The organism is Streptomyces sp. NPDC001068, assembly GCF_042897315.1.
GTDB lineage: Bacteria > Actinomycetota > Actinomycetes > Streptomycetales > Streptomycetaceae > Streptomyces.
The window spans coordinates 483,732-541,402 of record NZ_JBIAYD010000001.1 but is presented as its reverse complement, the minus strand read 5'-3'; the positions used below and the strand labels follow the sequence as shown (position 1 = coordinate 541,402).

General features: G+C 72.0%; 46 protein-coding genes, 2 tRNA genes and 1 pseudogene (2 of these 49 cut by a window edge). 29 read left to right on the top strand and 20 right to left on the bottom strand.

All coding sequences use genetic code 11. The annotated features are described in order from the left end of the window. Together selA and ACFY3I_RS02365 are read left to right on the top strand one after the other, a co-directional pair. Window positions 1–424: the end of an L-seryl-tRNA(Sec) selenium transferase gene (gene selA, locus ACFY3I_RS02370; protein WP_390858964.1), read on the top strand. The gene continues 938 nt to the left of window position 1, outside the view; only the last 424 of its 1,362 coding nucleotides appear in the window; its start codon lies beyond the left edge, outside the window; its stop codon occupies window positions 422–424. A 3-nt stretch (window positions 425–427) separates the two neighbouring features. Then, window positions 428–2,209 carry a SelB C-terminal domain-containing protein gene (locus tag ACFY3I_RS02365; RefSeq protein WP_390858963.1) on the top strand — a complete coding sequence of 594 codons (1,782 nt, stop codon included), beginning with the start codon at window positions 428–430 and terminating at the stop codon, window positions 2,207–2,209. A 23-nt stretch (window positions 2,210–2,232) separates the two neighbouring features. Here ACFY3I_RS02365 and ACFY3I_RS02360 read toward each other — a convergent pair. Then, window positions 2,233–2,325 (bottom strand) — tRNA-Sec (locus ACFY3I_RS02360). An 85-nt stretch (window positions 2,326–2,410) separates the two neighbouring features. Between ACFY3I_RS02360 and selD the strand changes: the two are divergent. Then, window positions 2,411–3,445, top strand: a pseudogene (selD, locus tag ACFY3I_RS02355) (selenide, water dikinase SelD); the annotation flags it as partial. A 58-nt stretch (window positions 3,446–3,503) separates the two neighbouring features. Here selD and ACFY3I_RS02350 read toward each other — a convergent pair. Continuing rightward, the gene (locus tag ACFY3I_RS02350; RefSeq protein WP_390858962.1) at window positions 3,504–4,280 is read right to left on the bottom strand and encodes a phytanoyl-CoA dioxygenase family protein; all 777 of its coding nucleotides are present in this window, start codon (window positions 4,278–4,280) and stop codon (window positions 3,504–3,506) included. A gap of 123 nt (window positions 4,281–4,403) precedes the next feature. Between ACFY3I_RS02350 and ACFY3I_RS02345 the strand changes: the two genes are divergently transcribed. After that, entirely contained in the window at window positions 4,404–5,315 is a 912-nt protein-coding gene (locus tag ACFY3I_RS02345; RefSeq protein WP_390858961.1) for a class I SAM-dependent methyltransferase, read from the top strand. Window positions 5,316–5,407: 92 nt separating this feature from the next. Continuing rightward, a complete protein-coding gene (locus ACFY3I_RS02340) occupies window positions 5,408–6,109 on the top strand; it encodes an SDR family oxidoreductase (protein ID WP_390858960.1) in 702 nt (233 codons plus the stop codon). Between the two features lie 49 nt (window positions 6,110–6,158). Here ACFY3I_RS02340 and ACFY3I_RS02335 read toward each other — a convergent pair whose 3' ends face one another. Beyond that, on the bottom strand, window positions 6,159–6,854 hold the full coding sequence (locus ACFY3I_RS02335) for a glycoside hydrolase family 75 protein (RefSeq protein WP_390858959.1): 696 nt from the start codon (window positions 6,852–6,854) through the stop codon (window positions 6,159–6,161). A gap of 226 nt (window positions 6,855–7,080) precedes the next feature. Between ACFY3I_RS02335 and ACFY3I_RS02330 the strand changes: the two genes are divergently transcribed. Beyond that, window positions 7,081–7,692, top strand: coding sequence for a hypothetical protein (locus ACFY3I_RS02330; RefSeq protein ID WP_390858958.1), 612 nt, complete (start codon window positions 7,081–7,083; stop codon window positions 7,690–7,692). A gap of 113 nt (window positions 7,693–7,805) precedes the next feature. On the opposite strand, the gene ACFY3I_RS02325 is transcribed toward ACFY3I_RS02330, so the two are convergent. The 3 genes from ACFY3I_RS02325 to ACFY3I_RS02315 form a co-directional block, all read right to left on the bottom strand. Beyond that, complete coding sequence (locus tag ACFY3I_RS02325) at window positions 7,806–8,642, bottom strand: aldo/keto reductase (protein WP_390858957.1); 837 nt, start codon at window positions 8,640–8,642, stop codon at window positions 7,806–7,808. Window positions 8,643–9,133: 491 nt separating this feature from the next. After that, window positions 9,134–10,960: an AMP-dependent synthetase/ligase gene (locus ACFY3I_RS02320; protein ID WP_390858956.1), complete on the bottom strand. Its 1,827-nt coding sequence runs from the start codon at window positions 10,958–10,960 to the stop codon at window positions 9,134–9,136. Window positions 10,961–11,207: 247 nt separating this feature from the next. Beyond that, window positions 11,208–12,707 carry an MFS transporter gene (locus ACFY3I_RS02315; RefSeq protein WP_390858955.1) on the bottom strand — a complete coding sequence of 500 codons (1,500 nt, stop codon included), beginning with the start codon at window positions 12,705–12,707 and terminating at the stop codon, window positions 11,208–11,210. A gap of 117 nt (window positions 12,708–12,824) precedes the next feature. On the opposite strand from ACFY3I_RS02315, the gene ACFY3I_RS02310 reads away from it, so the two are divergent. Next, the gene (locus ACFY3I_RS02310; RefSeq protein ID WP_390858954.1) at window positions 12,825–13,808 is read left to right on the top strand and encodes an Lrp/AsnC family transcriptional regulator; all 984 of its coding nucleotides are present in this window, start codon (window positions 12,825–12,827) and stop codon (window positions 13,806–13,808) included. A 9-nt stretch (window positions 13,809–13,817) separates the two neighbouring features. Here the strand turns inward: ACFY3I_RS02310 and ACFY3I_RS02305 are convergent, their stop codons facing one another. Then, window positions 13,818–14,681 (bottom strand): LysR substrate-binding domain-containing protein, encoded by an 864-nt coding sequence (locus tag ACFY3I_RS02305; protein WP_390858953.1) that lies wholly within the window; start codon window positions 14,679–14,681, stop codon window positions 13,818–13,820. A gap of 159 nt (window positions 14,682–14,840) precedes the next feature. Between ACFY3I_RS02305 and ACFY3I_RS02300 the strand changes: the two genes are divergently transcribed. Both ACFY3I_RS02300 and ACFY3I_RS02295 read left to right on the top strand, forming a co-directional pair. Next, window positions 14,841–15,917: a bile acid:sodium symporter family protein gene (locus tag ACFY3I_RS02300; RefSeq protein ID WP_390858952.1), complete on the top strand. Its 1,077-nt coding sequence runs from the start codon at window positions 14,841–14,843 to the stop codon at window positions 15,915–15,917. Window positions 15,918–16,085: 168 nt separating this feature from the next. Beyond that, window positions 16,086–16,613: an isochorismatase family protein gene (locus ACFY3I_RS02295; RefSeq protein WP_390858951.1), complete on the top strand. Its 528-nt coding sequence runs from the start codon at window positions 16,086–16,088 to the stop codon at window positions 16,611–16,613. A 27-nt stretch (window positions 16,614–16,640) separates the two neighbouring features. On the opposite strand, the gene ACFY3I_RS02290 is transcribed toward ACFY3I_RS02295, so the two are convergent. After that, window positions 16,641–17,360 carry an SDR family oxidoreductase gene (locus ACFY3I_RS02290; protein WP_390858950.1) on the bottom strand — a complete coding sequence of 240 codons (720 nt, stop codon included), beginning with the start codon at window positions 17,358–17,360 and terminating at the stop codon, window positions 16,641–16,643. A gap of 140 nt (window positions 17,361–17,500) precedes the next feature. Here ACFY3I_RS02290 and ACFY3I_RS02285 point away from each other — a divergent pair, with 140 nt between their 5' ends. Beyond that, window positions 17,501–18,331, top strand: a complete 831-nt coding sequence (locus ACFY3I_RS02285) for a LysR family transcriptional regulator (RefSeq protein WP_390858949.1) — start codon at window positions 17,501–17,503, stop codon at window positions 18,329–18,331. A 71-nt stretch (window positions 18,332–18,402) separates the two neighbouring features. Here ACFY3I_RS02285 and fdhD read toward each other — a convergent pair whose 3' ends face one another. From fdhD to ACFY3I_RS02260, 5 genes are read right to left on the bottom strand one after another with little or no spacing between them, the layout of a single operon-like run. Beyond that, window positions 18,403–19,251 carry a formate dehydrogenase accessory sulfurtransferase FdhD gene (fdhD, locus tag ACFY3I_RS02280; protein ID WP_365288294.1) on the bottom strand — a complete coding sequence of 283 codons (849 nt, stop codon included), beginning with the start codon at window positions 19,249–19,251 and terminating at the stop codon, window positions 18,403–18,405. 7 nt (window positions 19,252–19,258) lie between these two features. Continuing rightward, the gene (locus tag ACFY3I_RS02275; RefSeq protein ID WP_390858948.1) at window positions 19,259–20,119 is read right to left on the bottom strand and encodes a 2Fe-2S iron-sulfur cluster-binding protein; all 861 of its coding nucleotides are present in this window, start codon (window positions 20,117–20,119) and stop codon (window positions 19,259–19,261) included. Then, complete coding sequence (locus tag ACFY3I_RS02270) at window positions 20,116–21,933, bottom strand: NADH-ubiquinone oxidoreductase-F iron-sulfur binding region domain-containing protein (RefSeq protein ID WP_390859413.1); 1,818 nt, start codon at window positions 21,931–21,933, stop codon at window positions 20,116–20,118. The genes ACFY3I_RS02275 and ACFY3I_RS02270 overlap by 4 nt, the downstream gene beginning before the upstream one ends. A gap of 5 nt (window positions 21,934–21,938) precedes the next feature. Then, window positions 21,939–23,858, bottom strand: a complete 1,920-nt coding sequence (locus tag ACFY3I_RS02265) for a molybdopterin oxidoreductase family protein (RefSeq protein ID WP_390859412.1) — start codon at window positions 23,856–23,858, stop codon at window positions 21,939–21,941. 17 nt (window positions 23,859–23,875) lie between these two features. After that, window positions 23,876–24,847, bottom strand: a complete 972-nt coding sequence (locus ACFY3I_RS02260; protein WP_390858947.1) for a 2-dehydropantoate 2-reductase — start codon at window positions 24,845–24,847, stop codon at window positions 23,876–23,878. Window positions 24,848–25,051: 204 nt separating this feature from the next. Between ACFY3I_RS02260 and ACFY3I_RS02255 the strand changes: the two genes are divergently transcribed. The 4 genes from ACFY3I_RS02255 to ACFY3I_RS02240 all read left to right on the top strand — a co-directional run bounded on the left by ACFY3I_RS02255 (window position 25,052) and on the right by ACFY3I_RS02240 (window position 28,422). Beyond that, window positions 25,052–26,380, top strand: a complete 1,329-nt coding sequence (locus ACFY3I_RS02255) for an OFA family MFS transporter (protein WP_390858946.1) — start codon at window positions 25,052–25,054, stop codon at window positions 26,378–26,380. Continuing rightward, the gene (locus ACFY3I_RS02250; protein WP_351315073.1) at window positions 26,355–26,489 is read left to right on the top strand and encodes a hypothetical protein; all 135 of its coding nucleotides are present in this window, start codon (window positions 26,355–26,357) and stop codon (window positions 26,487–26,489) included. The genes ACFY3I_RS02255 and ACFY3I_RS02250 overlap by 26 nt, the downstream gene beginning before the upstream one ends. A 167-nt stretch (window positions 26,490–26,656) precedes the next feature. Continuing rightward, the gene (locus ACFY3I_RS02245; protein WP_365288302.1) at window positions 26,657–27,604 is read left to right on the top strand and encodes a beta-ketoacyl-ACP synthase III; all 948 of its coding nucleotides are present in this window, start codon (window positions 26,657–26,659) and stop codon (window positions 27,602–27,604) included. Between the two features lie 140 nt (window positions 27,605–27,744). Continuing rightward, window positions 27,745–28,422: a GntR family transcriptional regulator gene (locus ACFY3I_RS02240; RefSeq protein ID WP_365288304.1), complete on the top strand. Its 678-nt coding sequence runs from the start codon at window positions 27,745–27,747 to the stop codon at window positions 28,420–28,422. Window positions 28,423–28,453: 31 nt separating this feature from the next. Here the strand turns inward: ACFY3I_RS02240 and ACFY3I_RS02235 are convergent, their stop codons facing one another. The 6 genes from ACFY3I_RS02235 to ACFY3I_RS02210 all read right to left on the bottom strand — a co-directional run bounded on the left by ACFY3I_RS02235 (window position 28,454) and on the right by ACFY3I_RS02210 (window position 37,037). Continuing rightward, on the bottom strand, window positions 28,454–28,858 hold the full coding sequence (locus tag ACFY3I_RS02235; RefSeq protein ID WP_390858945.1) for a hypothetical protein: 405 nt from the start codon (window positions 28,856–28,858) through the stop codon (window positions 28,454–28,456). Window positions 28,859–29,047: 189 nt separating this feature from the next. Further along, the gene (locus tag ACFY3I_RS02230) at window positions 29,048–30,448 is read right to left on the bottom strand and encodes an OFA family MFS transporter (RefSeq protein ID WP_390858944.1); all 1,401 of its coding nucleotides are present in this window, start codon (window positions 30,446–30,448) and stop codon (window positions 29,048–29,050) included. A 1-nt stretch (window position 30,449) separates the two neighbouring features. Next, window positions 30,450–31,838, bottom strand: a complete 1,389-nt coding sequence (locus ACFY3I_RS02225; RefSeq protein ID WP_390858943.1) for an OFA family MFS transporter — start codon at window positions 31,836–31,838, stop codon at window positions 30,450–30,452. Between the two features lie 123 nt (window positions 31,839–31,961). Then, complete coding sequence (locus tag ACFY3I_RS02220) at window positions 31,962–34,106, bottom strand: acetate--CoA ligase family protein (protein ID WP_390858942.1); 2,145 nt, start codon at window positions 34,104–34,106, stop codon at window positions 31,962–31,964. Window positions 34,107–34,110: 4 nt separating this feature from the next. Beyond that, window positions 34,111–35,343, bottom strand: a complete 1,233-nt coding sequence (gene frc / locus ACFY3I_RS02215; RefSeq protein ID WP_365288314.1) for a formyl-CoA transferase — start codon at window positions 35,341–35,343, stop codon at window positions 34,111–34,113. Window positions 35,344–35,354: 11 nt separating this feature from the next. Further along, window positions 35,355–37,037, bottom strand: coding sequence for a thiamine pyrophosphate-binding protein (locus ACFY3I_RS02210; protein WP_390858941.1), 1,683 nt, complete (start codon window positions 37,035–37,037; stop codon window positions 35,355–35,357). A 144-nt stretch (window positions 37,038–37,181) separates the two neighbouring features. On the opposite strand from ACFY3I_RS02210, the gene sucC reads away from it, so the two are divergent. From sucC to ACFY3I_RS02175, 7 genes are all read left to right on the top strand, one after another. Next, window positions 37,182–38,312 (top strand): ADP-forming succinate--CoA ligase subunit beta, encoded by a 1,131-nt coding sequence (gene sucC / locus ACFY3I_RS02205; RefSeq protein WP_390858940.1) that lies wholly within the window; start codon window positions 37,182–37,184, stop codon window positions 38,310–38,312. 11 nt (window positions 38,313–38,323) lie between these two features. Continuing rightward, window positions 38,324–39,208 carry a succinate--CoA ligase subunit alpha gene (gene sucD, locus ACFY3I_RS02200; protein ID WP_390858939.1) on the top strand — a complete coding sequence of 295 codons (885 nt, stop codon included), beginning with the start codon at window positions 38,324–38,326 and terminating at the stop codon, window positions 39,206–39,208. A gap of 2 nt (window positions 39,209–39,210) precedes the next feature. Next, entirely contained in the window at window positions 39,211–40,752 is a 1,542-nt protein-coding gene (locus ACFY3I_RS02195; protein WP_390858938.1) for an aldehyde dehydrogenase family protein, read from the top strand. 192 nt (window positions 40,753–40,944) lie between these two features. Then, a tRNA-Leu gene (locus tag ACFY3I_RS02190) sits at window positions 40,945–41,029 on the top strand. Between the two features lie 279 nt (window positions 41,030–41,308). Beyond that, a complete protein-coding gene (locus tag ACFY3I_RS02185) occupies window positions 41,309–41,944 on the top strand; it encodes an AAA family ATPase (RefSeq protein ID WP_390858937.1) in 636 nt (211 codons plus the stop codon). Window positions 41,945–42,472: 528 nt separating this feature from the next. Continuing rightward, window positions 42,473–42,919, top strand: coding sequence for a Rid family hydrolase (locus tag ACFY3I_RS02180; RefSeq protein WP_365288405.1), 447 nt, complete (start codon window positions 42,473–42,475; stop codon window positions 42,917–42,919). A gap of 10 nt (window positions 42,920–42,929) precedes the next feature. Continuing rightward, on the top strand, window positions 42,930–43,508 hold the full coding sequence (locus ACFY3I_RS02175; RefSeq protein ID WP_390858936.1) for a TIGR03086 family metal-binding protein: 579 nt from the start codon (window positions 42,930–42,932) through the stop codon (window positions 43,506–43,508). A 28-nt stretch (window positions 43,509–43,536) separates the two neighbouring features. Here the strand turns inward: ACFY3I_RS02175 and ACFY3I_RS02170 are convergent, their stop codons facing one another. After that, window positions 43,537–44,691 carry a helix-turn-helix transcriptional regulator gene (locus ACFY3I_RS02170; RefSeq protein ID WP_390858935.1) on the bottom strand — a complete coding sequence of 385 codons (1,155 nt, stop codon included), beginning with the start codon at window positions 44,689–44,691 and terminating at the stop codon, window positions 43,537–43,539. A 92-nt stretch (window positions 44,692–44,783) separates the two neighbouring features. Here ACFY3I_RS02170 and ACFY3I_RS02165 point away from each other — a divergent pair, with 92 nt between their 5' ends. From ACFY3I_RS02165 to ACFY3I_RS02130, 8 genes are all read left to right on the top strand, one after another. Beyond that, the gene (locus ACFY3I_RS02165) at window positions 44,784–45,230 is read left to right on the top strand and encodes a VOC family protein (protein ID WP_390858934.1); all 447 of its coding nucleotides are present in this window, start codon (window positions 44,784–44,786) and stop codon (window positions 45,228–45,230) included. A 46-nt stretch (window positions 45,231–45,276) separates the two neighbouring features. Next, the gene (locus ACFY3I_RS02160) at window positions 45,277–46,695 is read left to right on the top strand and encodes an MFS transporter (RefSeq protein WP_390858933.1); all 1,419 of its coding nucleotides are present in this window, start codon (window positions 45,277–45,279) and stop codon (window positions 46,693–46,695) included. Window positions 46,696–46,927: 232 nt separating this feature from the next. Beyond that, the gene (locus ACFY3I_RS02155) at window positions 46,928–50,488 is read left to right on the top strand and encodes a choice-of-anchor D domain-containing protein (RefSeq protein ID WP_390858932.1); all 3,561 of its coding nucleotides are present in this window, start codon (window positions 46,928–46,930) and stop codon (window positions 50,486–50,488) included. Between the two features lie 80 nt (window positions 50,489–50,568). Beyond that, complete coding sequence (locus ACFY3I_RS02150; RefSeq protein WP_390858931.1) at window positions 50,569–52,539, top strand: discoidin domain-containing protein; 1,971 nt, start codon at window positions 50,569–50,571, stop codon at window positions 52,537–52,539. A gap of 31 nt (window positions 52,540–52,570) precedes the next feature. Further along, window positions 52,571–53,194, top strand: a complete 624-nt coding sequence (locus ACFY3I_RS02145; protein WP_390858930.1) for a class I SAM-dependent methyltransferase — start codon at window positions 52,571–52,573, stop codon at window positions 53,192–53,194. Window positions 53,195–53,282: 88 nt separating this feature from the next. Beyond that, window positions 53,283–54,269 (top strand): hypothetical protein, encoded by a 987-nt coding sequence (locus ACFY3I_RS02140; RefSeq protein ID WP_365288569.1) that lies wholly within the window; start codon window positions 53,283–53,285, stop codon window positions 54,267–54,269. Window positions 54,270–54,483: 214 nt separating this feature from the next. Beyond that, window positions 54,484–56,331 (top strand): HSP90 family protein, encoded by a 1,848-nt coding sequence (locus ACFY3I_RS02135; RefSeq protein ID WP_390858929.1) that lies wholly within the window; start codon window positions 54,484–54,486, stop codon window positions 56,329–56,331. Window positions 56,332–56,333: 2 nt separating this feature from the next. After that, window positions 56,334–57,671, top strand: the beginning of a protein-coding gene (locus ACFY3I_RS02130; protein WP_390858928.1) for a hypothetical protein. Its footprint extends 1,602 nt past the window's final position; only the first 1,338 of its 2,940 coding nucleotides appear in the window; the start codon lies at window positions 56,334–56,336; its stop codon lies beyond the right edge, outside the window.

Here is a 57,671-nt window from a genome sequence, read left to right as displayed (position 1 = left end):
GCTCGCCCGAGCGCTGCGCGTGGACAAGCTGACCCTGGCCGCCCTGGAGGCGACCGTGCGCGGGCCCCTCCCGCCGACCGTCACCGCGCTGCGCGCCGACCCCGCACGGCTGCGCGAACGTGCCCGGGACCTGGCCGCGGGTCTGCGCGAGGACGGTGTGGACAGCCGTGCCGTCGACACCGAGGCGGTGGTCGGCGGCGGCGGCGCGCCGGGTGTCACGCTGCCGAGCGCCGCCGTCTCGCTGCCCGCCGCCTACGCGGCCCCGCTGCGCGCGGCCGACCCCGCCGTCATGGGCCGGATCGAGGACGGCCGCTGCCTGCTGGACCTGCGGGCGGTGCCGCCGGAGGCGGACGCGGTCCTGGCCGCCGCGGTCCGCCTGGCCGAGGTCCCGTCCCGGGTGTCCGGGCCGGGAACCGGAAGCTGACCCGTGCACGTCGTCGCCACCGCGGGACACGTCGACCACGGCAAGTCCGCGCTGCTGCGCGCCCTGACCGGCATGGAGCCCGACCGCTGGGCGGAGGAACGGCGCCGGGGCATGACCCTGGACCTGGGATTCGTGTGGACACGGCTGTCCGGCGCGGGTGACGTCGCCTTCGTGGACGTACCGGGACACGAACGGCTCGTGGGCAACATGCTGGCCGGCGTCGGCCCGGTCCCCGCCGTCCTGTTCGTCGTCGCCGCCGACCAGGGCTGGCAACCGCAGTCCGAGGAGCACCTGTCCGTCCTCGACGCGCTCGGGGTACGGCACGGGGTCCTCGCCGTCACCCGCTGCGACCTGGCCGGGCCGGACGCGGCCCGCGCCGAGGCGCTCGCCCGGATCGCCCGCTCGTCCCTGGGCGACGTGCCGGCCGTCGCCGTCAGCGCGACGACGGGCGAGGGTCTCGACGCGCTGCGCGCCGCGCTGGTCCGGACGGCCGGTGACCTGCCCGCCCCGGACCTCGCCGCGGACGTACGGCTGTGGGTGGACCGGGCGTTCACGGTGCGCGGCCACGGCACGGTCGTCACCGGCACCCTCGGCGCGGGGACCGTGCGCGTCGGCGACCGGCTCGAACTCGCCCGCGACGGGCGGACGTTGCGGGTACGCGGGCTGGAGTGCCTCAAGGAGCCGTGCCGGGAGGCCGCGGCGGTCGCGCGCGTGGCGGTCAACGTGACGGGGCCCGGCGGCGGGGACCTGCGCCGCGGGGACGCGCTGCTCACCCCGGACCGCTGGCTGACCACCGACGTCGTGGACGTACGGCTGCGCGGCGACGCGGCCCGCGATCTGCCGCGCGAACTCACCCTGCACGCGGGCTCCGCGGCGGTCCCGGTGACGGTCCGGCCGCTCGGTGCGGACACCGCGCGCCTGCGGCTGGCCGCGCCGCTGCCGCTGCGGGTCGGCGACGGCGCCCTGCTCCGCGACCCCGGACCGCACCGCGTGCCCGCGGGGATCACCGTGCTCGACGTCCGGCCGCCGCCGCTGGCCCGGCGCGGTGCCGCCGCGGCCCGGGCCCGGGAGCTGGCGGCGATGCCGGTACCCGCCGACGGGGCCGGGGAACTGCGCCGCCGCGGCCTGGTCCGCGGCCCGGAGCTGCTCGCCATGGGGGTGCAGCCGCCCGCGGGGCCGGTCGCCGGGGAATGGCTGGCGGACCCGGACCACTGGGCGGCGCTGCGCGAGCGCCTGGCCGAGGCGGTCGAGGAGCACGCGGCCCGCCACCCCCTCGAACCCGGCATGCCCCTGGAGACGGCCCGCCGGGTGCTCGGACTGCCGGAGCGCGGACTCGTCGACGCGCTCCGGGCGCAGTCGCCCGGCCTGCGGTACCGCGACGGCCGGCTCTACGGCAGCCACGGCGGACCCACGCTGCCGCCCGCGATCCAGACGGCGGTGGAGGCCGTACGCGCGGACCTCGCCCGTGCCCCGTTCCGGGCTCCCGACGCCGGGCGGCTGGACGAACTCGGCCTCACCCCGAAGCTGCTGGCGGCCGCCGAGGCGGCGGGGGTCCTGCTGCGGGTCGGCGAGGGAATCGTGCTGCTTCCGGACGCGGACGTACGGGCCGCGGCCGTCCTGGCCCGCCTGGAGCAGCCGTTCACCACCAGCCAGGCACGCCGGGCGCTGGACACCACCCGCCGGGTCGCCGTCCCGCTGCTGGAGCACCTGGACCGGCGCGGGCACACCGTACGGGTGGACGCCACGCTGCGCCGCTGCCCCGCCACGGGCCTGGACGGCCGGTGACGCGGACGGCGGACGCTGAACGGCGGAGACGGACAGGAATCGAACCTGCCTGCCCGAGCTGCTCGGACACCTCGGTTTTGAAGACCGGGAGGGCCACCAGGCACCCTTACGCCTCCCCGTCGGGCCATCGAACCCCCGCGTTCCAGGACAAGTCAACGCGCCACACGGCGCTCCCCTTCACCAGCGAGGACTGATGCAGCCATGACGGGCGCACGAACCGACGTCCACGAACCACCCCGGCAGGGCACCGTGCGGCTCACGCAGTACGCCCATGGCGGCGGCTGCGCCTGCAAGATCCCCCCCGGCGAACTGGAGGAGATCGTCGCCGGGCTGACGGCCCCGAGGACGCCCGGCGTCGCCGCGGGCGACCTGCTGGTGGGCCTCGAGGCCGGTGACGACGCGGCGGTCGTCCGGCTGCCCGGCGGAGCCGGCGCGAGGGCCGCCGTCGCCACGGCGGACTTCTTCACTCCCGTGGTCGACGACCCCTACGACTGGGGCCGGATCGCCGCCGCCAACGCGCTCTCCGACGTGTACGCCATGGGCGGCACCCCGCTCGTGGCGGTCAACCTCCTGTGCTGGCCGCGCGAGGTGCTGCCGCTGGATCTGGCACGGGAGGTGCTGCGCGGCGGGACGGACGTCGCGTCGGCGGCGGGCTGCGCCGTGGCGGGCGGCCACAGCGTGGACGACCCGGAACCGAAGTACGGCATGGCGGTGACCGGCACCGTCGATCCGGACCGTCTCCTGCGCAACGACGCGGGACGGCCGGGGACGCCGCTGTCCCTGACCAAACCGCTGGGCCTGGGGGTCCTCAACAACCTGCACAAGACGACCGGCGAGGTCGTCCCGCAGGCCGTCGAGACGATGGTGGCGCTCAACCGCGACGCGGCGCTCGCCGCGCTGGCGGCGGGGGCGGTCTGTGCCACCGACGTCACCGGCTTCGGGCTGCTGGGCCACCTCTACAAGCTCGCCCGTGCGTCGGACGTCACCGCCGTCGTCGACTCCGCCGCGGTGCCGTTCCTGGACGGTGCCCGGGAGGCCGCCCGCGCCGGACACATCAGCGGCGGTACCCGTCGCAACCTCGAGTGGGTCACCCCGCACACCGACTTCGGCGACACCGACGACCTCACCCGGCTCCTGCTCGCCGACGCCCAGACCTCCGGCGGCCTCCTCGTCGCCGGCGAGATCCCGGGCGCCCCGGTCGTCGGCGAACTGGTCCCGGCCGGACCGCACCGCATGGTCGTCCGCTGACCCCGCCCCCGCCGCCGGCCCACCGGGCGGTGCCCCTCCGCCGGGGTCAGCCCCGGGAGTCCAGGGCCAGGCCCCGGCGGACCGCGCGTTCCACCGGCGAGAAGTTCCCGTCGGGCCGGTCCAGTTCCAGGGGTGCGTTCAGGTACAGCGGCGGCTGGGCCAGGAAGCGCGGACGGGTGCCGTGGTTGGGCTGCGCGGCATGGACCAGGAACGGGTGGCACAGGTAGACGTCTCCCGGCCGGCCGGTGGCGAGGGCCACCGGCCGGTCCGCGGACGCCTCCGCCACCTGCTCGCCGAGCTCCCGCAGCGTGGCACCCCGGACGTCGTAGGGCTCCAGGATCCGGGGCACGTCCAGGTGGGAGCCGACCCGGATCCGGGTCGGGGCGTCCTCCTCGGTCACCTCGCTGAACAGGAACAGCATCAGCAGGGCGCGCTCCTTGGACCACAGGTTGGCGTACCAGTCGTCGGCACCCTCCGGCATGAAGCTGGTGTCGATGTGCCAGCCCGCGTCGTCGGGCTCCTCCCGGTGCGGGAAGCGCAGCGGGAAGGCGCCCAGCGAATAGCGCGGGTCCCACCGCCGCTCGCCGACCAGCAGGTCGAACGCGTCATGCAGTACATGGGAGTTGGGGGCGGCGGCGAAGGGGCCGTCGGACAGACCGCCCACCCAGACCACCGGGTCCTTCCAGGTGCCGGGGTCCTCGGGGTCGTATCCCGTCTCCCGCCACAGCCGGCGGGCGCAGCCCTCGGCGACACGGGGCGGGACGGCCCCCTCGATCCTCACGAAGCCGTCGGTCACGAATCGTTCCACCAGCTCGTCGTCCATGCGGCCATCGTGGCCCCCCGGGCTTGCCGTCCGCACCCCGTTTTTTGCCACGGCGGCAACAGGACTGGCCCTCGGGCGGCGCGTCGGCGCACCCTGGCCGCACCCGGACGAGAGGCTGCCGCCATGGCGCACGATCACCACCACCAGCACACCGACACCCACTCCGGCACCCATGCGCACACCCACGATCACACCGACATCGACTGGGCGGAGATGGCCCCGCACCTGGAGTCGCAGGCGGAGCTGCTCGCCCCGCTCTACGAGAGCGCCCTGGGCTGGCTCGGCACGGAGGTCACCGAGCCGGGGCTGGTCGTCGACGTGGGCAGTGGGCCCGGCGTGGTGTCGTGTCTGTTCGCGGAGGTCTTCCCGGGCGCCCGGGTGCTGGCCGTGGACGGCAGCGAACCGCTCCTGGAGCGGGCCTCGGCTCGCGCGCGGCGGCTCGGGGTGGCCGACCGCTTCGGTGTCCTCGCCGGTGAACTCCCCGGGGTGCTGGACAAGTTGGAGTACCCGGCGGACCTGCTGTGGGCCGGGCACAGCCTGCACCACCTCGGCGACCAGCGGGCCGCGCTCGCCGCCTTGGGGGAGCGGCTGGCCCCGGGCGGCACCCTGGCCGTCCTGGAGGGAGGCCTGCCCAGCCGCTTCCTGCCCCGTGACATCGGCATCGGACGGCCCGGTCTCCAGGCCCGCCTGGACGCGCTGCTGGAGGAGTGGTTCGCCCGGATGCGCGCCGACCTCCCGGGAACCGTCGCCGAGCCCGAGGACTGGCCCGCGCTGCTCGAGTCCGCCGGACTCGTGCGTGCCCGCAGCCGCAGCTTCCTCGTCGACCTGCCCGCCCCGGCGTCCGACAAGGCCCGCGCCTATGTGACCGAGATCCTCTCCCGGCTGCGGGACAGCGTCGGTGAAGGACTGGACGCCGGCGACCGCGCCACCCTGGACCGCCTCCTCGACCCGGCGGACCCGGCGAGCGTGGCCCGCAGGCCCGACGTGTTCGTCCTGGGCGCCCGCACGGTGCACACGGCCGTACGCCCTCGCTAGCGACAATTCCGCTCCGCGCAGCGGAGGTTGACATCGAGAGCGCTCCAAGTGATGGACTCCGGGTCGGCAGTCCACTCACAGGGGGAAACAACATGACCGACTCTCCGGTCGCGCTCATCACCGGCGGTGGCAGCGGCATCGGCGCCGCCGTCGCACGGCAACTGCTCGACGGCGGGCACAAGGTGGCCGTCACCGGCCGGGGCGAGGAACGGCTGCGCGCCTTCGCCCGCGGACTCGGCGACCCGGAAGGCCTGCTGACCCTGGTGGGGGACACCACCGAGTTCGCCGACGTGCAGGCGGCGGTCGACGGCACGCTCAAGGCGTACGGCCGGCTCGACACGGTCGTGGCCAACGCCGGCTTCGCCACCCACGACTCCGTCGCCGACGGCGACCCGGCGGGCTGGGCCGAGATGGTTCTCACCAACGTGCTCGGTCCCGCCCTGCTGATCCGGGCCTCCGTCGACGCGCTGAAGGCGAGCCGGGGCCGGATCGTCCTGGTCGGCAGCGTCGCCGGGTTCGTGAACACGCCGGGCAACCTCTACGGCGCGACCAAGTGGGCGGTCACCGGGCTGGCGGAGAACACCCGCCGCCAGGTCACCGAGTTCGGCGTCGGCGTCACACTGGTCGCGCCGGGCCGGGTGGAGACCCCGTTCTGGGACGGCAACGGCAGCCTGCCGCCCGGTCTGCTGCTGACGGCCGACCAGATCGCCGAGTCCGTGGTGTGGGCGATCCGGCAGCCGGCCGGCGTGGACGTGAACACCCTCGTCGTACGGCCGCTCGGGCAGCCCAACTGACCTGTCCGGAGCCGGCCGGGGGCGGCCCGGCCGGCCCGTACCGGGCAGGTCAGTTGGCGGCGAGGAACTGCTTCGCCAGCTGGTCGCCGAGAGTCACCGCCGCGCTGTGGCTCTCGATGGGGGAGACCTTGGAGTTCTTGAACAGGATGTAGGTGACGCCGGAGTCGGCGCCGCCGGTCTCGGGGTCGGGGTCGATGCCGAGGGCCTTCGCGGTGGCGTAGGACGCCTCTCCGATGATCTGCGTGGGGCCGGTGTCGCCGACCACCGCGTACTCGACCTTGTTGTTGTAGACGACGGCGACCACGCCGCCGCCCTTGATGCCGGCGCTGGAGTAGTTCCATATGCTGCTGGAACTGGGGACGACCACGTAGGGCAGGGTCTCCGCCTTCAGTGGCTTGCCGTCGGACTGGTGGAAGGCCGTGTCGTCCTGGTACCAGGGGTCGCGGTCCTCGTTGCAGTTGGTGGTGCGCTGGCCGTCGCAGTCGATGTCCATGTCGGACTTCCAGAACACCGCGCCGTTCTTGCCGCACACCGGGATCGTGGCGGAGGTCTCGTCGTCGGTCTTGTACCTGCCGCTGGAGATCTGCGAGCAGGAGGTCACCTTGGCGAGCAGGTCGGCCGCGCTGACCGAGCCCTCCTGGGCGGACTTCGGGACGGTGGCGCCGGACGCGTTCGCGGGAAGCACTCCGGCGGCCAGCAGTGCGGCCCCGGAGGCCGCGGCGAGGGTCAGTGTTCGGATGCGCACTGTGGGGGGTCCCCTTCTGTTAGGAAAGTTTCCTGACCGGGTGCCGTACAAGGTGGCCCCGGCTGCATGTCCGCGTCAACCCCTGCGAGTGAACTCGGGGAATTGTCAGCATTGCGACGAAATGCGCCGCAAGGAACACTGGTGGGGCAGGACAATCCGAACATTTATGCAGGAGCCGTGCGGGGGTTGGGCAGTGGCTCCGGTGGCTCCTGGGAGGCGAGGGGCCATGTTCGTACGCGCGGTGTACGTCACCGGCGATCCGGCGCAGACCGAGGCCGCGGTCCGGGCGCTGAACAGCGAAGGACGCTCTCTGCTGGAGGAACGCCCCGAGTACCGGGGTGCGTGCGTCTTCGTCGACCGGGAGCTCGGCAAACTGCTCGCGCTCAGCTGGTGGGGCTCGGAAGGGGCCCGGCGCAACAGCGACCAGGTGATGCGCGAGCGGCGCGGGCCGATGCTGGAGCCGTTCGCGGGCACCGTCGCCGTCGAGAACTACGAGGTGGCCGCCTTCCACGCGGTGCAACCACCCAGGGTGGGCGGCGGGGCGCGGATGACCAGGATGGAGTTCGACCCGGCCGACGCCGACCTGTTCGTCGAGACGTTCCACGCGTCGGCGATACCGCGTCTGGAGGCCCTGCCCGGCTTCGCGCGCTGCGCCCTGTTCCTCGACCGGGACTCGGGCCGCGGCTCGGTCGGGGTGCTCTTCACCGACCGCTCCGCGATGGCGGCCTCCCGCGGCGGCCAGGCGGCCGCCCGGCGTCAGGACGCGGTCAAGGCCCGGGTGACGGTGGTCGCCCTGGAGGAGTTCGAGGTCGTGCACGCGGACGTACACACCGACTGACCCGCACCGCACCGGAGTCGGGGCACGGCACCGGGGGCGCGAACGCGGACGGCCGCCCCGCCGGCTGTGCGGCGGGACGGCCGGTGCGCGACGGGCCGCGGTTCGGCGGTCGTTCAGCCCACGTCGAACGCGGCCGGGTCGGGGCCGATGCGGCGGTCCTCGTTGAGCGCGCTGATCGCGGCGAGGTCCTCGGTGTCCAGGCTGAAGTCGAACACCTCGATGTTCTCCTTGATCCGGGACGGCGTGACCGACTTGGGGATCACCACGTTGCCCAGCTGGATGTGCCAGCGCAGCACGACCTGGGCCGGGGTGCGGTTGTGCTTCTGCGCGATGGCGACGATCGCCGGCACCTCCAGCAGGCCCTTGCCCTGGCCGAGCGGGGACCAGGCCTCGGTGGCGATGCCCTGCTCGGCGTGGAACTCGCGGACCGCGTGCTGCTGCAGGTGCGGGTGCAGTTCGATCTGGTTGACCGCCGGGATGACCGACGTCTCGTCGATCAGGCGTTCCAGGTACTCCGGATGGAAGTTGGAGACGCCGATGGCCCGGACCCGGCCGTCGGCCAGCAGCTTCTCGAACGCCCGGTAGGAGTCGACGTACTTGTCCCGGGCCGGCAGCGGCCAGTGGATGAGGTACAGGTCCAGGTGGTCCAGGCCGAGTTTCGCCAGCGACGCGTCGAAGGCGCGCAGCGTGGCGTCGTACCCCTGGTCGCCGTTCCAGAGCTTGGTGGTGACGAAGATGTCCTCGCGAGGCACACCGGACGCGGCGATCGCCCTGCCGGTGCCCTCCTCGTTGCCGTAGATCGCCGCTGTGTCGATGCTGCGGTACCCGGCCTCCAGTGCCGTGGCGACAGCCCGCTCGGCCTCGTCGTCAGGCACCTGCCACACACCGAAGCCCAGCTGGGGCATCTCGATGCCGTTGTTGAGGATTTTCGGGGGGACCTTGCTGCTCACGCGCTCTCGATCCTTAAGGTTGTCGACAGGTGGTACCCCTATCGTCAACGATCACCGGCCACCACGCATTCCTGAGCCCGGAATCCGCCGGAACCGAGCGGTGCGACCGTCTCTCGGGGCGGAGATTGGCCGGAAACGCATCCGACCTTACCGCTCCGGGCCATTGACCTCGGCCCGTTTCCGTGGAGACCCTGGTTCGCATCGCCGGACGCGTGACTGAACCGGATGCATGGATGTGAACACCCTTGAGGGTTGTCGAGTGAAACCGGGTGAACGGGACACCCCTGTCCGCGCTCTGAGAACCTCAGCCTCAGGAGAGCAGGTGCGTACCCGATGGGTGAGAAGTCCTCCGGAGACCGCCGCCCCGGAACCCGTCGCGGCACAGACATCCGATGAAAAGGTCTGGCGAAGCCTTGGTCGCCAGGTCGTGGAGACGGTCCTGGAAGCGACCGGTCACGGCCTCGGTGCCGCGAGGTCCGGGTGACGAGCCGTCAGGCCCGGTAGAGGGCCTCGACCTCGTCGGCGTACGCGTTCTCGATCGCCTTGCGCTTCAGCTTCAACGACGGGGTCAGCAGTCCGTGTTCCTCGGTGAACGGCTGGGCGAGGATCCGGAAGGTGCGGATCGACTCGGCCTGCGAGACCAGGGTGTTGGCGGCCACCACCGCGCGTCGCACCTCGGTCTCCAGGTCGGCGTCCCGCACCAGCTGGGCCGCGGGCATCGGGGGCTTGCCGCGCATCTGCAGCCAGTGCTCGACGGCCTCGGTGTCCAGGGTGATCAGGGCAGCGATGTAGGGCCGGTCGTTGCCGACCACGATGCACTGGTTGACCAGCGGATGGTCGCGGACCCGCTCCTCCAGGACGCCGGGGGAGACGCTCTTGCCGCCGGAGGTCACCAGGATCTCCTTCTTGCGGCCGGTGATGGTGAGGTAGCCGTCCTCGTCCAGGACGCCCAGGTCGCCGGTGGCCAGCCAGCCGTCGTGCAACGAGCCGTCGGTGGCCTTCTGGTTGTTGAGGTAGCCCTGGAAGACGTTGTCGCCGTGCAGCCACACCTCGCCGTCGTCCGCGATGTGCACGGAGGTGCCGGGGATGGCCTGGCCGACCGTCCCGTACCGGGTGCGCTCGGGCGGGTTGGCGGTGGCCGCCGCCGTCGACTCGGTCAGGCCGTAACCCTCGTAGATCTGCACGCCCGCGCCGGCGAAGAACAGGCCGAGCCTGCGGTCCATGGCCGAGCCGCCGGACATGGCGTTGCGGATCCGGCCGCCCATCGCGGCCCGCACCTTGGCGAAGACCAGCTTGTCGAAGACCTGGTGCTGCACCCGCAGCGACGCCGACGGGCCGGCCCCGGTGCCCCAGGCCTTCGCCTCGACGGCGTCGGCGTACTTCACGGCGATCTCGACGGCCTTCTCGAACGGGCCGCCCTTGCCCTCCTTCTCCGCCTTCCGCCGGGCCGCGTTGAACACCTTCTCGAAGATGTACGGCACGGCCAGGATGAACGTCGGCCGGAACGCGGCGAGGTCGGGCAGCAGCGCGGCCGCGTTCAGCTGCGGCTGGTGGCCGAAGCGCACGCCGTGCCGGATCGCGGCCACCTCGACCATGCGGCCGAAGACGTGCGCGAGCGGCAGGAAGAGCAGGGTGGAGACCTCCTCGCCCTTCCTCGCGCGGAACACCGACTCCCAGCGCCCGACGACCGTGTCCGCCTCGTACATGAAGTTGCCGTGCGAGAGCACGCAGCCCTTCGGGCGGCCGGTGGTGCCCGAGGTGTAGATGATCGTGGCGACCGACTCCGGGGTGACCGCCTGCCGGTGCCGGTGCACGACCTCGTCCTCCAGGTGCGCGCCCGCGTCGTACAGCTCCTGCACCGCGCCGGAGTCCAGCTGCCACAGCTGGCGCAGGTGCGGCAGCCGGTCGATGACGGTGGCGATCGTCATCGCGTGGTCCTCGTGCTCCACGATCGCGGCCGTGCACTCGGCGTCGTAGAGCATCCAGAAGCACTGCTCCGCCGACGACGTGGGGTAGACCGGCACCACCTGGGCGCCGATCGTCCACAGGGCGAAGTCGAACAGGGTCCACTCGTAGCGGGTGCGGGACATGATCGCGACCCGGTCGCCGAACCGGACACCGCGTGCCAGCAGGCCCTTGGCGAGGGCCAGGACCTCGTCACGGAACTCGGCGGAGGTCACGTCGCGCCACTGCCCCCGGTCGTCCTTGCGGCCGAGGGCGATGTGCAGCGGGTCCGTCAGGGCATGCTCGAAGACGCAGTCGGCCAGGCCGCCCACCGGCGGCGCCGACGCCAACGGCGGGTTGGTGAACTCGCGCAAACCCCGCTCCCGCTTCTCGCTCCCCAGTCACTCTCCGCACAGCGCCGTGAAAGCTACCCCACCCGAAGACCGACCGGGAGGGGGTGCGAAATCGAGCATTGCTCTCGTATGCGCCCGTCAGGGGCCGGAAAATGCGCTCACATGGGGAAGGGTCGGACAGAATACCTACGGTCGAGTAAGTTCCGGCTCCGTAATCTCCACCGAATCTGTACGACCCGATTACCGCCCCCAGCCTGTTACCGACCGGTCAGTTCCGCGAGGGTGCCGTGCCCCGCGCAGACCCCGCGGCCGCGGCCGCCTCGGGCGCCCGACCCTCCGCGCGCGGGGTCCGCACCAGCGCCAGGACCAGGGCGCCCGCCACCACCGCGGCACCGCCCAGCACCAGCAGGGCACCGTTCAGTCCCGAGGCGAACGCGGCGCGCAGGGTGTGTCCGGTGAAGGTGTCCCGCAGCGCTCCGGCGCCGCCGCCCGCCAGCGTGTGCGCCGCGCCGTGCGGCAGCGTGCGGGCCATCCGGGAGGTCACCACGGTCCCGGACACCGCGACCCCGAGCGCGTAGCCCAGCTGCCGCACCGTGTTCACCGCGCCGCCCGCCATCCCGGCCCGTTCGGCCGGCACCGCGGCCAGCGCGGCGCCCGCGACCGTCGGTGACACCAACCCGGTGCCGACGCCCACCAGTACGAACCCCGGTATCAGCGCGGTCCACGAGGAGCCGGCGCCGAGCACCGCCTGGCACAGGTCGCCCGCGCCGATCAGCAGCAGGCCGCCGCCGACCGTCAGCCGGGCCGGCGCGCCGTGCAGCAGCCGTCCCACCAGCACCGCGACCAGCATCGCGGCCACCGTCATCGGCAGCAGCGTCAGTCCGCCCCGCACCGGGGTCATCCCGAGCAGGGTCTGCATCCAGATCGACACGTACGGCAGCGCGCCGAACGCCACCCCGCTGAACGCGAAGGCCCCGACCAGCACGCCGGTGAACGCCCGCCCACGCAGCAGCGACAGGTCCAGCAGCGGATGCGCCGCACGCCGTTCCACCAGCACGAACACCAGCAGTCCCAGGGCCGCCGCGGCGAACGCGCCGAGCGCCGCGGACGCCGTCCAGCCGTCCTCCCCGGCCCGGACGACGCCATAGGTCACGCCGCCGGCGAACACCGCGAACGCGGCTGTTCCCGCCCAGTCCACCCGCATCCCGCGCGGACCCCGGGACTCGGGTACGACCCGCAGCGTCAGCCACACCGCGACCACGCTGACCGGCAGGTTCACCAGGAAGATCCACCGCCAGCCGGGCCCCGCCGTCAGCAGTCCGCCGACCACCGGCCCGACCGCCGCGGCCCCGCCGCTCACCGCGCCCCACACGCCGAGCGCCGCCGACCGCTGCCGGCCCTGGTAGACCGAGCCGAGCAGCGGCAGTGTCGTCGCGAACATCGCCGCCGCGCCCACCCCCTGCACGGCCCGCGCCGCCACCAGCGTGCCCGGTCCCGGCGCCAGCCCGCACAGCAGGCTCGCGGCGGCGAACAGCACGACACCCGCGACATGCACCCGGCGCCGGCCGAGGATGTCGGCCGCGGCCCCCGCCCCCAGCAGCAGCGCGGCGAGCGCCAGCGCGTACCCGTCCACCACCCACTGCAGGTCGCTCAGTGACGCGTGCAGCGCCGCCGCCATGTCCGGCAGCGCCACCACCACGATCGTCACGTCGAGCAACAACATGAACGTCCCCAGACACACCGCGGTCAGCGGCCCCCACCTGCGCATCTCGTCACTCCTCGTGGAAAGGCCGGCCCGGTGGCCGGCGTTCGCTCCCTACCATGGGGCCGGACCGGCCGATCGGGGCGGTCAAGTAAGGGTGATCGGCGGAATCCGAGGGGAGAGATGGTGCTGACGCTGGAATCCGACACCTTCGACGAACTGGATCTGCGGCTGCTGAGCGTGCTGGAGGTCGACGGCCGGGCACCCTTCAGCCGGATCGGGGCGGTGCTCGGCGCCTCCGACCAGACGATCGCCCGCCGCTACCGCAGACTGTGCGCCGAGGCCGGGCTGCGGGTGGTCGCGGTCCGGGACGCCGAACGGCTCGGTCAGGACCAGTGGATGCTGCGGCTGCGCTGCGCGCCGGACGGCGCCGCCGTCATCGCCGACGCCCTCGCCAAGCGCCCCGACACCGCCTGGATCGGGCTGGCCTCCGGCGGCACCGAGATCGCCTGCATGACCCGGCCGCGTCACCCCGGCGACCACGACGACCTGTTGCTGGGCAAACTGCCGCGCACCCCCAGCGTGGTGGAGATCCGCGCCCAGCAGCTCCTGCACCGCTTCTACGGCGGGCCCAACGGGTGGATGCGGAAGTTCCGGGCGCTGACGGACGACCAGGTGGCCGCGCTGCGCCCGCAGGTGACCGGGGCCCCGGGGCCGGCCCGGCTGGAACCCGAGGACGGACCGCTGCTGGCCGCGCTGGAACGGGACGGCCGGGCGACCTACCCGGAGCTCCAGCGGGCCACCGGCCGGTCCGAGTCCGCGGTCAAGCGGCGGCTGGGCACGCTGATCGCCTCCGGGGCCGTGTACATCGACATCGAGTACCGCTCCGAGGTCTTCGGCTACGGCACCGCCGCGGTGCTGTGGATCACCACCGCGCCGTCCGCGATGCACTCCGTCGGGGAAGCCCTCGCGGGACACGAGGAGGTGGCGTTCGCGGCGGCCACCGCCGGGCCCTCGCACATCGTGGTCACCGTGGTGGTCCGGGACACGGCGGGCCTCTACGCCTACCTGAGCGGGCCGGTGGGGCGCCTGGCGGGGGTGCAGCACGTGGAGGCCATGCCGTTCCTGCGGCGGGTGAAACAACTGACCTACCCGGCGGTGCGCTGAGCCCACGCCCTAAGGGCGCCTCAGGCGCGCTCCGCTGGCCAGGATGGCCGCCGCCAGGGCGTCCGCGGCCGCCTGTGCCGGTGTGCGCCTCGGGCTGTGCACGACGACGAAGTCGACCCGGTCCAGATCCGGCAGCCCCGCCCGGTCCGGGACCCGGAAGAGGCCCGGCGGGACCAGGCCCTTCGAGTGGGCCATCACTCCCAGGCCCGCGCGGGCCGCCGCGATCAGCCCGTTGAGGCTGCCGCTGGTGCAGACGACGCGCCAGTCCCGGCCCTGGCGCTCCAGGGCCTCCAGGGCCAGGGCGCGGGTGATGCCCGGCGGCGGGTAGACGATCAGCGGTACCGGACGGTCGGGGTCCAGGCGGAGCCGCTCCGCGCCGATCCACACCAGGTCGTCGTGCCAGACCAGCTCGCCCGGCGGATCCCCGGCGCGCCGCTTGGCCAGCACCAGGTCCAGCTTTCCGGCGGCCAGCTGCTCGTGCAGGGTGCCGGAGAGCTCCACCGTCAGCTCCAGGTCGATCTCGGGGTGGTCGTAGCGGAAGCCCTCCAGGATCTCCGGCAGCCGGGTCAGGACGAAGTCCTCCGACGCGCCGAAGCGGAGCCTGCCGCGCACCCGGGTACCCGTGAAGAAGGCCGCGGCCTGCTCGTGCACCTCCAGGATCCGGCGCGCGAAGCCGAGCATCGCCTCACCGTCCTCGGTCAGCTCCACCGAGTGCGTGTCCCGGGAGAACAGCTGACGGCCCGCCGCGTCCTCCAGGCGGCGTACGTGCTGGCTGACGGTGGACTGGCGCAGCCCCAGGCGGCGGGCGGCCTGGGTGAAGCTCAGGGTCTGGGCCACCGCCAGGAAGGTGCGCAGCTGCGAAGGGTCGTACACTCGGACATGTTATCGCGCAGCACGATGGCAGTCAGAGCGGTATGCAGGATTCCCGATCACCTGGTGGAGGAGGACGATGGAGAGGGGCCCGTCGGCCTCCGCCTGACCCCGCGGCCCGAGTGCCGTCCGACCCGATCGACCGACCGCAAGTGGAGCACCGTGAAACGCCTGAGCCGGCCCAGTCGGATGCCGATCGACCCCTACGTCCTGCTGCTGCTCGCGACGGTCTGCCTCGCCGCGCTGCTGCCGGCCCGGGACACCGCCGCCGACGTGGCCTCCGGCGCCTCCACGACCGCGATCGCCTTCCTGTTCTTCCTCTACGGCGCCCGGCTGTCCACCCGCGAGGCCCTCGACGGAGTGCGCCACTGGCGGCTGCACGTCACGGTCCTGGCCTGCACCTTCGTGCTCTTCCCGGTCCTCGGCCTGGCCGCCCGCGGCCTGGTGCCCGTACTGCTCACGCACCCGCTCTACCAGGGGCTCCTCTTCCTCACCCTGGTGCCGTCGACGATCCAGTCGTCGATCGCCTTCACCTCGATCGCGCGGGGCAACGTGCCCGCCGCGATCTGCGCCGGGTCCTTCTCCTCGCTGATCGGCATCGTCCTCACCCCGCTGCTCGCCGCCGCCCTGCTCGGCAACAGCGGGGGCGGCTTCTCCGCCGACTCCATCGTCAAGATCGTCCTGCAGCTGCTGGTGCCCTTCGTCGCCGGACAGCTGCTGCGCCCGTGGCTCGGCGGGTTCATCACCCGGCACAAGAAGGTCCTCGGCCTGGTCGACCGCGGCTCCATCCTGCTGGTCGTCTACACCGCCTTCAGCGAGGGCATGGTCCGGGGCATCTGGCACCAGGTCAGCGCCGTCCGGCTGGCCGCGCTCCTCGCCGTCGAGGCCGTACTGCTCGCCGTGATGCTCCTGGTGACCTGGTACGGCGCCCGGGCGCTCGGCTTCGGCCGCGGGGACCGCATCGCCATCCAGTTCGCCGGGTCGAAGAAGTCCCTCGCCTCCGGCCTGCCGATGGCCAGCGTCCTGTTCGGCGCCCACGCCTCACTGGCGGTGCTGCCGCTGATGCTGTTCCACCAGATGCAGCTCATGGTCTGCGCCGTCATCGCCAAGCGCCGCGCCCACGATCCGGAGGCCCAGGAGGCCCAGCAGGCGGACGAGGCCCGGGAGACGGCCGCCGAGCCCCCGGCCGCCACGGCGCAGTCACGGTCGGCCGTCGGCACCGGTGGCGCGGGCCGCTGAGGCGGGCGCGAACCGCCGAGGGGCCGTCGGTGTATCGCCGGGGCAGGCGCCGTGGGACCGCCGACGGGTGGGCCCGGCACCGGCCGCCGGTCGCCGAACGTGACCGGTTCACGGGCCTGTTGATCCGGAATTCCGGTACGGAGGGCTGATGACGGCTAACGTTCCGTCATGACCGCACCCCTGGCACTCGACCCCTCGCGCACCGCTCTCGTCCTCGTCGATCTGATGGACCGCATCGTCGCGCTGCCCCTGGCGCCCCGCAAGGGCACCGAAGTCCTGCACACCGCCGAGGAACTGGCCCGCGCCTTCCGCGCGGCCGGCGCACCCGTGGTACTGCTCCGGGTGGAACGGCCCGCGCTCGCCGAGCAGCCGCCGGGCAGCGACCTGGTGGCCGGACTCCGCAGAGAAGGGGACGTCGAGATCGTCAAGCGCACCGTCGGCGGCTTCCAGGGCACGGAACTCGACGCCCGGCTGCGCGGGCTCGGCGTCACCTGCCTGGTGTTCGGCGGCATCGCCACCAACCTCGGTGTCGAGTCCACCGCCCGCGCCGCCGCCGACCTCGGCTACGAGCTGGTCTTCGCCGAGGACGCCATGGCCGCCCTCACCGGCGCCGAGCACGACGCGTCCGTCCGGCTGGACTTCCCGCGCCTCGGCACGGTCGTGACCGCCGCCGGGGTGCGCCTCATCCCCGCCTGACCGCGCCCGGCCGCCCCGCCCGACCGCTCAGACCAGCATCCCGCCGCCGTCCACGACCACCACCGACCCGGTGCTGTACCCCCCACGCATCAGGTACAGGTAGGCCTCCGCCACATCCGCCGGCTCGCCCGCCCGCCCCACCGGCAGCGACTCGGCGGACGACCGGTACAGCTCCTCGCGGTCCGCCTCCGGCAGGTCGCGCCACAGTTCGGTGCGCACCACCCCCGGCGAGACCACGTTGACCCGCAGCGGCGCCAGCTCCACGGCCAGCGCCCGGGTCAGCGACTCCATCGCCCCGCACAGCGCCGACGCGACGCTCGAACCGGGCAGCGGCCGGTGCCCCGCCGTTCCCGTGGTCAGCACCACCGAACCGCCCGGGCGGATCGACCCCGCGCCGTACTTCACCGCCAGGTAGGCGCCCCACAGCCGGGTGTCCAGGAAACGCCGGGCCGCCATGACGTCCGTCCCGGCCACGGACTCCAGCAGCAGCGAGCCGCCGGCCGTGTACACCAGATGGTCGTAGCCGCCGATCCCGTCGAAGAAGCCGCGCACGGCGTCTTCGTCCGACGCGTCGAGGACCCGTCCCTCGGCGCCCTCGGGCAGCACCCGCAACGCCGCCTCCACGCTCTCCGGCCGCCGCGAGGCGACGACCACCTCGGCGCCCTCCCGGGCCGCGCCCCCGGCGACCGCGAGCCCGATGCCCGCCGTACCCCCGATGACGACGACACGCTGTCCGCGCAGATCCATGACTGACCCCTTCCCAAGCCGCTTCTCCGTCCCGTCGGGACCTCTCCAGCCTGCGGTCGGGCCGTACCCGGCGTCCAAGACCTCTTCCGGCCGCGGCGATACCCTGGAGGCATCGCCACCGGAGGGAAGGGGCCGCGGCCATGGACCTGGACCTGCGCAAGGTCCGCTACTTCGTGGCGGTCGCCGAACTCCTCCACTTCGGCCGGGCGGCCGGGCGTCTGCACATCGCCCAGCCGGTGCTCAGCCGTCAGATCCGCGCGCTGGAGAAGGACCTGGGCGCCGAACTGTTCGTGCGGGACAGCCACGGTGTGGCCCTGACGGACGCCGGGCGGCAGCTCCTCGACGACGCCCGGCAGCTGCTGGCGGTCGCCGACGGCACCCGGCGCCGCGTCCTGCGGGCCGCCCGGGGGCGGCCGCGCCTGGTCGTCGGCTTCCGCGCCGGGGTCGTCGTCACCGGCGCCCTGCGCGCCTTCGCCGCGGCCCACCCCGAGGCCGAGGCCACGGCATGCCGGGTCGAATGGGACGACCAGGAGGAGCTGATCCTCGACGGCACCGTCGACATCGCCTACGTACGGCGGCCGGTCCGGCAGGACGGGCTCGAACTGTGCCTTCTGTACAGCGAGCCCCGCGTGGCCATGCTCCCGGACCGGCACCGGCTCGCCGGGAAGCAGGAGATCTCCCTGGCCGACCTCGCCGGCGAGCAGTGGGTGCGCTACAACGACCCCCGGCCCGGCGACCTGCCGCTGCGCACCATCGAGGAGAAGTTCGAGTGCGTGGCGGCCGGCACCGCCATCACGACGGTGCCCCGCTCGGTCGCCGAGCAGTACTCACGCCCGGACATCGCCTACGTCCCGGTCACCGACGCCGAACCCGACCAGGTGCTGCTCGCCTGGGCGGCCGGCCGTCGGGCCCCGCTGACCGCGGCGTTCGCCGAGATCGCGGTCCGGGTCGCCGCCGGGGCACGCGGCTGAGGCGGGGCCCCTGCGGCGCAGGGGGCGCTCCCCGCCGGTCGGGGCCCCGCCGCCGTGCCGCGGGGAGCCGGTCAGCCCTTCGCGGCCGCGGCCCGCAGGGCGATGCGGTCCTCGCCCGCGTACACGTTCATGTTGGGGCCCCGCAGGAAGCCGACCAGGGTCAGGCCCGTCTCCGCCGCCAGGTCCACGGCCAGCGAGGACGGCGCCGAGACCGCCGCCAGCATCGGGATGCCGGCCATCACGGCCTTCTGCGCCAGTTCGAAGGAGGCCCGGCCGGAGACCAGCAGGATCGAGCGGGACAGCGGCAGGCCGCCGTTCTGCAGGGCCCGCCCGACCAGTTTGTCGACCGCGTTGTGCCGGCCGACGTCCTCACGGATGTCCACCAGCTCGCCGTCCTCGGTGAACAGGGCCGCCGCGTGCAGCCCCCCGGTCCGGTCGAACACCTGCTGGGCCGCGCGGAGCCGGTCGGGGAGGCTCGCGAGCAGCTGGGGTTCGACCCGGACCGGGGGAGTGTCGGCGATCGGCCAGCGGGCCGTCGTCCGTACCGCGTCGAGGCTGGCTTTGCCGCACAGCCCGCAGGACGAGGAGGTGTAGACGTTCCGCTCCAGGGTGAAGTCGGGGAGCCGGACGCCCGGCGTGGTCCGTACGTCGACCACGTTGTAGGTGTTGGAACCGTCCGCTGTCGCTCCCGCGCAGTAGACGATGTTCTGCAGGTCGTCGGCGGTCGCCAGGACCCCCTCGCTCACCAGGAACCCGGCCGCCAGCGCGAAGTCGTCGCCGGGCGTGCGCATCGTGATGGCCAGGGGTTTCCCGTTGAGCCTGATCTCCAGCGGTTCCTCGGCGACGAGCGTGTCCGGCCGGGCGGAGACCGCTCCGTCCCGGATGCGGATGACCTTGCGTCGTTCCGTGACTCGTCCCATGGTCTGATCAGCCCCGGTTCTGTACGTGCTGGTAGCCGAAACGGCCCTTGATGCAGAGATTGCCGTGGGTCACCGGGTTGTCGTGCGGCGAGGTGACCTTGACGATCTCATTGTCCTGCACATGGAGCGTGAGGTTGCAGCCCACACCGCAGTACGCGCACACGGTGGTCGTCTCCGTCTGCCGTGCCTCGTCCCAGGTACCCGCGGCCCGCATGTCGAACTCCGACTTGAACGACAGCGCCCCGGTGGGGCAGACCTCCACGCAGTTCCCGCAGTAGACGCAGGCCGAGTCGGTCAGCGGGGCGTCGTGCTCCACGGCGATCCGGGCGTCGAAGCCGCGACCGGCGACCGAGATCGCGAAGCTGTTCTGCCACTGGTCGCCGCAGGCGTCCACGCACTTGTAGCAGAGGATGCACTTGTCGTAGTCGCGCACGTACAGGTCGTTGTCGACCCTCGGCTCCTCGCCCACCCGGGCCGCGTCCGGGCCGAAGCGGTCCGGTTCGGCCCCGTACTCCCTGATCCACTCGGCGGCCCTGGGGGTCGTCGACAGGTCCACGGAGGAGGCCAGCAGCTCCAGGACGATCCTGCGGCTGTGCCGGACCCGCTCGGTGGCGGTGCGCACCTCCATCCCCGGCTCGGCCTTGCGCGAGCAGGCCGGCACCAGGGTCCGGGCCCCCTCCACCTCCACCACGCACACCCGGCAGGCGTTCTTCGGGCGCAGGGTGTCGCCCTCGCACAGGGTCGGCACGTCGGTTCCGGCCGCCCGGCAGGCGTCCAGGATCGTCGAGCCCTCCGGGACCCGGACCCGGTCGCCGTCGAGGGTGAACTCGAGGAGCCGGCGCGGGATCCCCAGCGGTGTCACGGTCATCGGTACGCTCCCAGCCGGTCGATGGCGGATTCCACGGCGTTCCACGCGGTCTGGCCCAGACCGCAGATCGAGGCGTCCCGCATCGCCCGGCCGACGTCGCGCAGCAGCGCGACGTCGTCGGCCGCGCCGGCCCCGGTGCGGTCCACGATGCGTCGCAGCGCCTCCTCCTGCCGGACCGTCCCCACCCGGCACGGCACGCACTGCCCGCAGGACTCGTCCCGGAAGAACTCGGCGATACGGAGCAGCAGCCGGGGCAGGGGCACGGTGTCGTCGAAGGCCATCACCACGCCCGAGCCGAGCGTGGTGCCGGCCTCCCTGGTGCCCTCGAAGGTCAGCGGGATGCCGAGTTCGTCGGGCCGTACGAAGCCGCCCGCGGCGCCGCCGAGCAGTACCGCCCGCAATCCGTCCCGGACCCCGGCGAGTCGGAGCAGTTCGCCGAGCGTGGCGCCGAAGGGGAGTTCGTAGACCCCGGGGCGGGCCACGCTCCCCGACACGCAGAAGAGCTTCGGTCCGGTGGACTTGGCCGTGCCGATCGCCGCGTACGCGGGTGCGCCCATGGTCAGGACGGGCAGGACGTTGACCAGTGTCTCCACGTTGTTCTCGACCGTCGGTTTCCCGAACAGCCCCTTCTCCACCGGGAACGGCGGCTTCGAGCGCGGCTCGCCGCGGTAGCCCTCGATCGAGTTGAACAGGGCCGTCTCCTCGCCGCAGACGTACGCCCCCGCGCCGCGCCGGATCTCGATGTCGAAGGCGAAGCCCTGACCGAGCACGTCCTCGCCGAGGAAGCCCCGGGCGCGCGCCTGGTCGACCGCGTGCCGTAGCCGGCGTGCCGCGCGCGGGTACTCGCCGCGCAGGTAGACGAAGCCCCGGTGCGCGCCGGTCGCGTACGCCGCGACGGTCATCGCCTCGACCAGCGCGTACGGGTCGCCCTCCAGGAGCACTCGGTCCTTGAAGGTGCCGGGTTCGGACTCGTCGGCGTTGCAGACGAGGTGGTGCGGGCGGTCCGGCTGGGATGCCGTCGCCTGCCACTTGCGGCCGGTGGGGAAGGCGGCGCCGCCGCGCCCGACCAGGCCGGAGTCGGTGACCTCGCGGATGACCCCGACGGGGCCGAGGGCGAAGGCCCGGCGCAGCGCGGTGTAGCCGCCGTTCGCCCGGTAGTCGTCGAGCGAGGACGGATCGACCACGCCCACCCGCTTCAGCAGGATCAGGTCCGCCTGCCCCGCCTGGGGGACGGCCGACGCGGCGGACGGCTCCGGGGCCGCCGAGTCGGGCGCGGTGGCCGCGAGGACGGCGTCCGGCACGGTCGCCGGCGCCGCCACCGCCGTACGCACCGGATCCCCGGCCCGGATCGCGAGGGCGGCCGGGGCCCGTTCGCACAGCCCCAGGCAGGGACCGCGCTCCATGTGCACGCCGGGGCCGAGCCGCTCCTCCACCCCGGCGCACAGCGCTGCCGAACCCGCCGCGGCGCACGCCAGGTCGGTGCAGACGTGCAGGACGGTCGCCGGGCGGGGCCGTACGGAGAACATCGCGTAGAAGGTGGCCACCCCGTAGGCCTCGGCGGGCGGGACCGTCAGGCGGCGGCACAGGTAGTCGAGGGCGCCCTCGCTGATCCAGCCGACCCGGTCGTTGATCGCGTGCAGCCCCGGCAGCAGTTGGTCGCGGCGGTCCCGGGCGGGCCGCCCGCCGCGCGCCCACCGCAGGTCCGCCTCGGAACGGCCGGCGCCCTCCCAGGATGACTCCGGAGGGCCCAACAGGGCGTCGACGGCCTCGCGTTCCTCGTCCGTCGGTTTGCTGTCGCCGAAGTGCAGGTCCACCTGGGTCACCTCACGATGGTCGCGACCGGGAGCTTCTCGATACGGATGGCCGACGCCTTGAACTCCGCCGTCCCCGCGATCGGGCAGTTGGCCTCGATCGTCAGCTGGTTGGTGTCCACCTCGTCGGGAAAGTGCATGGTCATGAAGGCGAGACCGGGGCGCAGCGCCGTGTCGATCCAGACCGGGGCCACCACCGCGCCCCGCCGCGAGGTCACCTGGACCTCCTCGCCGACCGTGACCCCGTACCGCTCGGCGTCCTCCGGGCACAGCTCGATGTACTCGCCGCGCCGCAGTGGGGAGGCGTAACCACCGCTCTGCACACCGGTGTTGTAGGAGTCCAGGCGTCGCCCGGTGGTGAGCCGGACCGGGTACTCCTCGTCGGTCAGGTCGACCGGCGGATCGTGCCGGACCAGCCCGAAGGGCGCCGGCGTGCCGCGCCGTGCCGGGTCCTTCTCCCACAACCTGCAGTGCAGGTAGGCCGGTTCGATCCGTTCGGTGCTCGGGCACGGCCACTGGATGCCCTGGTGCTCGGCCAGCCGGTCGTACGTCATCCCGTAGTGGTCGGGCGAGAGGGACCGCAGTTCGTTCCAGACGGCCTCGGCGTCGGTGTACTTCCAGTCGTGCCCGAGCCGGCCGGCGAGATCGCAGAGGATGTCGATGTCCTCGCGGGCCTCGCCGGGCGGGGTCACGGCCCGGCGCACCCGCTGGACCCGGCGCTCGCTGTTGGTCGTCGTGCCCTCGGTCTCGGCCCAGCCGGCGGTGGCCGGCAGCACCACGTCCGCCAGCTCCGCGGTCTTCGTGAGGAAGATGTCCTGGACGACGAGGAAGTCGAGGGCCCGGAGCCGCCGTACGGCCTGCTCGCTGTCGGCCTCCGACTGGGCGGGGTTCTCGCCTATGCAGTAGACCGCCTTGAGCGCGCCCTCCTCCATCGCCTCGAACATCTCGGTGAGGTTCAGTCCGTAGTGCGGCTGGATGACCGTGTCCCACGCCGACTCGAACTTCAGCCGGGTCCCGGGGTCCAGGATGTCCTGGAAGCCGGGCAGCCGGTTGGGGATCGCCCCCATGTCGCCGCCGCCCTGCACGTTGTTCTGGCCGCGCAGCGGCTGCAGCCCGGCGCCCCAGCGGCCGACCTGACCGGTGAGGAGGGACAGGTTGATCAGGGCGCGGACGTTGTCGGTGCCGTTGTGGTGCTCGGTGATGCCGAGGGTCCAGCACAGCTGGGCGCGCTCGGCGCGGGCGTAGGCGTGCGCCAACTCCCGTATCGCCGCGGCCGGTACGCCCGTCACCTTCTCCGCGAGCGACAGCGTCCACGGTTCGACGAGGGCCCGGTACTCCTGGAACCCGGTCGTCGCCCGCTCGACGAACGCCTCGTTCGCCAGCCCCGCGTGGATGATCTCCCGGCCGATGGCGTGCGCCATCGGGATGTCCGTGCCCACGTTCAGCCCGAGCCAGCCCTCCGCCCACTCGGCGGTGGAGGTGCGGCGCGGGTCGACGGCGTACATCCGGGCGCCGTTGCGGATGCCCTTGAGCACGTGCTGGAAGAAGATGGGGTGCGCGAAACGGGCGTTGGAGCCCCACATCACGATGACGTCGGTGTGCTCGATCTCCTCGTACGACGAGGTGCCCCCGCCGGAGCCGAAGGCGGCGCTCAGCCCGGCCACGCTCGGGGCGTGGCAGGTCCGGTTGCAGGAGTCGACGTTGTTGGTGCCCATGACCACCCGGGCGAACTTCTGGGCCACGTAGTTCATCTCGTTGGTGGCGCGGGCGCAGGAGAACATCCCGAACGCGTCGCGGTTGCGCTCCAGGCCGCGGGCGGCCCGGTCCAGGGCCTCGTCCCAGCCCGCCTGCCGGAACGGCTCGGCACGGGAGTCCCGTACCAGGGGGTGGGTGAGCCGGGTGTAGGTCTTCTGCTGCCGTTTCCTCATGCGGCGCTCCTCGACGCTCATGCGGCGCTCCTCAGCGCGAGCAGGTCCGAGATGGCGTGCACGGTGCGCAGGGTGGGCACCTCCACGCCGGTGATCCCCGCCAGCTCGACCACGGCCGCGAGCAGCACGTCGAGTTCCAGCGGCTTGCCGCGCTCCAGGTCCTGGAGGGTGGAGGTGCGGTGGTCGCCGACCTTCTCGGCGCCCGCGAGCCGGCGTTCGATGGAGACACCGACCTCGCAGCCGAGCGCCTCGGCGACCGAGAGCGTCTCGCGCATCATGATCTCGATGACCTGCCGGGTGCCGCCGTGCAGGCACATCTGCCGCATGGTGGCGCGGGCCAGCGCGCTGATCGGGTTGAAGGAGATGTTGCCGAGCAGCTTGAGCCAGATGTCGTTGCGCAGGTCCGGCTCGACCGGGCACTTCAGTCCGCCGGTCCGCATGGCCTCGCTGAACCGCGCACAGCGCTGGGACACACTGCGGTCCGGCTCGCCGATCGAGAACCGGGTGCCTTCCAAGTGCCGGACCACACCGGGGGCTTCGAGTTCGGTGGCCGCGTAGACCACACAGCCGACGGCGCGTTCGGGGGCGAGCACGGCACTGACCGTGCCGCCCGGGTCGACGCTCTCGACGCGGTGCCCGTCGTGGGGGCCGCCGTGCCGGTGGAAGTACCACCAGGGGATGCCGTTCTGGGCCGCGACCACCGCCGTGCGCTCGTGCAGCAGCGGCCTGATCAGCGGCCCGCACGCCGCGTACGAGTTGGCCTTCAGCCCCAGGAAGACGTAGTCGACCGGGCCGACCTCGGTCGGGTCGTCGGTGGCGTGCGCGTGCGCGGTGAAGTCGCCGCGCGGGCTCAACACCCTTACTCCGTACTGCCTCATGGCCGCCAGATGCGGTCCACGGGCGACGAGATGCACGTCGGCGCCCGCGCGGTGGAGCGCGGCACCGACGTAGGCGCCGATCGCACCGGCGCCGAGGACTGCGACTTTCACGGAACACTCCGTTCGGTTTGAGGGATACCGCGGAGGTGGCCCGTAGGGGCCGGAAGATGTCGACGAAATATTGTCTACAGTATGGACTTGAGGGCGGCAAGGGTTCCGGCCATGACCGTTCGGCGCATTCTGGATACCGCTCATCGCATACGATCCGGCCGTCGGGTTCTCAACCACCGGACGCACGCCTACCGTTCGGGACTCATGAGCAGCCCCCCTGTAGCACCGCCGGGCTGGAGCCGCTGGCTCGTCCCGCCCGCCGCCCTCGCCGTCCACCTCTCCATCGGCCAGGCCTACGCCTGGAGCGTCTTCAAGCCGCCGCTCGAATCCGCGCTGAACCTCAGTGGCACCGAGAGCGCGCTGCCCTTCCAGCTCGCGATCGTGATGCTCGGCCTGTCGGCCGCGTTCGGCGGCACCCTCGTCGAGCGCAACGGGCCGCGCTGGGCCATGACGGTCGCCCTGGTCTGCTTCTCCACCGGCTTCCTGATCTCCGCGCTCGGCGCCGAGACCAAGCAGTACTGGCTGATCGTCCTCGGCTACGGCTTCGTCGGGGGCATCGGCCTCGGCATCGGCTACATCTCGCCCGTCTCCACTTTGATCAAGTGGTTCCCCGACCGGCCCGGCATGGCCACCGGCATCGCCATCATGGGCTTCGGCGGCGGCGCGCTGATCGCCTCGCCCTGGTCCGCGCAGATGCTCTCGTCCTTCGGCAGTGACAACGATGGCATCGCCCTCGCCTTCCTGGTGCACGGGCTGTCGTACGCCGTCTTCATGACGCTGGGCGTGCTGCTGATCCGGGTGCCGCGCAGCGAGAGGCCGGTCGCGGACGCGCCGAGCGCCTTCGAGGGCGTCCAGGTCTCCGCGAACTCCGCGATCCGCACCCCGCAGTTCTGGTGCCTGTGGGTCGTCCTCTGCATGAACGTGACCGCGGGCATCGGCATCCTGGAGAAGGCCGCCCCGATGATCACGGACTTCTTCGCCGACAGCTCCACCCCGGTCACGGTCTCCGCGGCGGCCGGGTTCGTCGCCCTGCTGTCCGCCGCCAACATGGCCGGACGCATCGGCTGGTCGTCCACCTCCGACCTGATCGGCCGCAAGAACATCTACCGCGTCTACCTCGGGGTCGGCGCGCTGATGTACCTGCTCATCACGTTGTTCGGGGACTCCTCCAAGCCCTTGTTCATCCTGTGCGCGCTGGTGATCCTCTCCTTCTACGGCGGCGGCTTCGCCACCGTCCCCGCCTACCTGAAGGACCTCTTCGGCACCTACCAGGTCGGTGCGATCCACGGCCGGCTGCTCACCGCCTGGTCGCTGGCCGGCGTGCTCGGACCGCTGATCGTCAACCGGATCGCCGACCACCAGAAGGACGCCGGCAAGCACGGCGCCGACCTGTACACCCTGTCCTTCGGCATCATGATCGGCCTGCTCGTCGTCGGGTTCGTCGCCAACGAGCTGATCCGGCCCGTCAACGCCCGCCACCACATCCCCGCACCCAGGGAGGCCGTCGATGTCGAACGACAGCAGCCTGCATGAGCCCGACCGCCGCTGGCTGATCGCCGTCGCCTGGCTCTGGGTCGGCGCGCCCTTCGCCTACGGCGTGTACGAACTCGTACAGAAGGCGACACAGCTGTTCAACGGCTGAACCAGCCGTTCGACCGCCGAACCGGGAGAATGCCCGGGCGTCCGAGGGTCTGCAAGAAGCCGACAACTCGGGCGCCCGATTCCTGTGGCCTTACGTGCCGTCGTACCCGTGAGTCACTGAACAGACTGGTGGGCCCACACCGAGGCAACGAGGGGGATCCACCACCCATGAACGGCTCGCGCATCGCCGCCGTCGGCCACTACCAGCCCGCCAGGGTGCTCACCAACCAGGACCTGGCGGGCATGGTCGACACCAGTGACGAGTGGATCCGCAGCCGGGTGGGCATCAGCACCCGGCACATCGCGGGCCCCGACGAACCCGTCGACGAGCTGGCCGCGCAGGCCGCGGCCAAGGCCCTCGCCGCGGCCGGCCTCGCCCCCGCGGACATCGACCTGGTGCTGGTCGCCACCTCCACCGCCATCGACCGCTCCCCGAACATGGCCGCCCGTGTCGCCGCCCGGCTCGGCATCCCGCAGCCGGCCGCGATGGACATCAACGTCGTGTGCGCCGGCTTCACCCACGCGCTGGCCACCGCCGACCACACCGTACGGGCCGGGGCCGCCACCCGGGCCCTGGTCATCGGCGCCGACAAGATGTCCGAGGTCACCGACTGGACCGACCGCACGACGTGCGTACTGGTCGGCGACGGGGCGGGCGCGGCCGTGGTCGAGGCCTGCGGGCCGGGCGAGGAGCCGGGGATCGGCCCGGTGCTGTGGGGTTCCGTCCCCGAGATGAGCCACGCGGTGCGCATCGAGGGCACCCCGCCCCGGTTCGCCCAGGAGGGACAGAGCGTGTACCGCTGGGCCACCACCCAGCTGCCGCCCATCGCCCGGCGCGCCTGCGAGAAGGCCGGGGTGGACCCGCTCGACCTGGCCGCCGTCGTCCTGCACCAGGCCAACCTGCGGATCATCGAGCCGCTCGCGGCGAAGATCGGCGCGGTCAACGCGGTCGTCGCCCGGGACGTCACCGAGTCCGGCAACACCTCGGCCGCGAGCATCCCGCTCGCCCTGTCCAAGCTGGTCGAGCAGGGGCGGATCACCAGCGGCGACGCGGTCCTGCTGTTCGGCTTCGGCGGCAACCTGTCCTACGCGGGACAGGTCGTGCGGTGCCCGTGAGCGGGCGGTTCGCCGTGTGACGAGGCCAACTCCGGCCTCCCCTGGCGGAAGTGCGCCGTAGACTGTAGACGAAAGACAATCAATACTGAGCCTCGCACCGAGTGTCCGCTCGTGACGGGTGTCTGCCGAAGGGGGACCCGATGTTGTCTGCCGGACTGCCGCAGGGCGCGGTGCCCAAGCTCGAACGCCCCGGACCGCTCCGCGACCGCGTCTACGAGGCGCTGCTGGAACTCATCACCACCCGCTCCCTCCAGCCCGGCCAGCACCTCGTGGAGAGCGAACTCGCCGGCCACCTCGGTGTCTCCCGGCAGCCGGTGCGCGAGGCGCTGCAGCGGCTGAACACCGAGGGCTGGGTCGATCTGCGGCCCGCGCAGGGCGCGTTCGTCCACGAGCCCACCGAGGACGAGGCCGACCAGCTCCTGACGGTCCGTACGCTGCTGGAGGCCGAGGCGGCCCGGCTGGCGGCCGCGGCCGCGGGCAGTGCCGGAGTCGCGGCGCTGGAAGCCCTGTGCGCGGAGGGCGAGAAGGCGGTCGCCGCGGACGACGTGGACGCGGCCGTCGCCCTGAACGCCGCGTTCCACACCAAGGTCATGGAACTGGCCGGCAACACCGTCCTCGCCGGACTCGCCGCCCAGGTCGACCGCAGGGTCCGCTGGTACTACACGCCGGTGGCCCGGCAGCGCGGCCGCCAGTCCTGGATCGAACACCGCGAACTGATCGCGGCGATCACCGCCCGCGACGAACAGCTGGCGACCACCCTGATGCGCGAACACACGGAGCACACGCGGCGCTCGTACCACGAGCGCGCGGAGTCCTGAACCGGCGGAGTCCTCGTCGCCGTCGCCCGGCTCATGCCTCGTCGTGATGGGTGAGGTGGCCGTCGGCCAGCCGCCACCTGTGCTGATGCGGAGTCAGTTTCCAGGTCTCGTCGGCGGCGATCGCCCGCGTGATCCAGGTGTGGAGTTGCGGGAGGGCACGCGCCAGTAGCACCGCACGGGTGGCAGCACGTCGAGCGGCATCGACCGGGTGGACGTCCACGCGGAAACCGATCATGTCCGGATGCGTGCCCCGGCCGTAACTGCGGCGGATCGGGGCGATCCACTCTGCTCCCAGCACGAGGTCGCCGCTGTCCTGCCCGGCAAGGAACCGCAGATCCGTGACCTGGGCCATGCAGTCGCCGAGACACTCGCGGATGTCAGTGGTGTTCAGCGGCCAGGCAAGGTGCCGGGGCAGTCGTCGATGTCGTGCGGACATGGCAGGAAGAATGACAGAAGGTCACCGTCGGCCCACACCGGATTTCCGCGCGCCGGCCGTTTCCGGAATCCCGCGGCCGCGGTCCGCGCTTCGCGGCGCCGAGGGCCATGCGGGTGCGGGCGAGACAGTCGTGGTGGTGGACGGTCGAGTCCCGGACCTCGATCCGGGACTCGACCGGTCGGCGAGCGGTCAGGTCGCCGTCTGTGGCTGTACCACCCCCACCTTCGCGCCCGTCCCGTGCCGGCCCGGCTGCCGCAGCAGCAGGGCCACGCCCGCCGCCAGCATCGAGATGCCGCCGGCCAGGGCGTACGCGCCGTTGTAGCCCCAGGCTCCGACCACCATGGAGCCGAGGCCGCCGCCGAACAGGCCGCTGATGAGTTTGCCGCTGTAGACCAGGCCGTAGTTTGTGGCGTTGTAGTTCTCGCCGAAGTAGTCCGGGGTGAGGGCGGCGAAGAGCGGGTAGAAGGCGCCGCCGCCGAAGCCGGAGAGGAAGGCGAAGAACAGGAACAGCCACTCGCTCTTGATGTCACCGGCCCAGATCACGCCGAACTGGGCGAGCCCGAGCACGACGATCACGAAGACGAGGGTCGGCTTGCGGCCGAGGCGGTCGGAGAGCCAGCCGACGACACCGCGTCCGACGCCGTTGATGACCGCCATCACGCCCATGGAGGAGGCCGCGACCAGCGGGCCGAAGCCGACGTCCTTGGCGAAGTCCACCTGGAAGGAGATGCCGAAGATCGAGACGCCCGCCGTCATCACGATGGAGATCCACATCAGCGGGAGCATGCCGGTGCGGATCGCCTCCTTCGGCGTGAACTGCCGTACCGCGGGCGGGTTCTTGGCCAGCGCCGTCGCGGTCCTGGAGTCCGCCGGCTGGGCGAGCGGGTCGATGTCGGCCGGCCACCAGTTCTTCGGCGGGTCCTTGAAGAAGAACGCGGCGACCAGGACGACCACCAGCACGTAGACGCCGATCAGGTCGAGGACCCGGTGGTAGTTGGCCGTGTCGAAGGCGTAGTTGAAGATGAAGATGAACGGGAGCGAGCCGTAGGCGAAGCCGCCGTTCACGAAACCCGTGCGGGCGCCCCGGCGTTCGGGGAACCACTTGCCGACCATGTTGATGCAGGTCGCGTAGACGAGGCCGGAGCCGAGGCCGCCGATCACGCCGAAGCCGATGATCGCCAGCCAGATCTCGCTGATGTGCGAGAGGGCGAGGAAGCCGATCAGGCACATGAAGGATCCGGTGTACATGGCGCGGCGTGCGGTGAGGATGCCCTTCTCCCGCAGCCAGCCCGCCGGGAAGGCGATGCCGGCCTGGAAGAACACCCAGACGCTCAGTATCCAGAAGGTGTTGGACTGCGTCCAGCCGTGCGCGTGGGACAGGGTGTCCTCCGCGGAGCCGTACGCGTACTCGAAGACGCTGATGGCCATCATGGCCACCCAGGGCAGGTACACCATGAGGTTGCGGGAGTGGCCGAGGATGTCCCGGTCGGTCTCGCCGATCCGGTAGACGCGGCCGCGGGCGTCCGTGACCTCACGGTACGGGCGCGGTCCGGCACCGGTGCTGTTCGTGGCTACAGGGTCTGCCGTCATGTCACGCCATCTCCTCGCCGAGCGGATGCGGGTTGGGGACGATGCGCCGGGCGCTGGGCCTGCCCGGTGCCTTGAGGAAGAGCGCCAGCACTGCGGAGGCCAGGCCGACCGAGCCCGCCAGGACGAACGCGCCGTGGTAGTCCCACTCGCCCACGACGACCGCGCCCAGGCCGGAGCCCACCAGGCCCGATATCAGCTTGGAGCTGTAGACCATCCCGTAGTTGGTGGCGTTGTTGTTCTCACCGAAGTAGTCCGCCGTCATGGCCGCGAAGAGCGGGAAGATCGCCCCGCCGCCGAATCCGGAGACCATGGAGCAGAACAGGAAGAACGGCATGCTGCCCATCTGGCCGGAGACCAGCACGCCGAACTGCGCGCTGCCGAGCACGATGCACACGATGATCAGTGTGTTGCGGCGGCCGTAGCGGTCGGAGATCCAGCCGATGACCCCGCGGCCGGTGCCGTTGACGATCGCCTTCAGGGACATGGCGGTGGCCACGATCCCGCCGGCGAACCCCATGTCCTTCCCGAAGGGCACCTGGAAGGCGATCCCGAAGATGTTGATCCCGGCCGTGCACAGCAGGCAGAACCACATCATCCACAGGACGGGGGTACGGGCCGCCTCCTTCGGGGTGTACTGCTTGACGGCCGGCGGGTTCTTCTCCAACGCCCGCCGGATGCGCGGATCCTGGGTCGCCTTCAGGGGGTCGACGTGCGGCGGCCACCAGTTCTTCGGCGGGTCCTTGAAGAACCAGCCGGCCGACGCCACCACCAGACAGAGCCCGACGCCGACCGAGGTGAGCAGGACCCGGTAGTTGCCGAGGTCGAGGACGGAGGTGAACAGGAACACGAACGGCACGGACCCGTACGCGAAACCGCCGTTCACGAAGCCCGTCTTGCCGCCCTTGCGTTCCGGATACCACTTGCCGACCATGTTCACGCAGGTCGCGTAGACGAGACCGGCGCCGATGCCGCTGCACATGCCGAAGCCGAGGTAGGCGACGACCACGTTCGGCGCGAACGCCAGTGCCACGTACCCCAGAAGCGTGCCGACCGCGCCGATCAGCATGGCGGTGCGCGCGGGGAGCCGTCCGCTCTCGCGCAGTTGCCCGGCCGGGAAGGCCACGGCCGCCTGGAAGAACACCCAGACGCCCATCAGCCAGAAGATGTGCCCGCTGATCCACAGATGTGCCTCGTGCAGCGTGTCCTCCGCCGACGTGAACGCGTACTCGGCGGAACTGATGCCCATCATGCCCACCCAGGGCAGGATGACCATCCACTTGCGTGTCCGGCCCATCAGATCGACGTCGCTCTCGCCGATCCGGTACGTGCGGCCGTTGCGGTCCGTCACCTCCCTGAAGGGGACGGACGCCGTTAGGTCGATGGATGACATGTTCGTTCAGCACCCCTTGCGTCGAAAGCTCTGGCCAGCGCCCCCTGTCCAATGCCTTTCGTGCGCGCGCGGGTCCCGGGGCCGGCCGCAGCGCACCGCCGGCCGGCCCCCTTCTCGGTCAGGTCATGACCCGCCCCCCAACAGCCCTGCCGCCCGCGCCCAGCGGTACTTGGCGCCGAGCACGGCCACCGGCCGTTCGGTCGTGTACGGGTACGCCACGACCCCCCGCTCGTACAGGTACCGGCAGGCCTCCTCGACCTCGACGTCCCCCGCGAGCGAGGCGACGACCGGCTTCTCGACGCCCCGTTCCCGGAACTCGGCGACCAACCGGGCCGTCAGTTCGGCGAAGACCATCGGCGGGGTGACGATGGTGTGCCAGTAGCCGAGGACCAGGGCGTGGACGCGCGGGTCCTCCAGAGCGAGCCGGATCGTCGCCTCGTACGTCGACGGCGGCTCGCCGCCCGTGATGTCCACCGGGTTGCCGGCGGCGCCGAACGGCGGGATGAAACGGCGGAACGCCTCGTCCAGGTCCGGCGGGATCTCCATCAGGGACAGGCCGTTGTCCGTGACGGCGTCGGACAGGAGCACACCGCTGCCGCCCGCACCCGTGATGATCACGACGTTGTCGCCCCGCGGGGCGGGCAGCACCGGCAGGCCGCGCGCGTACTCCAGCATGTCGTTCAGGCCCGGCGCCCGGATGACGCCCGCCTGCCGCAGGATGTCGTCGTACACCGCGTCGTCGCCCGCGAGCGCGCCCGTGTGCGATCCGGCCGCCCTGGCACCGGCCGCCGTACGGCCCGCCTTGAGGACCACGACCGGCTTCTTCGGCACGGTCGCCCGCGCCGCCGCCACGAAGGCGCGGCCGTCCTTGAGGTCCTCCAGGTGCATCGCGATGCACTCGGTGTGCGGGTCCTCGCCGAACCAGGTCAGCAGGTCGTCCTCGTCCACGTCCGACTTGTTGCCGAGGCCGACGATCGCCGACACGCCCGTCCCGGTGGTGCGCGCGAAGCCGAGGATGGCCATGCCGATCCCACCGGACTGCGAGGTCAGCGCCACCCCGCCCTTCACGTCGTACGGTGTGCAGAACGTGGCGCACAGGTCCTGCCAGGTGGAGTAGTAGCCGTAGATGTTCGGGCCGAGGAGTCGGATGCCGTGCCGCTCGCCGATCGCGACGATCTCCTCCTGGAGCCCGTGCTCGCCGGTCTCCGCGAAACCGGAGGGGATCAGGACGGCGTTGGGGATCTTCTTGCGGCCCACCTCCTCCAGCGCCGCCGCCACGAACTTCGCCGGAATGGCGAAGACCGCCACGTCCACCTCACCGGGAACGTCCGTGACACTCTTGTACGCCTTGCGGCCGAGGATGTCATCGGCCCGGGGGTTGACCGGATGGATCTCCCCGGCGAAGCCGCCGTCCACGAGGTTGCGCATCACCGAGTTGCCGATCTTGCCGGGCTCGTTGGAGGCACCGATCACGGCCACCGAGCGCGGCCGCATCAGCCGGCGCATGGAGGTGAGGATCTCGTCGCGCGTGAACGTCCTGCGGGGTGGCGGCAGTTGCCCGGCCAGGATGATCCGGATGTCGGCCGCGACCGCGCCCTGAGGGGTGGCGATCACCGGGTTGAGGTCCACCTCGGCGATCTCCGGGAAGTCCGCGACCAGTTGGGAGACCCGCCGGATCTGCTCGGCGACGGCCCACCGGTCCACCCCGGCCTGCCCGCGCACCCCGCGCAGCACCTCGGCCGCCTTGATGGAGTCCAGCATCGACAGCGCCTCGTCGGCGGAGACCGGCGCCAGCCGGAACGTCACGTCCTTCAGCACCTCGACCAGCACCCCGCCGAGCCCGAACGCGACCACCTTCCCGAAGGTCGGGTCGGTGACCGCGCCGACGATGACCTCCGTGCCCTTCGGCAGCAACTCCTGCACCTGGACGCCCTCGATGCGGGCCTCGGCGTCGTAGCCGCGCGCGTTCTCGACGATCCGGTGGAAGGCCGAGCGCACGTCCGCCGCGCCCTCGACCCCGACGACCACGCCGCCCGCGTCGGTCTTGTGCAGGATGTCCGGCGAGACGATCTTCATCACCACCGGCCCGGAGAAGCGCGCCGCGTACGCCACCGCCTCGTCGACGTCCCTGGCCAGTTCCTCGCCCGGCACGGCGATCCCGTACGCGTCGGCGACGACCTTGCCCTCGGGCGCGGTGAGCGCGGTACGGCCCTCGGCCCGCACGGCGTCGAGGAGTTCGCGGACCCGTGTCCCCCGGTCCTCTGCCATCACGTCAGATCACTCCGTTCGACTTGAGCAGGCGCAGTTCCTCGTCACCGAGGCCGAGTTCGCCGATGTAGACCGCTTCGTTGTGCTCGCCGAGCAGAGGGGAACCGGTGATGTCCACGGGGGAGTCGGAGAGCTTGAGCGGGCTGCCGACGGTGACGAACTCGCCGCGCTCGGGGTGCGGGACCCGCACCACCATCTCGTTGGCGGCCAGCGACTCGTCCTCGATGATCTCCTTGGTGGAAAGGATCGGCCCGCACGGGATGTTGTGCGCGTTGAGCCGCTCCAGCACCTCCCACTTGGGGAGTGTCGAGGACCACTCCTCGATCAGCTGGAACATCTTGTTCAGCTTGGGCAGGCGGGCCTCCGGGGTCGCCCAGTCCGGGTCGTCCGCCAGCTCCGGCCGGCCGATCAGCCCGGTTATCGGCTGCCAGCCGACGGGCTGCACGATGACGTACACGTAGTCGTTGGGGCCGCCCGGCGCGCACTTCACCGCCCAGCCGGGCTGGCCGCCGCCGGAGGCGTTGCCGGAGCGGGGCACCTCGTCGCCGAAGTCCTCGTTCGGGTACTCGGCGAGCCTGCCGTGCGCCAGCCGCTGCTGGTCGCGCAGCTTCACCCGGCAGAGGTTGAGCACGGCGTGCTGCATGGCGACGTTGACCCGCTGGCCGCGGCCGGTCCGCTCCCGCTGGAGGAGTGCCGCCAGGATCCCGGCCACCGCGTGCACCCCGGTGCCCGAGTCGCCGATCTGGGCCCCCGTGGCGAGCGGCGGCCCGTCCTCGAAGCCGGTGGTCGACATCGAGCCGCCCATCGCCTGGGCGACGACCTCGTACGCCTTGAAGTCGGTGTACGGGCCGTCCCCGAACCCCTTGATGGAGGCGTACACGATCCGGGGGTTGATCTCCTTGACGCGGTCCCAGGTGAACCCCATCCGGTCCACCGCGCCCGGTCCGAAGTTCTCGACCATCACGTCGGAGCGGCGGATCAGCTCGGTCAGGATCTCCCTGCCGCGCTCGGTCTTGGTGTTGAGGGTGATGCTCCGCTTGTTGCAGTTGAGCATCGTGAAGTAGAGGGAGTCGACGTCCGGGAGGTCACGCAGCTGCTTGCGCGTGATGTCACCGGTCGGCGCCTCCAGCTTGACCACGTCCGCGCCGAGCCAGGCGAGCAGCTGGGTGGCGGAGGGGCCGGACTGGACGTGGGTCATGTCGAGGACGCGAATGCCCTCGAGTGCCTTGGCGGTCATCGGCGTTCACCTCACTTGTACATGGTCTGGTTCATGGTTCCGGGGGCGTACGCGTCGGGGTCGACCCAGACGTTGATCAGGGACGGTTTGCCCGACTCCCGGGCCCGGCGCAGGGCGGGGCCGATGTCGGCGGGGTCGCGGACCTCTTCGCCGTGACCGCCCAGCATCTGGGCGAACTTGTCGTAGTGGACGTCCCCGAGGGTGTTGCCGATCCGCTCGCGCTCCTTGCCGTACTTGGCGGCCTGGCCGTAACGGATCTGGTTCATCGAGGAGTTGTTGCCGACGATCCCGACGAACGGGAGGTCGTAGCGGACCAGCGTCTCGAAGTCCCAGCCGGTGAGGGAGAAGGCGCCGTCGCCGAAGAGGGCGACCACCTCCTTGTCGGGGCGGGCCTGCTTGGCGGCGAGCACGAACGGGACGCCGACGCCGAGGGTGCCGAGCGGACCGGGGTCCATCCAGTGCCCGGGGGACTTCGGCTGCACGACCTGACCGGAGAAGGTGACGATGTCGCCGCCGTCGCCGATGTAGATCGAGTCCTCGGTGAGGAAGTCGTTGATCTCGCTGACCAGGCGGTACGGGTGGATGGGCGAGGCGTCCGACTTCAGGCTCGGCAACCGCTTCTCCAGCGCGGTCTGTTCGGCGGCGCGCAGTTCGTCGAGCCACTCCTTGCGCCGGGAGGCGCCGCCGTCGACGCGCCCGGAGGCCGCCTCGGTCACCGACTTCAGCACCAGCCCCGCGTCCCCGACGATTCCGAGGTCGATGTCCCGGTTCTTGCCGACCGTGCGGTAGTCGAGGTCGATCTGCACGACGGTCGCGGTGGGGGAGAGCCGCTTGCCGTAGCCCATCCGGAAGTCGAACGGCGTGCCGACGATCACGATGACGTCGGCGTTCGAGAACGCGTACCGGCGGGACAGCTGGAAGTGGTGCGGGTCGCCGGGCGGCAGGGTGCCGCGTCCGGCGCCGTTCATGTACGCCGGGACGTTGAGCGTGCGGACCAGTTCGATGGCGGCCTCGGTGCCGCGGGTCGTCCAGACCTGGCTGCCCAGCAGGACGGCGGGCTTCTCCGCGTGCACGAGGAGGTCGGCGAGCTTCTCGATCGCCTCGGGGTCGCCGGCCGTGCGGGTCGAGGCCCGGTAGGCGCCGGACCGGGGGACGCGCGCCTTCTCGGCCGGGACCCTGGCGTCGAGGACGTCGCGCGGTATCTCCAGGAAGGAGGGGCCGGGGGCGCCGTGGTAGCACTCGCGGAACGCCATCGAGACCATGTCGGCGGCGCGGGCGGTGTCCGGGACGGTCGCCGCGAACTTGGTGATCGGCGCCATCATGTCGACGTGCGGCAGGTCCTGCAGGGACCCCATCTTGTGCTGGGTGAGGGCGCCCTGGCCGCCGATCAGCAGCATCGGGGACTCTGCGCGGAAGGCGTTGGCGACCCCGGTGACGGCGTCGGTCGTCCCCGGTCCCGCGGTGACGACCGCGCAGCCCGGCTTCCCGGTGATGCGTGCGTAACCGTCGGCGGCGTGTGCTGCCACCTGCTCGTGGCGGACGTCGACGACTTCTATGCCCTCGTCCACGCAGCCGTCGTAGATGTCGATGATGTGGCCGCCGCAGAGGGTGTAGATGCGGTCGACCCCCTCGGCCTTGAGCGCCTTGGCGACGAGATGGCCGCCGGATATCGCGTCCTGGGTGTCGTCGGGCATGGCGAAGTCCTGTCCCTTCGTAGGGGGTGGGAACGCTCTCGCGGTACATTGCATACAGTCGACGAATACTGTATGAAGCTTGTTATCCCGCATCCGGTGGGTGGTGTCCAGGGGGCGTGCGGCACTTTCGAGACAGGAGCCGGAATGGACCTGTACGAGCACCAGGCAAGGGAAATCTTCGAAGACCACGGCATCGAGGTGCCAAGGGCCGAGGTCACCGACTCGCCCGAGGAGGCCCGCGCGATCGCCCGCAGACTCGGCGGCAGGGCCGTCGTGAAAGCACAGGTCAAGACCGGCGGCCGGGGCAAGGCAGGCGGCGTCAAGCTCGCCGCCGACCCGGCCGCGGCACAGCTCACCGCGCGTCAGATCCTCGGCATGGACATCAAGGGACACCGGGTCGGCAAGGTGATGCTGGCCCAACCCGTCGACATCGAGGACGAGTTCTACGTCTCCTACGTCCTGGACCGGGCGGCCGGCGGCTTCCTGGCGATCGCCTCCGCCGAGGGCGGCATGGACATCGAGGAGGTGGCCGCGACCCGGCCCGAAGCGGTGGCACGGATCCCCGTCGACCCCGCCAAGGGCGTCACCTCGGCGAAGGCGGGCGAGATCGCCGAGGCGGCGGGACTGCCGCCGCAGACCGTCGACGTCCTCGTACGGCTCTGGCAGGTACTGGTCCGCGAGGACGCGCTGCTCGTCGAGGTGAACCCGCTCGTACGCACCCGGCAGGGCCGGATCCTCGCCCTCGACGGCAAGGTCACCCTCGACGGCAACGCGCGCTTCAGGCAGTCCCGTTGGGGAGCCGATGAGACCGCGCACCGCGACCCGCTGGAGGCGGCGGCCGCCGCCAAGGGACTCAACTACGTCAAGCTCGACGGCGAGGTCGGCGTCATCGGCAACGGCGCGGGCCTGGTGATGTCCACCCTCGACGTGGTGGCCGGCTGCGGCGCACGGCCCGCGAACTTCCTGGACATCGGCGGCGGCGCCTCCGCCCAGATCATGGCCGACGGCCTGTCGGTGATCCTCTCCGATCCCGCCGTGAAGTCGGTCTTCGTCAACGTCTTCGGCGGGATCACGGCGTGCGACGCGGTCGCCGACGGGATCGTCCGGGCCCTGCAGACCGTCCGCCTCACCAAGCCGCTGGTGGTCCGCCTCGACGGCAACAACGCCTCGCGCGGCCGGGCGATCCTGGACGGCCGCGCCCACCCCCTGGTCGAACAGGCCACCACCATGGACGGCGCCGCCCGCCGCGCCGCCCGACTCGCCACCAGCGTCTGAGGAGTTCCGTCATGGCGATCTACCTCACCAAGGAGAGCAAGGTCCTCGTCCAGGGCATGACCGGTGGCGAGGGCATGAAACACACCCGGCGGATGCTCGTCGCCGGCACGGACGTCGTCGGCGGGGTCAACCCCCGAAAGGCCGGCCGGCGCGTCGACTTCGAGGACCGTGCGGTCCCGGTCTTCGGCACGGTCGCCGAGGGCATGGCCGCGACCGGCGCCGACGTCACCGTCGTCTTCGTGCCGCCCGCCTTCGCCAAGGCGGCGGTACTGGAGGCCGCCGACGCCGGCATCGGACTCGCGGTGGTGATCACCGAGGGCATACCGGTCCACGACGCCGTCGCCTTCACCGCGTACGCCCGGGACCGGGGCACCCGGATCATCGGCCCCAACTGCCCCGGCCTGATCACCCCCGGCCAGTCCGACGCGGGCATCATCCCCGCCGACATCACCAAGCCCGGCCCGATCGGCCTCGTCTCCAAGTCCGGCACACTGACCTACCAACTCATGTACGAGCTGCGGGACATCGGATTCTCCACCTGCGTGGGCATCGGCGGCGACCCGGTCGTGGGCACCAGCCACATCGACTGCCTGACCGCATTCCAGGACGACCCCGACACCGAACTCGTCGTCCTCATCGGGGAGATCGGCGGCGACGCGGAGGAGCGGGCCGCCGCCCACATCCGCGACCACGTCACCAAGCCCGTCGTCGGCTACATCGCCGGGTTCACCGCGCCCGAGGGGCGCACCATGGGCCACGCGGGCGCGATCGTCTCCGGTTCGGCCGGCACCGCGCGGGCCAAGCAGGAGGCGCTGGAGGCGGCCGGGGTGCGGGTGGGGAGCACGCCGACCGAGACCGCCCGGCTGGTCCTGGAACTGCTGGAAACGGGAGGCTGACCATGGCCACGACCCTGGTACGCAAGCCCGGCACCGGCTGGAGCGACGCCTGGGCACGGTGCCTCGCCGTCGCCCCCGAGGCGTTCCGCGACGACCGCGTCCTCAACCTGCACGCCGCCGCCTGGCGGCCCGACGGCCGGCCGCTGCCCGCGACCAGCCCCGTCGACGGCAGCCCCGTCGCGGGCGCCCCCCGGCTCGACCGGGGCACCGCCCACCGGGCCGTCCGCGCCGCCCTGGACCAGCACCGGGCCTGGCGCCACGTACCGCTCGAAGAACGCCGGGCCCGGGTGGCCGCCACCCTCGACGCCCTGACCGAACACCGGGAACTGCTCGCCCTGCTCCTGGTGTGGGAGATCGGCAAACCGTGGCGATCGGCCCAGGCGGACGTGGACCGGGCGATCGACGGGGTCCGCTGGTACGTGGACGGCATCGGGCCGATGCTCACCGGACGCGCCCCGCTGGACGGCCCGGTCTCCAACATCGCCAGCTGGAACTACCCGATGAGCGTCCTCGCGCACGCGATGCTGATCCAGGCCCTCGCGGGCAACGCCGTGGTGGCGAAGACCCCGACCGACGGCGGGGTCGCCTGTCTCACCCTGGCCTGCGCGCTGGCCGCCCGGGAAGGGCTGCCCGTCACCCTGCTCAGCGGCAGCGGCGGCGAGCTCTCCGAGGTGCTCGTGCGGGCCCCGGAGATCGGCTGCGTCTCCTTCGTCGGCGGCCGGGACACCGGAGCCGCGGTCGCCACCGCCGTCACCGACCTCGGCAAGCGGCACGTGCTCGAACAGGAGGGACTCAACACCTGGGGCATCTGGAACTTCACCGACTGGAAGACCTTCACCGCCCTCGTCCCCAAGCTCTTCGACTACGGCAAGCAGCGCTGCACCGCCTACCCGCGGTTCGTCGTCCAGCGCGAGCTGTTCGACGAGTTCCTGACCGCCTACCTCCCGGCGGTCAGGGCCCTGCGGATCGGCCACCCGCTGGCCGTCTCCGACCCCGCCGGCCCGCTGCCCGAGCTGGACTTCGGGCCGGTGATCAACGCGGCCAAGGCCAAGGACCTCACCGACCAGGTGGCCGAGGCCGTGGACCGCGGCGCCGTCCCGCTGCACCGCGGCCGGCCGGCCGACGCGCGCTTCCTGCCCGGCCAGGACACGTCGTCGTACGTCCACCCGGTCACCCTCCTGAACCCGCCGCGATCCTCCCCGCTGCACCACGCGGAACCGTTCGGCCCGGTCGACACGATCGTCCTGGCCGACACGGAGGCCGAACTGCTGGCCGCCATGAACGCGTCCAACGGCGCGCTGGTCGCGACGCTCTCCACCGACGACGAGGCCACGTTCGCGCGGCTGGCGCCGCAGATCCGCGCGTTCAAGGTCGGCCACGGCAGGCCACGTTCCCGCGGCGACCGCGACGAACTGTTCGGCGGCTTCGGCGCGTCCTGGCGAGGCGCCTTCGTGGGGGGCGAGCTGCTCGTCCGGGCGGTCACACGGGGGCCGGCGGGGGAGCGGCTGCCGGGGAACTTCCCGGAGTACCAGCTGATGCCGTGACGGCGGGCACGGGCCACGGCACTGTGTCGTGCGGTGGCCCGTGCACCTTCCGTCCGTCGGAGGTCACGTACGGTGACACGGTGCCGACCTGCGGATATGCCGACGGAAACGCAGGTGAGGGGCGCTCCGAAAGCTTGGTATTGTTGTCCATGTCGCCGCGGGGAACAGCCCCGGTCAGGCGGCAGACACCTGGTCCGGGTGGCGGAATGGCAGACGCGCTAGCTTGAGGTGCTAGTGCCCTTTATCGGGCGTGGGGGTTCAAGTCCCCCCTCGGACACAATCAAGAATCACAGCCGGTGACGGTACGCCAATGAGGGTCCCGACTTGACGGTCGTGGCCCTCTTCGCGTTTTCGTGACCGATGGTGTCGGCCGTGTCGGAGCGCGGCGGTGAGTCGCCATCGCGGTGTGCGCCCCGATTGCCGGGTCGCCCCCTCGGGCCTCACGACTTCCGTGCTGGCCCATCCGAATGATTCACCGGCGCCGCAGGGTGAACGACGGCACTGTGTGCCCCAAGTCGGCGCCCGGGCGACCGCTCGTGACCATACGTTGACTCATGTGTCGCTGAGCTACGCCTTTGTGAACCTGAAGCCCGGAGTGGGAAAGACGACCAGCGCCGTCTGGTTGGCCCACGCACTTCACGAGTCGGGTATCCCACCGCTGCTGGTCGACAGCGACCCCGCCTCCTCCGCGCTGCGCTGGAGCGAATTGGCGGGGGGTTTCCCGTTTCCTGTGATCGCTCTTCCGGTGGGCGACGTGCACCGGCGCGTGAACGACTTCCTCGGCGACCGGCAGGCCGTCGTGTTCGACGCTCCGCAGATGGAGGACCACGCGCACATCGCCCGCAGCATCATGAGGTACGCGAGCGAATGGATCGTGCCGGTGACTCCGGCTCCCATCGAACTGGATCGCATGGCGCCCATCGGCGGCGAGATGGGCGACGTACAGTCCCTGCGCGCCCAGCCGGCGCACGCTGCCGTTCTGCTGAACCGGACGAATCGTGCCGACGCCACGCGTACCGGTCCCGATGCCGACGCCCGCGAAGCCCTCACCGAGCGGGGATTCGACGTGTTGTCCACGCATATTCCCCGGCTCGACCTGTACGCCCAGTCATTCGGAAGCCCGGTGGAAGTCAAGGCCTCGGCGTACATGGACCTCGCGGACGAACTCATCAAGCGACAGGACAAGACATGAATCAGCGGAAGGACACCTACCGAGCCGCATTGCAGCGCGGACCGGAGACCGTCGTACCGCGTCCCGTCAAAGTCACTCGGCTGCATACCCGATACGTGCGGGTGACCGTCGAGCTCGACTCCGGCTTGCCGCGTGATCTCGTGCAATGGGCAGGGTCGACGGTGTCCGTGATGATGCGGGCCGGGGCCGCCGCCCTGCGACCCCCGAGAAGCGCTCCGTAAAGTTCCTGGCGTCGTCGTTGAACACACGTGGAACGAATGTCCCGTTCGGGACGACGTCTCCGTCCCACCGCCGGTGTACAGCGGGTCTCCGACGGCGATGGCGGCGTTCTTCGTGAACGACCCGCACATGAGGACATACGCATGCGCATCCGCGTGACACCCGCCTGAGCCGTCCGACCCCGGCGGGTGTTTTCGTGGGCGCGTCGGACGTGCCCGCGGTGGCTTCGGCGGCGGGAAAAACGGCGCGACGCGGGCCGGCGGGGCCTGAGAGCATGACGCGGTCCTGATCACGCCGAAGGGAACCGTCGTGCCCCGCTCCGTCACCCTGATCCGTTCCGGCTCGCTGTCCGACGTCGCCGAGTACGCGTACGCGGCCACCGCGCCCGCCGCGGCACGGCTGGTCTTCCTCGCCGGGTCCTGTCCGCTGAACGAGGACGGGTCCACGGCCGCCGTAGGGGACTACGCGGGACAGGCCGCGAAGGCCTTCGAGAACATGCGGACCGCGCTGGGCGACGCCGGGGCAACGGTCGAGGACGTCATCAGCACCCGCGTGCTCGTCGCCTCGGCCAGCCAGGCCGATCTGGTGGCCGCCTGGGAGGTGGTCCGGGACGCGTTCGGCGACCACGACGTGCCCAGCACCCTGATGGGAGTCACCGTCCTCGGCTACGCCGACCAGCTCGTGGAGATCGAAGCCGTCGCCGCCGTACTCGACCAGGTCGAAAACCAGTGTCCCGGGAACGGGGGCCAGGGCTAGCCTCGCGGCCGTGGACATCAGAGACCTGGACCGCCGCGCCCTCGCGACCATGGGAGCGGTCGTCGCCCGGACCGGCCCGGACCAGCTCCGCCTTCCGACGCCGTGCGCCGACTGGACACTGCACGGCCTGCTCCGTCACCAGGTGAGCGAGAACCTCGGCTTCGCGGCCGCCGCGAGGGGCGTCACCGGGGACCTCCGGGCCTGGGACCAGGGCGACCTGTGCGGAGATCCGCACCGGGCGTTTCTCGACTCGGCCGAGGCCATGACGCGGGCGTTCGCCGAGGACGTCCTCGATCGTCGGCTCCAGATCAGGGAGTTCGGGTTCTTCCGCGGGCGGGTCGCACTCGGCATGCACGTACTGGACTGCGTGGTGCACGGCTGGGACGTCGCCCGGACCATCGGCGTCGCCTACGAGCCGGACGCCGACCTGGTCCGTCACGCGCTCGAGGTCGCGGCGCTGATCCCGACCGGGGCGCCCTCCGACGAACGGCCGCGGACGTCGTTCGCCCCGGTGGTCGAGGTCCCCGCGGGCTCCTCGGACCTGGATCGGCTGCTCGCCCTCGTGGGCCGTCGGCCGGCGGAGGGCTGAGGTCCGCCGGACGACGGGGCGTCACACGTCACACTCCGCCGTCCGTACGGGACTGGGTCCGGTCCCCGTTCCCGCCCCTCGGTGGGCCGGAGGCGTCGGGGCGGGCACAGGCCGCGAGACGGTCGGCGAACTCGGCGACCAGAGTGCGCAGTTCGTCCGGCCGCTCGATGACGAACGGCCGGTCGAGCGAGGCGAGCACCGCAGGCAGCCAGTCGAGCCGCTCGGCCCGCAGTCCTACCCGCAGCCAGCGACCGTCCGGCCGGCCCCGGCCCCGGCCCCGGCCCCGGTCCTGACCCTGGTCCTGGTCCCGTTCCCTCTCCGTGTCCGCCACCGGCGCGTGCGCGTGCTCGCGCCGCCCCTCCCGCTCCTCGTCGTGTCCCTCGTCGTGCTCCTCCTCGACGGTGGCGCCGGCCGGCAGGCGGGCCCGGACCTGCTCCGGCGTTCCGTGGATCCGCAGGGTCACCTCGTGCCGGTACCCGGCCGTGGCGAAGCCGGTCAGCAGGCGCTCCGCCGGACCGGGACCCTCGGGTGTCTCGAAGGTGCCGGGCAGGGTCCGCGCGTCCGCGACGCGGTCCAGCCGGAAGGTGCGGTCCTCGTCGATCCCGGGGTCCCGGCCGGTGACGTACCACCGGCCCGCGTGGGCGACGATCCCGTACGCGTGCAGGGTGCGTTCGCTGCGCCGTCCGTCCCGGCCGGTGTAGCGCAGTGACACCGGCCGCTGGTGGCGCACCGCGTCCGCGACGGTGAGCAGGACCCCCGCGTCCGGGGTGTCGAACTCCCCGGGCCGCTCCGTGAACGCGAGGGTCTCCAGGAGCGCGTCGAGCCGGCGGGCGAGGTGGCCGGGCAGCACCCGCCGGATCTTCGCCGTCGCCGTCTCGTTCGCGGTTCGCTGCGCCGTCGTCAGTCCCGCCCGGCGGCCAAGGACCAGGCCGAGCAGGACGGCCAGCGCCTCGTCGTCGCCGAGCATGAGCGGCGGCAGCCGGTATCCGGGGGCGAGCCGGTAGCCGCCGTAGCGGCCGCGCACCGACTCCACCGGCACGTCCAGGTCGACCAGCTGGTTCACGTACCGCCGCACGGTGCGTCCTTCGACGCCGAGCCGGTCGGCGAGTTCGGCCACGGTCCGGGTGCCGCCGGACTGCAGCAGCTCCAGGAGGGTCAGCACGCGGCCGGTGGGACGGGACATGTTCCCAACCTAGCGCGTATACCGGACCGATTCTGTCCGCTATCTCTCCTAGCCTGCGCGGTGAACCCGTTCCGTACGGCCAGGGAGATCCCATGGACTTCGTCTCGATCCGCATCATCACCGGCGACGTGCCGCGCCTCGTCGACTTCTACGAGCGCGCCACGGGGGCGCGGGCCGCTTGGGCCACCGAGGACTTCGCCGAACTCAGGACCGCGGGCGCGACCCTCGCGATCGCCGGCACCCGCACGGTCCCGCTGTTCGCCCCGGGCTCGGCCCGGCCCGCGGACAACCGCAGTGTGATCACCGAGTTCCTCGTCGACGACGTGGACCGAGTCCACCGCGACCTGGCCGGCTTCGTCACCGACTTCGTCGCCGGGCCCACCACGATGCCCTGGGGCAACCGGTCGCTGCTCTTCCGCGACCCCGACGGGAACCTCGTCAACTTCTTCACCCCGGTCACCCCGGCCGCCGTCGCGAAATTCGGCCGCCCGGCCCGGTCCGGGGCCGACCTCCCCGGTTCGGGAAATCTGTCGTCCTAAGGTGTCTTTCGGCCGATGTGCCGACGGACGGGATGGAGCTGGGGCGGTGGCGTGCGCGGAGCCTGCCGGTGGTGGCGAGCCGACGTCCCGCCCCGGGCCGGACCCGGAGTCCGGGCCTCGGAGTCCGGCGCCGCTGCTCGCGGTGTGCGCCGGATACTTCATGGTGATCCTGGACGTGACGGCCATCAACGTCGCCGTGCCGGTGATCGGCCGGGAGCTGTCCGCCTCCCTCACCGGCATCCAGTGGATCACCGACGGTTACACCCTGGTCTTCGCCGGGTTCCTGCTCACCGGTGGCGCGCTCGGTGACCGGCTCGGCAACCGCCGGGTCTTCTGCTGGGGCGTGGCGGTCTTCACGCTGGCCTCGGCGGCGTGCGCGCTGGCCGGGAGCGCCCCGTCGCTGGTCGCGGCCCGGCTGGTGGAGGGGCTCGGCGCGGCTCTGATCGTGCCCGGTTCGCTGGCCCTGCTCCGGCAGTCCTACCCGGCGCCGGCCGCGCGCTCGCGGGCCTTCGGGCTGTGGGGGTCGATGGCGGGCATCGCGGCCGCCGCCGGTCCGCTGCTCGGCGGGCTGCTCGTCGCCACACTGGGATGGCGCTGGGTGTTCCTGGTCAACCTGCCCGTCGGCGTGGCCTGCCTGCTGCTGACGACACGTCACGTGGACCGTTCGCCCCGCCGCGCCGACCGTCCCGTCGACCTGCCCGCGCAGTGCGCGGTGGTCGCCGCCGTGGCGCTGCTGACCGCCGCGCTCAACGAGGCCGGGCGGCGGGGCTGGTCGGATCCGGCCGTGCTCGCCGGCGTGGTGCTGGCCGTCCTGGCCGGCGCCGCGTTCGCGGTGCGCGAGCGGCTGGCCCGGGCTCCCGTGCTGCCGCCGGGCCTGCTGCGTTCCCGTGCCATGAGCGGGGGCGCGGCCATCGGTCTGCTGTTCAACTTCGGCTTCTACGGCATGGTGTTCACCGCGAGCCTGTACTTCCAGCACCAACGGGGCCTCAGTGCCCTCCGCACCGGGCTGGCGCTGTTCCCGGCGGTGGTGATGACCATGTTCGCCTCCGTCCTGTCGGGGCGGCTGAGCCGTCGTACCGGTGACCGGCCGCTGGTGGTCTGCGGCATGCTGCTGGCCGCCCTGGGCCTGGCCGGCTGGGCCGCGGCCGGTTCCGACCCCGGCTACCCGCTGCTGGTCGGCCCGATGGCGGCCGCGGGATTCGGCACCTCCTTCGCCCTGACAGGCTCCACCGCCACGGTGATGGGCGCCGTGCCCCCGGCGTACTCGGGCGCCGCCTCGGCCCTGTTCAACACCGCCCGCCAGGTCGGCAGCGCCACCGGCGTCGCGCTCGGCGGCAGTCTGCTGGCCACGGCCGCCGACTACGGCACCGGGCTGCGCACGGGCATGGCGGTCGGGGCGCTCGCCTACCTGGTCGCCGCGGTTCTGGCGTGGCGCTGCGTGCCGGCGATGCCCCGGCGGAGCTGAGGGCACCGCGCCGGGAGTCGTCGCCCGCGCGGAGCGAGCCCGCACCCCTAGACCCCTCCAGCGAGATCTTGCAGGTCAATTTTTTATTGTTGCAATAGTCTGTCAAGTTCTTGCGCGGCGATGTCGCCGACATTACGGTCCCCCGTGCGTCATCAGCACCCTCCGTCTCCCCTCCCGCCACTGGCGGTGCCGACGGAACAGTTCGGGCATTCCGTGATGAAAGGAGTGGTAAGTGTTCCCTTCCCTCCATGATCTGAGACGAGCCCTCGTCTGGGCGGTCAGTACCGCGATGGTGGCCGCCGTCGGCATCGTCGTCCTGGCCGGCGCACCGGCCCGGGCAGCGTCCACCGCGACCGGCGGCAGCGGCGCGAGCCTGCCGTACGTCGAGGTGCAGGCGGAGAACTCCGCCACCAACGGCACCGACATCGGGCCGAGTTACACCCAGGGCCAGCTCGCCGACGAGGCCTCCTACCGCAAGGCGACCACGCTCCAGGGCACCGGCAAGTACGTCACGTTCACCACGCCGGTGGCGACCAACTCGATCAACTTCCGCTACAGCATCCCCGACACCTCGGGCGGCTCGGTCTACACCGCCGCGCTGTCCCTGTACATCGACGGCGTCAAGCAGCCCGACTTCACCCTGACCAACGCCTACAGCTGGTACTACGGCAGCTACCCCTTCACCAACACGCCGGGCAGCAACCCGCACCACTTCTACGACGAGGCCCACCGGCTCTTCTCCACCACCTATCCGGCCGGTACGACCTTCAAGCTCCAGGTCGACGCGGGGGACAACGCCTCCTCCTACACGATCGACTTCGCCGACTTCGAACAGGTCGGCGCCGCGCAGACCGCGCCCTCGGGGGCGGTGTCGGTGACCGCCAAGGGCGCAGACCCGACCGGATCGGCCGACGCCACCAGCGCGTTCAACGCGGCGATCAGCTCCGCGGGACCCGGCGGCACGGTGTGGATCCCGCCGGGCACCTACAACATCCCCGGACACATCAGCGTCAACAACGTCACGATCGCCGGCGCCGGCATGTGGTACTCCACCGTCACCGGCACGGCACCCGGCTTCTACGGCAACTCCGCGCCCTCGGCCAGCACCGGCGTGCACCTGCAGAACTTCGCGATCTTCGGCAACGTGCAGGAGCGCGACGACAGCGCCCAGGTCAACGGCATCGGCGGCGCGATGAGCAACTCGACCGTCGCCAACCTGTGGATCGACCACATGAAGGTCGGCGCCTGGATGGACGGCCCGATGGACGGGCTGACCTTCAGCGGCCTGCGCATCCGGGACACCACCGCCGACGGCATCAACTTCCACGGCGGCGTCACCAACTCGAAGGTGACCAACAGCGACATCCGCAACACCGGCGACGACGGCATAGCCACCTGGGCGGACTCCGCCCTCGGCGCGGACGCCAACGACACGATCTCCAACAACACCGTGTCCCTGCAGATCCTCGCCAACGGCATCGCCATCTACGGCGGCCACGACAACACGGTGAGCGGCAACCGGGTGGTGGACTCCGGCATCGCCCAGGGCGGCGGCATCCACGTCGGACAGCGGTTCACCTCGACGCCGGTCGGCACCACCACCATCTCCGGCAACACCCTGATCCGGGACGGCAGCCTCGACCCGAACTGGCAGTTCGGCGTCGGCGCCCTCTGGTTCGACGGCAGCCAGGGCGCCATCAACGGCCCGATCAACGTGACCAACGCGCTGATCCAGCAGAGCCCCTACGAGGCCGTCCAGTGGGTCGAGGGCACCATCAGCGGGGTCAGCCTCGACAACGTGACCATCGCCGGCACCGGAACCTTCGCCCTCCAGGAACAGACCGGCGGCGCGGCCAAGTTCACCAACGTCACGGCCACCGGTGTCGGTTACTCCTCCCCGGTGTACAGCTGCAACGGCGGCAACTTCGTCGTCACCGACGGCGGCGGCAACTCCGGCATCGGCGGCACCCCGTACTGCGGCGGCTGGCCGGCCCCGAACTACCCGCCGTACCCGTCCGAGGGCGTCACGGCCACCCCCGGCGCGCTGAACTTCGGCTCGGTCGCGACCGGTTCGACGAGCGCCGCCCAGACCGTCACCGTCTCCAACCCGACCAACAGCGCCGCGGCCGTCTCCTCGATCACCGCCTCCGGCGACTACTCCCAGACCAACACCTGCGGATCCTCGATCGCCGCCAACGGCTCGTGCACCGTCAGCGTGAAGTTCGCGCCGACGGCGACCGGCAGCCGTACCGGAACCCTGACCGTCAACGCGGGCGGGACCACCAGCACCGTCAGCCTCTCCGGAACCGGCACCGCGCCCGGCCCGGTCCTGAACACCGACCCCGCCGGCCTCTCCTTCGAGGGCACGGTGGTCGGCTCGTCCGCCACCGCCCAGACCGTGAAGGTCACGAACTCGGGCACCACGTCGGCGACCGTCTCGGGCGTCTCGGCCTCCGGCGACTTCAGCCAGACCAACAACTGCGCCACCCTCGCGGTCGGCGCGTCCTGCACGGTGACCGTCGGGTTCAAGCCCACCACGGGCGGGACCCGCAACGGCAACCTGACCGTCACCAGCAACGCCAACAACAGCCCGACCGTCGTCACCCTGACCGGCAGCGGCATCGACAGCACCACGAACATCGCCGCCGGACGGCCCGCCACGGCCAGTTCCGGCAGCAGCCCCTACGTCGCCTCGAACCTGACCGACGCGGACGCCTCGACGTACTGGGAGGGCACGAACGGCTCGTTCCCGCAGTGGGCCCAGGTCGACCTCGGCCAGAACTACAGCGTCGGCAAGGTCGTGCTCAAGCTCCCGCCGGCCACCGCGTGGTCGTCCCGCACCCAGACCCTGTCGGTGCAGGGCTCCACGGACGGCTCCAGCTTCTCCACCATCAAGGCGTCGGCCGGATACACCTTCGACCCGAACGCCAACAACAACACGGTGACCGTCACCTTCAACGCGGCGACGGCGCGCTACCTGCGGGTCAACATCACCGCCAACACGGGCTGGAACGCGGCCCAGTTGTCCGATCTCGAGGTGTTCCCCAGCGGTGGCGGCTCCTCACCGGCGACCCTGACGGCGAACCCGACCTCGCTGACGTACCCCACCCAGGCGCTCAACACCTCCAGCAGCGCGCAGACGGTCACGGTCACCAACACGGGCAGCGCCGCCGCGACCGTCTCCGGCATCACCGCCACCGGTGACTTCTCGCAGACCAACACCTGCGGGACGTCGATCGCGGCGAACGCCTCCTGCACGGTGAGCGTCACCTTCCGGCCCACCGCGTCCGGCACCCGCACCGGCGACCTCAGCATCGCCAGCAACGCCTCCAACGGCACCACCACCGTCGCGCTCACCGGCACCGGCGCCGGCACGGTCAGCAGGAACCTCGCGGCCGGCGCGGCCACCACCGAGTCCAGCCACACCGACGTCTACCCGTCGTCGAACCTGACGGACGGCAATCAGGGCACCTACTGGGAGAGCGCCAACAACGCCTTCCCGCAGTGGGCCCAGGTCGACCTCGGATCCGCGCAGAGCGCGAGCCGCGTCGTCCTCCAGCTCCCGGCCGGCTGGGGCGCCCGCAACCAGACGCTGTCCCTGTCGGGCAGCACCGACGGCTCCTCCTTCACCACGGTCAAGTCGTCGGCCACGTACTCCTTCGACCCCGCCACCAACAACACGGTCACCCTCACCTTCTCCGCCACCACCCAGCGCTACCTCCGGGTGAACATCACGGCCAACAACGGCTGGCCGGCCGGCCAGCTCTCCGAGTTCCAGGTCTGGAACACCTGACCCGGCCCGCCGGTGCCGCCGGGCGCGCCCGCGCCCGGCGGCACCGGCCGCCGAACGCCACCCGACCAGAGGAGTCCACCATGGGAGTCACCCGCAGAGTCTTCTTACGGGCCGCGATCGCGTCCACCGCGGTGGGCACGGCGGGAGCCGCCCAGACCGCGCTCGCCCCCGCCGCGTCGGCGGCCAGTGGGCCGGGCGACGTGGTCGGCAGGATCACCGTCGGCTACCAGGGCTGGTTCGCCTGCACCGGCGACGGCGCGCCCATCGACGGCTGGTGGCACTGGAGCCAGGACTGGGGCCGGCCCCCGTCCCGCACCAACACCAACATCAAGTGCTGGCCCGACGTACGCGAGTTCACCAGGACGTACCAGAGCTCCTACGCGAACCTCGGCAACGGACAGCCGGCCGCGCTGTTCTCCTCGTACGACCAGCAGACGGTGAACACCCACTTCCTGTGGATGCAGCAGAACGCCATCGACACCGCCGCCCTGCAACGCTTCAACCCCACCGGGGGCGAGGGCCCCACCCGTGACGCCATGGCTGCCAAGGTCCGCAGCGCCGCCGAGACGTACGGGCGGAAGTTCTACATCATGTACGACGTCTCCAACTGGACGGACATGCAGTCCGAGATCAAGACGGACTGGACGAACAAGATGTCCGCGCACACCGCGTCCACCGCCTACGCGAGGCAGAACGGCAGACCGGTCGTCTGCATCTGGGGCTTCGGCTTCAACGACCCCAACCACCCCTTCACCCCCGACGCCTGCCTCGACGTCATCAACTGGTTCAAGGGACAGGGCTGTTACGTCATCGGCGGGGTGCCGCGCGAATGGCGGACGGGGACCGGGGGCTCGCGGTCCGGCTTCCTCGGCGTCTACCACGCCTTCCACATGATCTCGCCGTGGATGGTCGGCGCCATCGGCAACGTGACCGAGGCCGACAACGCCTACAACACCTACACCGTCGGCGACCAGGCCGACTGCGACGCCCACGGGATCGACTACCAGCCCTGCGTGCTGCCCGGCGACGTCTCCGCCCGGCAGCGCGCGCACGGCGACTTCATGTGGCGGCAGTTCTACAACATGGTGCGGGCCGGCGTGCAGGGCATCTACATCTCGATGTTCGACGAGTACAACGAGGGCAACCAGATCGCCAAGACCGCCGAGACCCAGGCCTGGGTACCCACCGACTCCGGGTTCCTCGCCCTCGACGAGGACGGCACCGCCTGCTCCTCCGACTACTACCTGCGCCTGACCGGCGACGGCGGACGCATGCTCAAGGGCCAGATCGCGCTGACCGCGACCCGCCCCACCCGGCCGACCCTCCCCACCGGCGACACCACACCACCCGCCGCGCCGGGCGGCCTGACCGTCACCGGGCACACCGCCGGCTCCGTCTCGCTGTCCTGGAACGCGTCGACCGACAACGTCGGCGTCACCGGCTACCGGATCCTGCGGGTGTCCGGATCGACCAGCACCCAGGTCGGCGCCACCGGCGCCACCTCGTTCACCGTCACCGGACTGACCGCGGCCACCGCGTACACCTTCGACGTCGTCGCCCTCGACGCGGCGGGCAACGTGTCGCAGCCCTCCGGCCAGGTCACCGTCACCACCGACGCCCCCTCAGGCACCACGAACCTCGCCCTCCACCGCCCCACCGCGGAGAGCAGCCACACCCAGGTCTACGCCTCGGCCAACGCGACCGACGGCGACAGCGGCACCTACTGGGAGTCGGCCAACAACGCCTTCCCGCAGTGGGTCCAGACCGACCTGGGCACCGCCACCGGGGTCCGGCGGATCGTCCTCGGCCTTCCCCCGTCGACCGCCTGGGCCACCCGCACCCAGACCATCTCGGTGCAGGGCAGCACCGACGGCGGCACCTTCACCCAACTGCTCGGCTCGGCGGGCTACACCTTCGACCCGGCGACCGGCAACACCGCCACCCTCACCCTCCCCGCCACCGTGACCACCCGCCACGTACGCCTCACCTTCACCGCCAACAACGGCTGGCCGGCCGGTCAGGTCTCGGAGTTCCAGGTCTTCGGCGCCTGAGACCCGCCCCGCCCCGGCCTATGGTTCCCGCATGAGTCGCTGGCACGAATTGACCGGGGGCACGTCCGGGCAGGAGTACGCCGCACGGTTCGCCGCGGTGGCCCGCAGCGGCAAGGACGTGCACGGAGAGGCGCGCTTCTGCGCGGCGCTCGTGCCCCCGGGAGCACGGGTGCTGGACGCCGGATGCGGCACCGGACGGGTCGCGATCCGGCTCGCGGAGCTCGGATACGACTGCGTCGGGGTGGACCTCGACGACTCCATGCTGGCGGTCGCCCGGCAGCAGGCGCCCGGGCTGCCGTGGTACCGGGCCGACCTGGCCGTTTTCGAGCCGGACACGCTCGGTGTCGCGGCCGACTTCGACCTCGTGGTCGCCGCCGGCAACATCTTCCCGCTGCTCGCGCCCGGCACCGAGGCCGCGGCGGCGGCACACCTGGCCGCGGCCCTGCGCCCCGGCGGCCTGCTGGTCGCCGGGTTCGGGCTGGACGAGGCCCATCTGCCGGTCCCGCCCGGCCTCACCCTGCCCGAGTACGACGACTGCTGCGCCGCGGCCGGCCTCACCCTCGTCGACCGCTTCGCGACCTGGGACGCCGACCCCTACGACCGCGGCGGCTACGCCGTCAGCGTGCACCGCCGGGGAGGCACCTCCTCGCCGTGAGCCACCGGGGAAAACCCCGTGGCGGCGATGTCGGAGGGGCCGCCTATGCTGCACCCCGATGATCACGCGGATCTGGGGAGGGCGCGGCATGTTCGGCAAGCTGTTCGGCAGGGGCGGGGAGAGAGCGGCGGCGGACCCGCACGCCCTTCCGGGCCCGCGCAGACTGATGAACGGGAACTACCAGCTGCGCGCGCTCGGCGACACCAGGGTGCTGGCGCTGGTGGAGGCGGCCGCGGCCGGTGACTGGACGGCGGTCAAGTCCGCGCTCGCACCCTTCGACCTCGGCCACGACGACCAGGTCCTCGGCGAACTCGCCAACCTGGACGGTGTGCAGGACTGGATCGGCCGCGCCGTCGAGGAGGACGAGGAACACCGGGCGACCGCCCTGCTGATATCCGGCGCCCGGCACGTCCGTTGGGGCTGGGAGGCCCGCACGAGCGCGCGGGCCGTGGACGTCACACCCGAGCAGTGGCGGGTCTTCCGGGAGCGGCTGCACCGTGCGGAGGAGCAGTTGCTGGAGGCGGCGGAGCTGCGGCCGGACTGGGTCACCCCGTGGCGCCGTCTGCTCACGTCCGGCCGTGGCATCTCGGTGGGCCGCGCCGTCAACGAGACCCGCCTCGACGCGGCCCTGCGCCGTGACCCGCTCGACCTGGAGACCCACGTCGAGTGGGTCTCCTACCTCCAGCCCCGGTGGAACGGCGAGCCGGACGAGGCCCTGTCCTTCGCCCGTGAGGCGTTCGCCGAGGCGCCCGAGGGCCATCGCCTGGGCTGTGTGCTCGCCGTCGCGCACATCGAGAACTGGGTCGAGTCCGACCGGCAGAACTGCCTCGTCACCCCCGAGATCCAGGACGAGCTGCTGGAGGCGGCCGAGCGCAGCGTCCTCCACCCCGACTACGAGCGCCGCCCGGGCTGGCAGCAGGACTTCAACGTCTTCGCCATGGCCCTGTCCCTGGCCTCGGAGCGGATCGCGCTGCCGTACGTCTTCCGTGAGCTGAACGGTGCCCGCACCGAGTGGCCCTGGCTGTACATGTCGGAGCCGGAGAAGATGTACGCCCGCGCCCGGCGCAACGCCTGAGCCGACCTACACGGCCACCGCCGCCGACACGGACACCGCCGCCGTCCCGGCGGCCGCTTCCGGCCCTCGGCTGCGGCACGGCCCGCCTGCTGCGGCACGGCCGCCTGCTCCGCCACGGCGCCCGAGGTGCCCGCGACCCGGACACCGTCGCGCGGCTCCCGCAGTGCCCGGCACCCCGTCCCACCGACCTTCGATCACCACCCCGGACTCCTTGATGACGCTGCCCCACACCCCCGAGAGCCCGGCCGGCGCCGACCGCACCTTCCAGGTGGATCTGCGCGGCCTCGTCGACCTCCTCTCCCACCACCTCTACTCCAGCCCCCGCGTCTACCTGCGTGAACTCCTGCAGAACGCGGTGGACGCGCTGACCGCGCGGCACCGCCTGGAACCGGGCGCCGCCCCCGGCGCGTTCGGCATCCGCGTGCACGCCGACGGTTCGGTCGTCCGCGTGGAGGACGACGGCGTCGGCCTGACCGAGGCCGACGTCCACACCTTCCTCGCCACCATCGGCCGCAGCAGCAAGCGCGCGGAGGGGATCGCCGAGCAACGGGCCGACTTCATCGGCCAGTTCGGTATCGGGCTGCTCTCCTGCTTCCTGGTCGCGGACGAGATCCACGTCCTGAGCCGGTCCGCCCGCACCCCCGGCGCCCCGGCCGTGGAGTGGCGGGGCCGCGGCGACGGCAGCTACAGCGTGCGCACCCTGCCCGCCACCGCCCGCCCACGGCCCGGCACCACCGTCACCCTCACCCCGCGCGCCGACGCCGCCGACTGGACCCGCCCGGTCCAAGTGCAGGAACTCGCACGGCACTTCGGCTCCCTGCTGCGCCACCCGGTGACCTTCGACGGCGGCACCGGCGGCCCGGGCACGGCCGTCAACCCCGAGCCCGCGCCCTGGGAGCGGACCTACCCCACGCCGGGAGCACGCGCCCGTTCCCTCGCAGCCTACGGCGAGGAGGTCTTCGGGTTCACGCCGCTGGACACCATCGAACTGGATCTGCCGGCCGCGGGCCTGAAGGGCATCGCGTGCGTCCTGCCGGAGGCGGTGCCGGCCGGGCGCCGCCGCGGCCACCGCGTGCACGTCAAGGGCATGCTGCTCTCCGAACAGGCCGAGGAGATCCTGCCCGAGTGGGCGTTCTTCGTCCGCTGCGTCATCGACGCCGAGTCGCTGCGCCCGACGGCGTCCCGCGAGTCGCTGTACGAGGACGACACCCTCGCCGCGGTCCGCGACGCCCTCGCCGAACGGCTGCGCGCCTGGATCGCCCGCACCGCCGCCAGCGACCCGGAACTCCTCGGCCGCTTCCTCCAGGCCCACCACCTGGCCGTCAAGTCCCTCGCCGTGCACGACGACGAGATCCTGCGGATGCTGCTGCCCTGGCTGCCGTTCGAGACCACCGCGGGACACGCCACGCTCGACGAGTTCGCGCGCACCCACCGCACCGTGCTCGTCACCTCCAGCGTGGAGGAGTTCCGGCAGGTCGCGGCGATCGCCTCGGCCGCGGGCCTCGGCGTCGTCAACGGCGGATACACCTACGACCGTGAACTGGTCCACCGGCTGCCCGAGATCAGGCCCGAGGTCAGCGTCGCCGACCTCGACCCGGGCACGCTCACCGCCCACCTCGACCCCGTCGACCGGGAGACCGAACTCGCCGCCGCGGCCTACCTCGCCCAGGCCCGCGACGCCCTCGCCGTCTTCGACTGCGACGTGGCGCTGCGCACCTTCCAGCCCGCCTCGGCCCCGGCCCTCCTCCTCGACAGCCGCGAGGCCCGGCACGAACGCACCCGCTCGCAGCTCGCCCGCGAACAGCAGGGCGGCGTGTGGGGCGACATCCTCGGCCACCTGCGCCAGGAGGCACCGCGCGCCCAGCTGATCCTCAACCAGCTCAACCCGCTGGTGCGCACCGCGGTCGCCATCGACGAACCGGAACTCGCCCGCACCAGTGCCGAAGCCCTCTACGGGCAGGCCGCGATGCTGTCCCGGCGCCCGCTCAGGCCCGCCGAGTCGAGCCTCATCAACCGCTCCTTCCTCGACCTCCTCGCCCACGCCCTCCGCAAGGACAGCTGACGATGCCCACCGCACCCCACCCCCGCAACACGGACGAGCTGTACCGGGCGCTCCAGGAGAACGACCGGCGCCCCTACGGCCGTACCCGTACCGTGACGGCCGAGGAACTGGTCGAGGCCGCAGAGCAGTTCGCGGAGGCCCGCCCCCTCGTCCACGCCCTGCTGGAGCTCCAGGAGGCCTACACCTACGGCTCCGAACCCCGCAAGTCGCCCGTCGTCTTCGCCCGTCTGCTCACCCTCTTCGACGAGCAGCCCGACGAGTTCGACGAGCGGATGCGGCACACGGTGTTCTGGCGCTTCAAGTGGGTGGCCAACGCCCTGCTCGCGCTGCCCGAGATTCCGCTGGCCAGCCTGCGCCAGTGGCTGACCGAGATGCGCGACCGGTACGAGAAGGCCGGCCTCGAACTCCAGCCCTACTACGGCCAGGCCCACCGGCTCGCCGCGCACGTCGGCGAGGACGCCGACCTGGCCTTCGAACTGTGGGCCGGACGGCGCCGTACCCGGCTCAGCGACTGCGAGGCCTGCGAGATCTGCGAGCGCGCCCTGCACCACCTCGCCGCCGACGACGACGAACGGGCGCTGCGCGCCTGGGAACCCGTCCTGGCCGGGAAGGAGTCCTGCCAGGAGGAGCCCGCCCGCACCGTCTCCTACGCGCTGCTGCCGATGCTGCGCACCGGCCGTACCGACCAGGCCCGCGAAATGCACCTCACCGGTTACCGGGCCTGCCGCCGCAACCCCTCGATGTCCGGCGAGGTCGGCCGGCACCTGGAGTTCTGCGCACTGACCGGCAACGAGGCCCGCGGCCTGGAACTCCTCGCGGAGAACCGGAACCTGTTCGACGACGTCGACTCGCCGCTGGACCAGCTCGCCTTCCTCACCGGCGTCGAGGTCCTCCTCCAGCGAGTCGAACACCTCGGCCACGGCGAACTGCCCGCCGCCGGATACCCGGGCCGCACCTGGACGGTGGCCGGTCTGCGCGCCGAGGTGCGCCGCCGGGCCGACGACCTCGCCGCGCGCTTCGACGCCCGCAACGGCACCACGGCCCACGCCGACCGGCGCGCCGCCCGCCTGGAGCGGGCCCCGCTGCTGGACACCCTGCAGCTGACCCTGCGCACCCGCGGCCTCGACGAGGTGGCTCCGGCCGCCCCGCCGGCGCCCCGCCCGGCCACCACCGCCGTACCAGAGTCGCTGCCCGAACTCATCGTCCGGGCCCGGGAGCTGGACGAACGGGGGCATCCGGACGCCACGGTCTGCTGGGCACGGCTGCGCACCCGCGTCGCCGACCCCGGCTACGTCCACCCCGACGACCCGGCCGTGGGACCGCTCGCCCGGCTGCGCGCG

Bases quoted from the DNA above. Each gene is read 5' to 3' on its own strand.
- ACFY3I_RS02350 (WP_390858962.1), bottom strand. From the start codon at position 4,280: ATGGACGACGAGCTGGTGGAACGATTCGTGACCGACGGCTTCGTGAGG.
- ACFY3I_RS02345 (WP_390858961.1), top strand. From the start codon at position 4,404: ATGGCGCACGATCACCACCACCAGCACACCGACACCCACTCCGGCACC.
- ACFY3I_RS02340 (WP_390858960.1), top strand. From the start codon at position 5,408: ATGACCGACTCTCCGGTCGCGCTCATCACCGGCGGTGGCAGCGGCATC.
- ACFY3I_RS02330 (WP_390858958.1), top strand. From the start codon at position 7,081: ATGTTCGTACGCGCGGTGTACGTCACCGGCGATCCGGCGCAGACCGAG.
- ACFY3I_RS02315 (WP_390858955.1), bottom strand. From the start codon at position 12,707: ATGCGCAGGTGGGGGCCGCTGACCGCGGTGTGTCTGGGGACGTTCATG.
- ACFY3I_RS02310 (WP_390858954.1), top strand. From the start codon at position 12,825: ATGGTGCTGACGCTGGAATCCGACACCTTCGACGAACTGGATCTGCGG.
- ACFY3I_RS02295 (WP_390858951.1), top strand. From the start codon at position 16,086: ATGACCGCACCCCTGGCACTCGACCCCTCGCGCACCGCTCTCGTCCTC.
- ACFY3I_RS02290 (WP_390858950.1), bottom strand. From the start codon at position 17,360: ATGGATCTGCGCGGACAGCGTGTCGTCGTCATCGGGGGTACGGCGGGC.
- ACFY3I_RS02285 (WP_390858949.1), top strand. From the start codon at position 17,501: ATGGACCTGGACCTGCGCAAGGTCCGCTACTTCGTGGCGGTCGCCGAA.
- fdhD (WP_365288294.1), bottom strand. From the start codon at position 19,251: ATGGGACGAGTCACGGAACGACGCAAGGTCATCCGCATCCGGGACGGA.
- ACFY3I_RS02275 (WP_390858948.1), bottom strand. From the start codon at position 20,119: ATGACCGTGACACCGCTGGGGATCCCGCGCCGGCTCCTCGAGTTCACC.
- ACFY3I_RS02265 (WP_390859412.1), bottom strand. From the start codon at position 23,858: ATGAGGAAACGGCAGCAGAAGACCTACACCCGGCTCACCCACCCCCTG.
- ACFY3I_RS02255 (WP_390858946.1), top strand. From the start codon at position 25,052: ATGAGCAGCCCCCCTGTAGCACCGCCGGGCTGGAGCCGCTGGCTCGTC.
- ACFY3I_RS02250 (WP_351315073.1), top strand. From the start codon at position 26,355: ATGTCGAACGACAGCAGCCTGCATGAGCCCGACCGCCGCTGGCTGATC.
- ACFY3I_RS02245 (WP_365288302.1), top strand. From the start codon at position 26,657: ATGAACGGCTCGCGCATCGCCGCCGTCGGCCACTACCAGCCCGCCAGG.
- ACFY3I_RS02240 (WP_365288304.1), top strand. From the start codon at position 27,745: ATGTTGTCTGCCGGACTGCCGCAGGGCGCGGTGCCCAAGCTCGAACGC.
- ACFY3I_RS02235 (WP_390858945.1), bottom strand. From the start codon at position 28,858: ATGTCCGCACGACATCGACGACTGCCCCGGCACCTTGCCTGGCCGCTG.
- ACFY3I_RS02230 (WP_390858944.1), bottom strand. From the start codon at position 30,448: ATGACGGCAGACCCTGTAGCCACGAACAGCACCGGTGCCGGACCGCGC.
- ACFY3I_RS02225 (WP_390858943.1), bottom strand. From the start codon at position 31,838: ATGTCATCCATCGACCTAACGGCGTCCGTCCCCTTCAGGGAGGTGACG.
- ACFY3I_RS02220 (WP_390858942.1), bottom strand. From the start codon at position 34,106: ATGGCAGAGGACCGGGGGACACGGGTCCGCGAACTCCTCGACGCCGTG.
- frc (WP_365288314.1), bottom strand. From the start codon at position 35,343: ATGACCGCCAAGGCACTCGAGGGCATTCGCGTCCTCGACATGACCCAC.
- ACFY3I_RS02210 (WP_390858941.1), bottom strand. From the start codon at position 37,037: ATGCCCGACGACACCCAGGACGCGATATCCGGCGGCCATCTCGTCGCC.
- sucC (WP_390858940.1), top strand. From the start codon at position 37,182: ATGGACCTGTACGAGCACCAGGCAAGGGAAATCTTCGAAGACCACGGC.
- sucD (WP_390858939.1), top strand. From the start codon at position 38,324: ATGGCGATCTACCTCACCAAGGAGAGCAAGGTCCTCGTCCAGGGCATG.
- ACFY3I_RS02195 (WP_390858938.1), top strand. From the start codon at position 39,211: ATGGCCACGACCCTGGTACGCAAGCCCGGCACCGGCTGGAGCGACGCC.
- ACFY3I_RS02170 (WP_390858935.1), bottom strand. From the start codon at position 44,691: ATGTCCCGTCCCACCGGCCGCGTGCTGACCCTCCTGGAGCTGCTGCAG.
- ACFY3I_RS02165 (WP_390858934.1), top strand. From the start codon at position 44,784: ATGGACTTCGTCTCGATCCGCATCATCACCGGCGACGTGCCGCGCCTC.
- ACFY3I_RS02150 (WP_390858931.1), top strand. From the start codon at position 50,569: ATGGGAGTCACCCGCAGAGTCTTCTTACGGGCCGCGATCGCGTCCACC.
- ACFY3I_RS02145 (WP_390858930.1), top strand. From the start codon at position 52,571: ATGAGTCGCTGGCACGAATTGACCGGGGGCACGTCCGGGCAGGAGTAC.
- ACFY3I_RS02140 (WP_365288569.1), top strand. From the start codon at position 53,283: ATGTTCGGCAAGCTGTTCGGCAGGGGCGGGGAGAGAGCGGCGGCGGAC.
- ACFY3I_RS02135 (WP_390858929.1), top strand. From the start codon at position 54,484: ATGACGCTGCCCCACACCCCCGAGAGCCCGGCCGGCGCCGACCGCACC.